We start from the raw sequence: 56659 nt of genomic DNA, 5'->3' as shown, positions 1-56659 counted from the left end.
AGCGTATCCGCGACCGGCTGTTGATGCTTGACATCAAACCAGGCGATCTCCTTAACGACGACCACCTCGCCAAGGACCTCGGCATGGGGCGGACTCCGGTGCGGGAAGCTTTGAAGCGGCTTGAGCTTGACCGCCTGGTGGTTTCGTATCCGCGCAGGGGCACCTTTGCCACCCGTGTGGAGGTGACCGACCTTGCTTTTATCTCAGAAATCCGCACCCAACTCGAACCCCTTGCTGCCTCCCGGGCTGCGCGCGTGGCCACGGAATCGATGAGGGAGCAATTGCGGGCTGTTATGCGCGCTGTCGAGTCTTTCGATACCAGTGAGGCGTCCGTCGTCGAAACCCTTCGGCTGGATGCCCGTGTCCACCAAGGCATTTACGCGGCCGCCGCCAATCCCCACCTCGAAGATGTCCTGATTCGCTACGACAATCTCGCGACACGAATCTGGTGCATGGTCCTGGATCGCCTTCCCGACCTGTCCCGTCACGTGCATGAGCATGTGGACCTGCTCCGTGCGGTTATCGACGGAGATGAGGCCAGGGCCGCGGAGCTCGCACGGATCCACGTCAGTGGCTTTGAGCACGCTGTGCGCGAAGCTCTTTTCGCCGCCTAGCCCAGATCTTCACGCCTGAAGCGCAGCCCGAAAGGGCTGCGCTTCAGGCGTTCAAGGCCTTTCGTCTGCTGCGCGGCCACTCTTGGCTCTGCTGGCGAAACCCTCAGAAATCTGTTGACACCCTCCGGGGCGGATACCATACTTGAATCACGAAACTAATATATCAACAGGATATTAGATAGCAGAGGAGAAAAGATGGTCGACGTTCTGACCCGTACGCTCGCAGAGACCGATCCTGCGATCCACGCAGCCGTTCAGCAGGAGCTCCTGCGCCAGCAGGACACGCTGGAGATGATCGCCTCCGAAAACTTTGCGCCGAGTGCCGTCATGGAGGCGCAGGGATCGGTCCTGACCAACAAGTACGCCGAAGGCTACCCGGGCAAGCGTTATTACGGCGGCTGCGAACACGTTGATGTGGTCGAGCAGCTGGCCATCGACCGTCTCAAGTCATTGTTCGGCTCCGAATTCGCCAATGTGCAGCCCCACTCAGGCGCCCAGGCCAACGCAGCGGCGATGTTCGCCCTGATCCAGCCCGGCGACACCATCCTGGGGTTGAACCTCGCACACGGTGGCCACTTGACGCACGGGATGCGAATCAACTTCTCCGGCAAGCTCTACAAAGTGGTCCCGTACGGAGTCGGCGAAGACACCATGCTGATTGACATGGCTGAAGTCGAGCGCCTGGCGGTTGAGAACAAGCCGAAGCTGATCGTCGCCGGCTGGTCCGCCTACTCCCGGCAGCTGGACTTCGCCGAATTCCGCCGTATCGCGGACCTGGTGGGCGCCTACCTGATGGTGGACATGGCCCATTTCGCCGGCCTGGTGGCCGCAGGGCTTCACCCCAACCCCGTGCCTCACGCCCACATCGTCACGAGCACCACGCACAAGACCCTTGGCGGCCCGCGCGGTGGTGTGATCCTGACCAACGACGCCGACATCGCCAAGAAGGTCAACTCCGCGGTGTTCCCCGGACAGCAGGGTGGCCCTCTGGAGCACGTCATTGCCGCGAAGGCTGTGGCATTCAAGCTCGCTGCTGAGCCGGCTTTCCGCGACCGCCAGGAACGCACCCTGGAAGGCGCCCGCATCATCGCAGAACGCATGCTGTCTGCCGACGTTGCAGAGTCCGGCGTGACCGTCGTCAGCGGTGGCACCGACGTGCACCTGGTCCTGGTGGACCTGCGCAATTCGGAACTGGACGGCCAGCAGGGCGAAGACCGCCTGCACCGGATCGGCATCACGGTCAACCGGAACGCCGTGCCGTTCGACCCGCGTCCACCGATGGTCTCTTCCGGTCTTCGCATCGGCACGCCGGCACTGGCCACGCGTGGGTTCGGGAAGGCAGAGTTCACCGAGGTTGCTGACATTATCGCCGCAGCACTCAAGCGCGAGTTCAGCGACGAGACCGTGGCGGAACTGCGGCAGCGGGTTGAAATCCTGGCCGGAAAGTTCCCGCTCTACCCCAACCTCTCCATTGACGCGAACGAGGTGGCGTGATGGCCGATCTGCTTCCGGAGCACCCGGATTTTCTCTGGCGCAATCCGGAGCCTAAGTCCTCCTATGACGCGGTGATTGTGGGCGGGGGCGGGCATGGCCTGGCCACGGCGTATTTCCTGGCGAAGAACCATGGGATGACTAACATCGCCGTCCTGGAAAAGGGCTGGCTGGCCGGCGGCAACATGGCCCGGAACACCACTATCATCCGGTCCAACTATCTTTGGGACGAGAGCGCGGCTATCTATGAGCATGCCCTGAAGCTCTGGGAAGTCCTGCCGGAGGAGCTGGAGTACGACTTCCTGTTCAGCCAGCGCGGTGTGATGAACCTGGCCCACACGCTCGGTGATGTCCGTGAAAGCATCCGGCGTGTGGGAGCGAACAAGCTCAATGGCGTGGACGCTGAGTGGTTGGAGCCGGACCAGGTCAAGGAACTGTGCCCGATCCTGAACATCAGCGACAATATCCGCTACCCCGTTATGGGCGCCACGTATCAGCCGCGGGCGGGTATCGCCAAGCATGACCATGTGGCGTGGGCCTTCGCCCGCAAGTGCGATGAGCTGGGTGTGGACATCATCCAGAACTGCGAGGTCACCGGCTTCGTCAAGGACGGCAACCGTGTGGTGGGTGTCAAGACCAACCGGGGCACGATCAATACCGAGAAGGTGGGCCTGTGCGCTGCCGGGCACAGCTCGGTCCTGGCCGAAATGGCCGGCTTCCGGCTCCCCATCCAGTCCCACCCGCTGCAGGCGCTGGTTTCTGAACTGCACGAACCGGTCCACCCCACGGTGGTGATGTCCAACCACGTGCACGTCTACGTTTCCCAGGCGCACAAGGGCGAGCTGGTCATGGGTGCCGGCGTGGACTCCTATAACGGTTACGGCCAGCGCGGTTCGTTCCACGTGATCGAGCATCAGATGGCCGCGGCCGTCGAACTGTTCCCGATTTTTGCCCGTGCGCATGTGCTCCGGACCTGGGGCGGGATCGTGGACACGACCCTGGATGCCTCCCCGATCGTGGGCACCACGCCGGTGGAGAACATGTTCGTGAACTGCGGCTGGGGGACCGGCGGCTTCAAGGGCACGCCGGCTGCCGGGCTGACGTTCGCGCACACCATCGCCACCGGAGCACCGCACGAGCTGAACAGGCCGTTTGCGCTGGAACGCTTCGAAACCGGGGCCCTGATCGATGAACACGGCGCAGCCGCCGTCGCCCACTAGCCAGCGGTCCATTAGAAAGAAGACGCACATGCTGCTTATCTCATGCCCGAACTGCGGCTCCCGCGACGAGACCGAGTTCCACTACGGCGGCCAGGCCCACGTACCCTACCCGGAGAACCCGAGCGGGCTGAACGACCGCGAATGGGCCGAGTTCCTGTTCTACCGGGACAACACCAAGGGCATCTTCGCCGAGCGCTGGCTGCACAGCACCGGCTGCCGCCAGTGGTTCAACATGCTCCGTGACACGGTCAGCTATGACATCCAGTCGATCTACCCGATGGGCGCGCCCCGGCCGGACAAGGCCGCCGCGGCACCTGAGTCCGGCACTGCCAGCACCGCCGCTGACAGCACCACTACCGGGTCCGCGGCGCCCAGCATCGCGGCAACCAGCATCACCTCCACCAGCACCGCCCCAAGCACGGCCCCGAGCACCACCCAGTCCGGCACCACTGCCCCGGAAGGAGCAACCAAGTGACTTCCCAGAACGCCCGCCTCGCCGCCGGCGGACGCATCGACCGCAGCATTTCCTGGCGTTTTACCGTGGACGGCGAGGAATTCACCGGACACCCGGGCGACACGATCGCTTCGGCGCTGCTCGCCAACGGGCGGGTCGCTGCCGGCAACTCGCTGTACGAGGACCGGCCCCGCGGGATTATGGCCGCCGGTGTGGAGGAACCCAACGCGCTGGTGAAGATCTTCCCGCGCTTCCCGGGCCACGTGGCGGAGTCCATGCTCCCTGCCACCACCGTCACCCTGGTGGACGGCCTGAAGGCGGAACTGCTGAACGGCCTGGGCCGGCTGGATCCGGAGGAAGACCGGGCCGAGTACGACAAGAAGTACGTCCACACGGACGTCCTGGTGATCGGCGGCGGACCCGCCGGCCTGGCCGCGGCCCGCGAAGCCGTCCGCACCGGCGCCCGGGTGATGCTGCTGGACGACCAGCCCGAACTCGGCGGCACGCTGCTGTCCGGTTCCACGGCCCCCGGCCTGGCCGAGAGCATCGAGGGCAAGCCGGCCCTGGAATGGGTGGCGGACGTCGAAGCCGAGCTCGTCTCGGCGGCCGAATGCACCGTCCTGAACCGCACCACGGCTTTCGGCGCCTATGACGCCAACTACGTCATCGCGGTCCAGAACCGCACCGACCATCTGTCCAGCCCGGCCGCTCCCGGGGTGTCCCGGCAGCGGATTTGGCATATCCGTGCCCATCAGGTGGTGCTGGCTCCGGGCGCCCACGAACGCCCGCTGGTCTTCGAGAACAACGACCGCCCCGGCATCATGCTCGCCTCGGCCGTCCGCAGCTACCTCAACCGCTACGCCGTCGCCGCGGGGCAGCGGGTGGTCATCAGCACCACCAACGACAGCGCCTACGCCCTGGCCGCGGACCTGCGGGCCGCCGGGGTCAAGGTCGCCGCCGTCGTCGACGCCCGCCCCAAGCTGACCGAGGTGGCTGCTGCCGCCGTTGAAGCCGGCACCCGGGTGCTGATCGGCAGCGCCGTGGCCAACACCGCCGCAGCACCGGAGTCCGGCGCGGCCGGAACAAACACAGGCCGGCTGAATTCCGTGACCGTCCGCAGCATCAACGACGACGGCGAACTGACCTCCGGCATCGAAGAGATCGCCTGCGACCTGCTGGCAGTCTCCGGCGGCTGGAGCCCGCTGGTGCACCTGCACTCGCAGCGGCAGGGCAAGCTGCGCTGGGACGATGACCTGGCGGCGTTCGTGCCGAGCACCGTGGTCCCGAACCAGCAGATTGTCGGCTCCGGCCGCGGCAGCTTCGACCTCGTTGACTGCCTCGCCGAGGGCATCTCGGCCGGGGCCACGGCCGCGATCGCGGCGGGCTTCAGCCCGGAAAATTCAGATGGGGTTATCGTTCCTCTGGTCCTTGACGGGCCGAAAGCGTCCGGCCCCACCCGGCAGCTGTGGCTGGTCCCGGGACAGACCGGCACACCGGATGACTGGCACCACCACTTCGTCGACTTCCAGCGGGACCAGTCCGTGGCCGATGTCCTGCGCTCCACCGGGGCCGGCATGCGGTCTGTGGAGCACATCAAGCGCTACACCTCCATCAGCACCGCGAACGACCAGGGCAAGACTTCCGGCGTCAACGCGATCGGCGTCATCGCCGCGGCCCTGCGTCAGGCCGGCGAAGCGTCCCGGGGCATCGGCGACATCGGCACCACGACCTACCGGGCGCCGTTCACCCCCGTGGCGTTCGCGGCCCTGGCCGGACGCCAGCGCGGCGAGCTGTTCGACCCCGCCCGGGTCACCTCGATCCACCCCTGGCACGTGGCACAGGGTGCCCTGTTCGAGGACGTGGGGCAGTGGAAGCGGCCCTGGTACTACCCGCAGGACGGGGAGGACATGGACACCGCCGTGCTGCGCGAGTGCGGAGCCGTCCGGGAGTCCGTGGGTTTCATGGACGCCACCACGCTTGGCAAGATCGAAATCCGGGGCAAGGACGCCGGTGAGTTCCTCAACCGGATCTACACCAACGCGTTCAAGAAGCTCGCCCCGGGTTCGGCCCGTTACGGCGTGATGTGCATGGCGGACGGCATGATCTTCGATGACGGCGTGACCCTGCGCCTGGACGAGGACCGGTTCTTCATGACCACCACCACCGGCGGCGCCGCGAAGGTCCTGGACTGGCTGGAGGAATGGCTGCAGACCGAATGGCCGGAACTGGACGTGCACTGCACCTCGGTGACCGAACAGTGGTCCACCATCGCCGTCGTCGGGCCCAAATCCCGTGCGGTGATCGCCAAGGTGGCACCCGAACTCGCCGCCGGCGGCGGGCTGGAAGCGGAAGCCTTCCCGTTCATGACTTTCCGCGAAACCACCCTCGCCTCCGGCGTCCGCGCCCGGGTCTGCCGGATCTCCTTCTCCGGCGAACTGGCCTACGAGATCAACGTGCCGTCCTGGTACGGGCTGAACACCTGGGAAGCCGTGGCCGCGGCCGGGGCCGAATTCAACATCACCCCGTACGGCACCGAAACCATGCACGTGCTCCGGGCCGAAAAGGGCTACCCGATCGTCGGGCAGGACACCGACGGCACCGTCACCCCGCAGGACGCCGGGATGGAATGGGTGGTCTCCAAGGCCAAGGACTTCATCGGCAAGCGCTCCTACGCACGGGCCGACGCCCGGCGCGAGGACCGCAAGCACCTGGTCAGCGTCCTTCCCGTGGACGGAACGCTGCGGCTGCCCGAAGGCACCCAGCTCGTGGAAAAGGGCATCACCACCAACCCCGCCTACGGGCCCGTCCCGATGCAGGGCTTCGTGACCTCCAGCTACCACAGCGCCGCGCTCGGCAGGTCGTTCGCCCTGGCGCTGATCAAGAACGGCCGCAACCGCATCGGCGAGACCCTCGTGGCCGCCGCCGGCGACCAGCTGGTCGACGTCATCGTCGCCGAAACCGTACTTTTTGACCCCGAAGGGACCCGCAAAGATGGCTAACACCACAGCACTCACAGGCATCAATGGACTCCGGGACATCCGCCGCAGCCCGGCCTCGCACCTGGCCGAAGCGCTGGAGACCGGCTCCGTCCCGGGAAAGGTCGTCCTGAAGGAAGGCCCCTTCCAGACCATGGCCGGCGTCCGCGTCGACCCCAGCTCCGAGGAAGGGGCCCGGATCGCCTCCGTCACCAGCGGACTGCCGGTCCGCTGCGGGGAGGTGGCCGGCAGGGAGGGTGTCAGCGTCCTCTGGCTGGGACCGTCCGAGTTCCTCGTCGTGGCACCGGAGGAAGCCCATGACTCCCTGGGCGGAGACCTGATCGGCTCCCTCACTTCCGCCCTGGGCGACGCTCCGGGCCAGGTGGTGGACCTCTCCGCCAACCGCACCACGTACGAACTCTCCGGCCCGCGGGCCCGGGCGGTGCTGGAGAAGGGCTGCGCCCTGGACCTCCATCCCCGTAAGTTCAAGCCCGGGACTGCCCTGACCACCGAGGTCGGCAACATCCCGGTCACTCTGTGGAAGACCGGGGAGGAAAGCTTCCGGCTGTTCCCCCGGGCCTCGTTCGCGGACTTCCTGGGCCGCTGGCTCCTGGATGCCATGAGGGAATACGCCTCCCCTGAGGTCCCTTAATGGCACTTAGCGCCCTGGACCTGTTTTCCGTTGGCATCGGGCCGTCCTCGTCACACACGGTCGGCCCGATGCGGGCAGCAAAACTGTTCGCCGACGGGCTCAAAAGCGAAGGACACCTGAGCACCACCGTCCGGGTCCAGGCCGAACTGTTCGGATCACTCGGTGCCACCGGCCGGGGCCACGGCTCCGACAAGGCCGTGGTGCTGGGCCTGCAGGGCCTGGACCCGGAAACCGTGGACACCTCCACCGCTGATGACCAGGTGGCCGCGGCCGCCCTCGACGCCGAACTCCGGATCGGCGGGCACCACCGGGTGGACTTCAACTGGGACGAGGACGTGGTGCTGCACCGCCGCAAATCGCTGCCCGCGCACCCGAACGGCATGACCTTCCGGGCGTTGGACCACACCGGCGCGGTCCTCAGCGAACGGAGCTTCTATTCAATTGGGGGCGGCTTCGTTGTTGACGGCGACGCCGACGCCGGCGACCAGGTGGTGGCCGACGCCACCGTCCTGCCCTACCCCTTCACCACCGCCGACGAACTCCTGGCCATCTGCAGCCGCGAAGGCATGTCCATCTCCGATGTGATGCTCGCCAACGAACTGACCTGGCGCAGCGAAGCTGAACTCCGCCAAAAGCTGCTGGCACTCTGGGCCGTGATGCGCGAATGCGTGGACAACGGCTGCGCCGCGGAAGGAATCCTCCCCGGCGGGCTGAACGTCAGGCGACGGGCGCCGTCGCTCTTCCAGACCCTGACGGCGGACACCGGCGTGACCGACCCGCTCCGGGCCATGGAATGGGTCAACCTGTTCGCCCTCGCCGTCAACGAGGAAAACGCCGCCGGCGGCCGCATCGTCACCGCCCCCACCAACGGCGCGGCCGGCATCGTGCCGGCGGTGCTGCACTACTACATCAAGTTCGTCCCTGGAGCCAACGACGACGGCGTGGTCCGCTTCCTGCTGGCCGCTGCCGCCGTCGGAATCCTGTTCAAGATCAACGCCTCCATCTCCGGCGCCGAAGTGGGCTGCCAGGGCGAGGTGGGGTCCGCCTGCTCCATGGCCGCCGCCGGCCTCTGCGAGGTCATGGGCGGGACGCCCGAACAGGTGGAGAACGCCGCCGAAGTGGGGATCGAACACAACCTTGGGCTGACCTGCGACCCCGTGGGCGGCCTGGTGCAGATCCCCTGCATCGAACGGAACGCGATCGCCAGCGTCAAAGCCATCAACGCCGCGCGGCTGGCGCTGCACGGCGACGGCAGCCACAAAGTGTCGCTGGATAAAGCCATCAAAACCATGCGTGAGACAGGAGCGGACATGAAAACCAAATACAAGGAGACCTCCCGCGGGGGCCTCGCCGTGAATGTGATCGAGTGCTGAGCCGGTGAAGTACCTGCGGCCCCGGGTGTCCATGGATGCCCGGGGCTTTTTACCGCAAACATAACTGCCTGGCTTCACAGGCGTCCGGCCCCCTTTGGAGCGTGAAATGACCAGAAAACCACTCCCCTTTGAACACATCGCCGTCATGGGCAGCAGCCGCGTCAAGCGCGGCATGGCAGAGATGCTCAAAGGCGGCGTCATCATGGACGTCGTCAACGTCGAACAGGCCCGCATCGCCGAAGACGCCGGTGCCGTGGCCGTCATGGCGCTGGAACGCGTTCCGGCCGATATCCGGGCCCAGGGCGGCGTGTCGCGCATGTCCGATCCGGACATGATCGAGGCGATCATCGAAGCCGTGTCCGTGCCGGTCATGGCCAAGGCCCGGATCGGCCACTTCGTCGAGGCGCAGGTCCTGCAGTCCCTCGGCGTGGACTACATCGACGAGTCCGAGGTCCTGACCCCGGCCGACTACACCAACCACATCGACAAGTGGAACTTCACCGTTCCGTTCGTGTGCGGTGCCACCAACCTCGGTGAGGCGCTGCGCCGCATCAACGAGGGCGCAGCCATGATCCGGTCCAAGGGCGAGGCCGGCACCGGCGACGTCTCCAACGCCACCACCCACATGCGCCAGATCCGCGCCGAGATCCTCAAGCTCGCAGCCCTGCCCGAGGACGAGCTGTACGTCGCGGCCAAGGAACTGCAGGCCCCGTACGACCTGGTCAAGGAAGTTGCCTCCACCGGCAAGCTCCCCGTCGTGCTGTTCACCGCCGGCGGCATCGCCACTCCGGCAGATGCTGCGATGATGATGCAGCTTGGCGCTGACGGCGTGTTCGTCGGCTCGGGCATCTTCAAGTCCGGCAACCCGGCCCAGCGCGCCGCCGCCGTCGTGAAGGCCACCACCTTCTTCGATGACCCCGACGTGATCGCCAAGGCCTCCCGCGGCCTGGGCGAAGCCATGGTCGGCATCAACGTCGACGAAATCCCGCAGCCACACCGCCTCGCCGAACGCGGCTGGTAGGAGGCACGACTAGGTTGGGCAATCAGTTAAGAAAGGCTGGCAGCGGACGTGGATTGCGCACGGACTGGGCAAAGCTCACAGGCCACACAGTTGAGGTCTGGCTTTGGGACGAATACATTCTGACGGGCGTTGTGGACCAGGCCTCAGCAGACGACGCGGTGCTCTGGATTGCTGCAGCCGGAAACGACAGGCGACGGCTCTTCGATAAGCCGACGGGATACCGGATCCTGGCCTAGCACCTAAGGGTAGGTCCCTTCCTCGCATCGACAGACGATGACCTGAAAACCGACGTGCCTCTAAGGGCCGGACAGCTCACCCACTACACCTGCAGATCCACCGAGGAGCTCCCGCACAAGAGGCGTCAATTATGTTATTCATTTGCCATGAAGTCCTACGAAAAGATGAAGAAGCAAGAGGCTGCCGCGGCGCTGCAGGAGTTTCTCGATGAGCGGCCGCACGCGCTGGAGCATCTGACCCGATATCTAGCTGAAAGCTCTGAGGGTACTGTCAACCTCGACGGGACAGTAGAAAGCCTTACCCCCCTCTGGCGCTGGGTGAAATCCGTGCTCACGGAACGGACGGCGGAAACTCCTGGACCGGAGACCTCCACCAACCCCACATGGCTTCGGTATGGTATCGGCACAGAACCGATCCTGTCGCCTGACTCAATTGCGGTCATCGATGGGGTCATTTCCTACCTGTGCCGGGTCGTGGAGCAAGGAGCCCCCAAAGCCCGGTGGAGGGTCGGATACAACCGAATCAAGTCCTACATGTGGCAGAACCACCCCGTGCTGGCGAATGATAACGAGGAGGTACCTCTTCCTGACCTCGTCCCAGGACTTGCCAGAGGACAGGCCAGCGGGGGGCTCACATCGGAGGACGACAAGCTCACTCGCACGGCCGCGGCGGTCATCCGGCGGTTGAATGGTACAGACGAGGACACAGTCGCTGAAGATGAACCGCTTATCGAGGTCGAGGACCTGGGCGAAGACGAGCTTCGCGGACGGGAGCTTGAGGTCTCTTTGCGTGAGGACATCGCGCACGAGTACTCCCGGGAGGTGGACGGGCTGCTCAAAACCCTAGTAAAGGAAGAAGGAATTACGGGCGCCTTCCGTGAAGACCGCGAAGTTCTCCTCGTCAACACACCCAGCTGGAATACTGACCAACTCCAACAATGGATCACGCGTTATATCGAAGATAATTTCCGCAGGTCAAAGCGGCGGTGATGCCACAAGAATTGTCCTGATGACATTTGAAGCCAACAGTTACAGAGGAGCAAGCCGGCAGGAGGCAAGTGAGCGGGCGCGGGTAGATGCTGAGGTTCCCAAGGCTGGGCACCTACCCATGTGACGGGGGAGGCCGTCGACTCGGTCGAAAAGTACTACACGGATGCCACCGGCAGCGTCGTGAGGGTCGACACGTACGCTGGCATCCGTGTTGCCTGGTCACCTGAGTTAAACAAACCGGTGCCGAACGTCACGTACAACGTGGTGGCGAAGGTGGACGGTGGAGCGGGCCGACAGCACAGCTTCGGTGCTGAGTACCTCATCAGTTGTCTTAGGCCAGGTCCTGGTCGTCGAAGGTCTCGCGTGCCTGTTCGATGTTAGGCATGTGCTTTGCAGCCCATTCCAGGAGCACGTCGATGGGGTGGCGAAGTGTCTTGCCCAATGGTGTGATGCGGTACTCGATCGCCACGGGGCGCGAGCTTAGCAGCTTGCGTTCGATGATGCCGTTGCGTTCGAGGCGTCGCAGCGTCGCCGTCAGGGACTTCTGCGACACCGCGGGGATTGTGCGCCGCAGTTGGCTGAACCGGCACGGCTGCTCGCAGAGTTCGTTGAGCACGCTCAGTGACCACTTGTCGAGAACTTGATCGAGCAGTTCCCGGTGTGGGGCGCTGATCTCCAGCGGGTCAGTATGGCTAGTGGTATCCGGCATGAAACCTGGTCTCATTGAAGTGTCCGACATCTACCTGGTATCAAAGATATACCAAGTTCGTCTCTCTTTCCTAAGGAGTTTCATGTCTGTTCAGCGTTTCAGCCCTGAAGGCCTGATGCAGCCCACCCCGTACCACCATGTGGCCGTCGGCACCGGTACGCGTCATGTTCACGTTGCCGGGCAGATCTCGCGCCTTGCCGATGCTACGCCCGTCGCGCCCGGCGATCTGGCCGGTCAGGTTGCCCAGGCTCTCCGTAATACGGCGACCGGTCTAGCCGGCGCTGGCGCGACCTTCGACGACGTGGTGCGTTTGACCTTCTACGTCACCGCCTGGGCTCCGGAGAAGATCACCGCTTTCATGGAAGGTATCGAAATTGTCGCCGCAGAGATCGGACTGCCCACGCCGATGCCGCCGACATCGCTGATCGGCGTCGAGTATCTTTTCGAGCCCGACGTGCTTGTCGAGATCGAAGCAACCGCTGTTCTGGATTAGCAACAGGAGGTGCCCCGATAGGCCAAAGCCTTGCAGGGCACCTCACAGGCAGGCTGACGAGCCTGACACTCGTGCGGGCCTCTCACAGCAATCAGAGTTTCCGTGCAGGCCTCTGCGTACTTCGCACCGTTAATCACGTCACAGTCGGCTCAGGACGAGCGGCGGGACGAGACCCATCGGGGTTCTCATCCCGCCGCTCGTGCCTTGTCGGCATCGCCTCACATGATTCGGTTGCTGCTTTGATGTACGGACCAATACCGCAGGAATGTTTCCGCAGGTTGAAGCCTGTTGCGGCGAACGCTCGCGCGGATGGCCCCGGCACGTGGTTGTCCTCCGCCGGGACTGGCAAGTACGGTACCTAATGATGGCGAGTGCTGTTCACCACCGCGTGTGTCGTCCCATCCACCAGGTAGGCGACGGCAGCGCCACCGGCGTAGGCCAACAAATCCACGGTTCCGAACGTTGTTCCAAGGACCAGCCGAAGGGGTGGCCAAAATTCTCCGAGTTCGGCAGGAAGACCAGTGAGCTGGAACAGCTCGATCAGCACACAGACCGTAAAGGCTGCGGCTGCAATCAGTACCTTGGACCTCGACGGAATCAGGATCGCCACGAGAACATAGACTAGGACCGCGTACAGGCCATCACCGGCAGGGCCGGTCCACGCCGCATTGCTGAGCGTGCGAATGCTCAGCCCGAGCACAACGCTCATGAGACCGGCGATGCACAGCAAGGCCCGCCTGATTCCTGAACGTCCTGGTTCGACGGAACAGCTCACAGCCCAACCACCGCCGTTGTTCTAAGACAGATCATTGCCCCGAGCCCCCACCGTCGAAGCTGCCCATCACCCTCCCCAACGCGGACCCGCGAGAATCTTCGCACTCAGCCTAGCTCAGTGCTTTGTTGCGATACACGAGTCGGCCGATGTTGGGGGAGCCCGCCCGATCGGCGGGGCAGTTCGGCTTCTTCGGTTCTGGCTTTCGCCGGCCCTAGACCTGGCTGACATTGTGACGGTTCTGGGCCAGCGGGAGATAAGGTTTCCGTTCCCTGGTAGAGCCGTGGCTTGATACCACCAGCGCGCGCTGAAACCAGTGACTCCGAACGCTGAAGTCCCTCACAAACGTCTCTCAGGGGACTCGAGGCTGAATTAAGCTCGTGCACCGCCTGTCCGGGCTGCTTCTCTCCTTCGACCCAGCAGCCGGCTGTCTACTGAGCGCCGCCCTAGGGATCTATGGTCGCTTCTTCGTAAAGGGCTCGTTCGTTGGCCTGCAGGCTCGACCGCCACCTGCATCGAAGCGGCTGTGCGGCGCCGGCGCGCTGTACTGCCGACAACGCTGCTTAGCTACAGCACCGGTTCTCTGTCTGCCGCTCGAGAAACGTCCTTACGCGTCAAAGTGCGTCCGGACTCTCGGGTCCTCCGATAGCGAAGCGACTAATGACGCGGCGATGTCCCGGAGTTTGACGTTTCGCGTACTGGAAGCGATTGTGAGGATCTTTATGGCGGTCTCCTGACTGCAGCGGTTCTGCGCCATGATGGCGCCGGTCGCCACGTCGATGGCAGTCCGGGATTCCATGGCAGCAATGAGGTGGGCTTTCGCCTCGGCCAGCTGGCTGATCCGCACGGCCAGGCGAAGTGCCTTAGAGGCATGATACGAATACGTTTCGACCATGCTGATGTCCTCACCGGTGAAGCCATGGGACCGGGTGGAGTATAGGTTCAGGCCGGCTTCAGCTTCGCCCGCAAGGAGCAGCGGCACGGACAGGCTGGATCCTATCCCCGCCTCCAAGGCGGCCGCAGTGTAGGCGGGCCAGCGGTCGTCGGAAGCCAGATCAGGTATATGCACGACGACCTGCCGGCGGATCGCTGACAGGCAGGGCCCATCGCCACTACTGTATTGGGTTTCATCCAGCCGGCTGGCCCTTACTTCGCTGCTGGCCACCGTCACTGGCTTCTTTCGCTGAATCAGCGTGATGCTGCAGAGGGCAGTGGCCGGGTCGGCCAAGGTGACGGCGGAGAACTCGGCTAGTTCGTCCAGCATCTCCTTCACACCCTGGGTTTGCAGCACTAGATCCTGCAAGTGGTCGACGACCAGATCTGGGGAGAGCGGATGTGTGTCGTCGGCCATGACTGGGCTCATTCCTCATTTGGCCCCGACAACGACCCTTGACGGGGGCACCGGAGGACTGCCAAGCAGCGCGTGTGGCTGTCCCCCGAGTATGCTCCGCTTCTGCTGCGAGAACCAGCAGGTCCCGCTGGCTGACAACCGCCCAGGCTATTGTCGAAGGCCCTCCCATTCCATATGGGGCAGCGCGGTTTGTCCGCCACCGTCCTGCCAGGGCAGATCTTCAGGTCAGAACTACGTCGCCCCGCGGCTCCGGGACGAGAAGCCGTCCACCGTGTGCGACCTCGAAGCGGTCACCGCGGCGATGCATGTTCGCTCCGAGACCTGCCCAGGGACGTGGCGGCGCCGAGGCAATCGCGGTTCATCCTCCTGCCGGGCCAACCCAACCGCTGAAGTCGCCTCCTCCTCTGCCGCGTTGATCGTCATCCTTCCCGCACCGCAGACAGCGCTTGTATAAACTCCCGTCTTCGGCGTGTTCAATATGCCATTCGTGCCGAATGTTCAGCTTGCACATTAGGGCCTGTAGCATGGCCTTTCTCCGATCCACCGAGCCGCTGCTCTGACAATTCAATAATGGCCTTTAGTACTGCCCCAGGAAACTGATGAATTCCGAAGCGGGGCAGACGACTCCTCCCGATGGCCGTTGCGCGGTCCCTTTCGCGCGGCGCCACTACCCACGGAATCAGGAGTTCGCGCCGGCCTTCCATGGTCCCGGGGTACGTTTGCAGTGATAAACCAATCAGAGCGGAGACTCCGCTGGAAAAGATCGCCGCCAAACGACGCTACTTGAGGCTGATTCTTCTGATTTAGATGCGCGTTTCGTTCGCCCAATGAAGCCGGGCAGCAAAGACCGATAACCTATCCTTCGTCAAGCTGAGGGTGAGGAGGGTAGAGGTCGACTTGCCTGCGGGGGATGGAGCACCTGTTCTCTGGACAATCAGAGAGGCATGGCTATTTCCGGCAAGCTGATCCTGACATAGGCTGAAAGCACCACAGCTGGAGATGCGGAGTAGGGCCCGATGAGTACAAGGATGATCCTTACCGGCAGCGGCCCTGGCCGACCGTCTGGCAGTCGTGTCATTCCTGCCCGCAGCATAAGCAGAGCGGCCGGGACGCAAAAATGAGCATTTCCGTCCGCCAATCGAAGGAGAATCTCGTGTTGCTTTGGATAGCCATCATTATCGCAGTTCTCTGGCTTCTCGGCCTGCTCGGCAACATCGGCGGCGGGCTAATTCACCTGCTTTTGGTTATTGCCGTGGTCGTTCTCATCTTCCACTTCATCCGCGGCAGGTCCCGCGCCTAAATTCGAAACCCTGTTCTGCTGCGGCGGACGCCGATAACGGAGATTCCATCAAGCACGCGACGATCAGGAGCTAGGAAGACGTTCTTGCGGGGCCGATTGATTCGCGGAGGATGAGCTCCATTGGAGTGAGCGTCAGCCCGGTAACGTTGGGTTGCTCGCCGCGGATCCTGGAAACCAGTTCATTCATGCTTCTGGCGCCCAGTGCTTCGAGGTCCATGTGCACCGTGGAAATGGACGGGATGAAGTACTTCGATTCGGCCATGTCGTCCCAGCCGAACACGCTGACGTGGCCGGGCACGGTGATGCCGTGCTCATGCAGGGCACGGATCACGCCCATGGCCATGGTGTCGTTGGCCGCCACCACCGCCGTGACAGCCGGGATGGCAGCTATTTCCTTCCCGGCAGCGTAGCCGGAGGCCGAGGACCAGTCCCCGGCTGCGACGCCCAAGGAGGTCAGGCCGAGCTGGGCAATGGTTTCCTCGTAGACGGCCAGACGGTTGCGGGCGGATGGCCAGGCGGCCGGTCCGGCCACATGGAAGAAATTCCGGTGGCCGAGTGACGCCAGGTGTTCCACGATTTTGGCCTCAGCGGTGCCGTCTGCCAAGCTGCCCCGGGCGCGCATCCGGTTGTCGTACTCACCGGCCACCACCATGGGAACGTTTGGCGCTTCGTCCGGGGATGAACCGAGCTTGGAGGGCCGGGGAACGAAGGACAGGATGCCTGCAATGTCGTCGCCCGAGAGCAGCCCCTGCAGCCGGCGGGCACGGGTCTCCGCAGTTCCTTCCATGGCCACGACGTCAATACGGAAGCCGCCGGCGTGCGCGGTCTCGGCTGCACCGTTAAGCATCCGGAGGGGGAAGTACAGGGAGGCCTCCGGCACCACGACAACGATGCGGTACAGCTCGCGGGAACGCAGGGACCTGGCGGCGAGGTTGGGCGTGTAATTGAGCTCCGACAACGCTTTTTCAACACGTTCCACCGTGGCCGGCTTGAGCTTGGCCTTGTCCTTGAGGTAGCGGGACACGGTCTGGTGCGACACTCCGGCCAGGTCCGCCACGTCATAGATCGTGGGTGCCTTTGACCGGCCCGGTCCTACTACTGATTGCACCATGGTGGCGTCCCCTTCAGATTTTCTTCCTGCGGTTGTCGCGGGAGGGATCCGGCTCCAGCTTAATCCCTCCCGCTTTGCCGCGGCCCGTACGCGCACGTCGCTAAGCGTCTTGGGGGTCAGGCCTGCGTGCCGGAGTCCCATTTCTGCAGCATCCCGCACATGCCGAAGATCTGTTGCGGGCTCGCCGGTGCCGTCCGGGAAACGGCTGCCTCCTTGAAGTGGCTGAAGCGGCCCTCTGCCAGGTCGGCCAGCCATTGTTCTGTCCGGGCGGCCTCGGGGGCGATTCGTTTGTTCCAGAGATCCTGCCATTCCGGGACCCGGGACCGGACGAGCCGGACGGCGTCGCGCTGGAACTGATCGACGGCGTCGAAGTCACCGGCCAGCGCGGCGTCCTTCAGCCGCTGGTAGCCGGCCAGCGCCGCGTCCCGGCGGGTGCGTGCAGCATGAGCCAGAGCTTCCGACGCCGGGCCCGGACCGCCGTCGAGCGCTGCGGTCCGGGCGTACCGCTCCGGGTCGGCGATAATGTCCGCCTCGAACGTGAGCACGGCGTCGCCCGCCTCGGGCAGCCCGCCGTTCTGCATGATCGCGAGGACGTCGAGGTCCCCGGTATTCACGATCCGGTGGATCGTTCCGGGGCTGAACCAGAGGAGGTCGTTGGGGGCCAGGTCGTGGGACTCGTAGCGTGATGAGGTGACCGTTTCCACGCGTCCGGTTCCCGCCAGCACCAGGTAGGCCTCGGTGGAGGCTGTGTGCATGTGCGGGGAGCCCCCGCACACGCCGTCGGATGCCTCCCAGTCGTAGACGCCGAGCTTGGTGAGTGCCACCGCGCCGGGGAACGGTGCCTTCTGCCGGCTCGCCGTCATGCGTGCGACGCCACTTTTTGGTGCTGCAGGGAAGCGGCGGCGGCGGCACCTGCCAGGGCGTCGAGCCGCTCGGCGTCGGAGTCGCCGTCGGCGATCACCACGGCGTACCGGTTCTTCATCGTCGCGCCGTCGGCGAAGGTGACTTCCGCGCTGAAGAACGGGGCGGGGCCGAAGCAGGCGAAGGGCTCGGACCGGGCAAACCACTCCGGCGGGTGCTGGGCGTTGGCGGTGTCGTCGGCGATCAGCACGGTGGAGAAGCGGCAGCTGTCATCGTGCTGGCCCACGAACGCGAGCCACGGTCCGCGTGTGCCGCGCAGCTCTTCGCCGGTGGCCCCGCCCGGCCCGGCGATCCGGCCGCCGGCGAATTCCCGGGGTCCGCGCCAGAAGAGTCCGCCGTAGCCGGCGTTCTCGCGGCCCTCGGTGGTGGGGGAGCCGATCTGGATGTCGTGGCCGGAGACGTTGGTCATTTCAGTTTCGAAGACAAGCGTCCAGGAGCTGCCGGGGGCGCCGGGGCTGATCTGGATGCTGCGCGTCTCATCCACCACGTGTTTGCCGTTCTGCGTCCACCAGCTCAACGCGTGCGTGAAACGGAAGGCGCCGTCGTCGACTCCGGCGTCGAGGATGCGTTCGTGGCGCATGCTTCCGTTGTTGGGGAGCCATTTGTAGTCTTCGCCGCGGCGGTAGCTGGGGCCGCCCCAAAAGTTATCCTCACCGAAGTGGGGGAGGGACCAGGCGATGCCCTTGTGCCATACATGGTCCCAGGGCCGGTAGACGCTGACGGTTTCCCCTGCGGTGGTCCGCAGCGGATGAAAAAACGGCCGCGGCGATTCGCGCTGTTCGTCGGTGGCGTCGTAGGTGTAGGTGGCGATGTCCACGTCCCCGAGCGCGACGGTCAGGGACTGGCTGTCATCGCGCCAGGTGAGTGCTGCTGATGTCTTCATGCGTTGAGTGCTTCCTCTTGTTTCCAGGGTTCCAGGTGGCCATCCATGCGGGTGAAGAACGGGCTGGCTTCGTCGATCTGGCCTCGGGCCACAGTGGTTCCGCTGACACTGGACGCGTAGATTGCGGCGGCCAGTTCCATGGTGGCGTAGGCGTCGGTGATGGAGACCGGAGCCGCCTCGCCGCCCTGCAGGCTACGGATGATCGCGGCGTACTGGGCCGCGTGTCCGCTGGGCTTGTCCTCACCCTGGGCCCAGAGACCGACGACGGCGTCCTGGCCGGGTGCCGCTACGCTCCTGAGTGGTGCGATGCTTGGGGTCGAGGCAGTAAGCGCAGCGCCTTCACCAAAACCCACGCCGCCAAGCACCGCAAGTTCACCAACCCCCCACGCCGACAGCTACATACCGGCACCGCCACTTCCCATCGAGGAAACTTCCCCAAAGGTCAAGGCCGACTTCGACGCCCATCTAGCGAGGGTGAAAGAGGAAATCCGAATCAACGGCGGCCAGATAGTCGGCGAAAAAAAGGCGACGTACGAACCCGCGCCAGAAAAGGACACCGGAAAGAAGGGTGGGGAGCTATCCACCATGAGCTTTCCAAGCGGATGCGGCCTATACCTCATCGTCTATTTCAACTATCACTCTGGCACCTATAGCGACGTCGTCGGATCCTCAATGACATCCTGCACTTACAGTGTCTACTACATAGGAATGGACTCCGTCCTCAACAAATATGACACCTTCTGGCTTTGGTGGGATGACGTGGACTGGGACTCCAATGGCGCGTATTGGGTCAGTAGCCTCACAACGACCACCAACTTCCTGTGTACCACAGGCAACTACAGCGGCTTTTCCGGATCGACGTCCGGCCAGCTGTACAGTGGCGGCACGCGGTATACGGCAGCCGTCTACGATGGCGACTACTATTGGAACTGCGGAAACTAGCATCTGTGGTGGCGAAATCGCTTTGGGATCTCGCCACCACAGTCGAAGATGGGCTACCCCAGCAGGCCAAACTGGCCAAAGAGCCAGGTCGACCGAGGCGTAGGCTGTCGATATGAACGACTCAGATGATTCAGTCGAGCCCCTGCAGTCTCTGCCGCCAGGGATGGCCTGGAGATACGCTGAATATATGCCTGCGGATCCGGATGCTGTTTTCTCTCCAGTGACCAATGTTGGCGGATACGACGACCTGCTCGAATATTTCCAGGCAAGGGGGCTTAATTTGCCTAGATCTGAAGATGGACTCGCTGCCATCGATGAACTCATAAACGCCACCAGCGACAAAGAATCGCTAGCCGACCTTGCCCGACCCATAGGCATGTTCTATGGAGATGTCATCACTCACACCATTCCCGGCGCGCATTGGGAGGTGATTCGGGAAGAATACCCTCGGGTTCGAATCACGACGAAATCTGCCGTTGACGTCGTCCGAGTTGCATTGGGCCGCCTTTCGGCTGCGGAACCCACTCTCCTCCAAAACTATTTCCACGTTCGGGAAGCAGTGGAGAAAAGTGGGTAGCCCTTCACGCTAACCGTACGAAGCCAAGCTTGCCGAAACGGTCGTAAGTCTTACAGGGCAGCTGGGTGGCACCTATCGAGCATGGGTTCACCGCCATCTTGAAAACTTTCAAACAGTAGGCGGGGGTGACGAGAGCCTAGTTTGAGACGGAGGACACCACCTGGTGGGCCCAGCGCGGTACGCACGATTACTGAAGTAAGCTGCTGCCAGCAGCGTGTTGCGTGTGGGCAGGACAGCTGCTTGCCGCGGCCCAGACGATAGTCTCTTCTGGCATCCGATTGTCCTCAATTTCGTGGGGGCGCCAGCCGGAGGACGTGACCTATCCGCAAGTGGTCTCCGATTAGACTGCAATCCCAACGCCAAACGGGCTCAGATTAGATTGACATTCTCAGCCGAGGCGTAGCCCATGTCGAATTGTCCGAAGCCCTTCTGGTACAGGTACAGCGTGAAGAACATCGTTGAATCAGAGGGGCCGCCGGTGCCTCCGGAGACAATGAATGCCTGCGTGAAGGACTGAAAGGCGCCTACGATCTGCAGCACGAGGTTGAAGAAGATGATGGGGCTGAGTAGGGGCAGCGTGATCCGGAAGAACTGCGCTGCCTTGGAGGCGCCGTCGACCTGTGCCGCCTCGTAGTACATGTGCGGGATCTGCCGGAGGCCGGCCAGGAAGATGATCATGGGGCTGCCGAACGTCCAGACGTGCAGCAGGATGATGCTGCTCAGTGCCGTACTTGGGTCTGAGATCCAGCCTGGGCCCTCGATCCCGACGAGGGCGAGGAACTGGTTCACCAGGCCCGTGGTGCCGAAGATCTGCTTCCACAGGATAGCGACGGCAACGGATCCGCCCAGCAGGGACGGCAAGTAGAAAACGGACCGGTAGAACGGAAGGCCGCGGATGCCGCGGTCCAGCACGATTGCGATGAGCAGCGCTACGGCAAGCTGCAAGGGGACGCCGACAAGAACGTATATGAAGGTGACCTGCAGTGAGTTCTGCAGGCGAGAGTCCTCCAGCATCCGGGTGAAGTTTTCGAAGCCTACGAGATTCGGTGCCTGAAGAAGGTTGTAGTCGGTGAAGGACAGGTACAGCGATATCAGCATCGGGCCGAGGGTGATGGCCACGAGGCCCACGAGCCACGGTGAAAGGAAGACCATGGCCGCTTTGGTGTCCCGCGCTTCACTGCTGAGGCCTTTGCCTTTGAGTTTCCCGAGCTCAGACAGGGCGCTCACAAGCCGGCCCGTTTCTCGTGGCACTGATTCCGGGCCCCAGCCCGGTGGGCGCATGCCAGTAGAAGTAGATTCATGGGTTCCTAACTCGGAAAGGCCCAGCCACGCCAGCGTGGGCAGGATCCATTCCGGAACGCAGGGAGAGAGCGGGAAGTGTGAATGGCAGGCCCCGTTGTTGCTGCGATGGAGCTCGGGTTCCGTATGCCAAATAGTGATCGGTAACACAAGTATGGTTATCGATCACTTTTCTGTCAAGAACCGCGCCAGCATTGGGGGAAAGCGGATTCCTAAATCGGAATTTTTGTTGACAGGTTCCCGCGGCTGTGTTTTGTTGGACAGCCCTTGCCGCTGTTACGTCGCCCACTAGGCTGCCTGACGCGAACCACCCCTCGGCAGCCGCCTGGGCCCCTACCTCACGTCAATGCCGGGCTCTGCGTCGAGGGCTAGAGACTACGAGGGTTGCTGATCTGGAGGACTAGCCTGGGACTGCATGCGGTCGTGTTTCCCGCTGCAGCGGATGTAGGGCCAGCGGACATGGACGCCAGCGAAGCCTCGGCTGATCGTGGCTGGCGCAACGGAGTCTGCGTCTCCACGGCAATCTGGTCCCGCGTTACCTTGGGATTCCCACCGTTACGGTGCCCAGGGGAACGATGCGTGATAAGGGGATGCCCGTCGGGTTGACCTTCGCAGGACGAGCCTATGACGACTCACTCCTCCTCTGTCTAGTGATGAGTCCGTGGCCAAGTCGTGTTGAGTTTTGCCGGGAATGGAACCGGGGACGCCGATGTGAGCGTTGTGGGGTAGAGGTGGCAAGCCCACAACCCGGCACCGCGAGGCCCGCGTGCTCCGAGGCAGAGCAGGCCCGCGGTTCTGCTCTGGGCAAGCCAGTTCCCGTGATTGGGTTATTGCATGACAGAAACGCATGCGCCGATGTTGGAGATGCTGTGGGAAGCCAGCGACCCCAGCGATGCACTCGAAACCCGGTTCGGCTTCCGCGACGGCGCTGAGGCCTATCGCTGGGTTGTAACCATGTTGGACAAGCACTGGGGCGTTCGGGTTGATTCGTGCGACCGGATCGTTATCAGTGACTCCAACGCGTTGGCCTGGGTCGGTACGTCGTCCGGGCGGATGCTCATGAAGTGGTCGGTTGTGCCAGCACGTTTCCCGCGTCTGGCGGCCTTAGCGCGGCTCACGGCCTGGCTTGAGGGGGAGGGTTTGCCGGTCTCGGCGCCAGTTGCCACTTTGGACGGCCGCGTTCAGGTCGAGGCCGATGGTGCTTCGCTCGGCCTACAGCGTGAGATTGACGGCGACATCCTGGACACCAACCAGTCCCGCCAGGTTCGAGCGGCTGGCGCAGTCCTAGCTCAGTTGCACGACGCACTGGCCATGTACCCCGCGGCTGATCAGGTCCCCGGGCTGGCCGCCCCGTCTACTAATTTGGCGGACCAGATCAACGGCTGGCTCGACTCTTGCCCCAAACATGCACCCGCCGCGGCCTGTGACACCCTGCGGCGTCTGGTCGCCGATGCGCATCCCAATTCATTGCCAACGCAGCTCGTCCACGGCGACTACAGATCCGCGAATGTCTTGTGTGCCGTGCCCGGCATCGCTGCTGTCATCGATTTCGAAGAAGCCCGATTCGATCATCGGATCGTAGAGCTGGCGCGATCAGCTGTCATGCTCGGCACGCGGTTTCGGGACTGGGGTCCGGTGTCGCCTGAGGTTCGCGCGACATTCCTGGACGGGTACCAATCCAAACGACGACTGACTTCCCAAACGACGACTGACTTCGGCGGAGGCTAGCTGGTGGGACGCCCTCGTGCTTTGGTGCTCTTTGCTGCTGATCCCCTCCGGCCAGGACCCGACCGCGTGGGGCCAAGCAGCGCTGAGCCAGCTGAGGGAACTCGGGGCGGGCGCGAGGGCTTGAGGCCGAGATATGGCCCTTCCGAGCCGTCCTGAAGGTCCTTGCTGACGGCGGACCCTGCGCTGGCGCGGCTCCGCAAACTGTACACGGCCAGCTTCCCGACACGACCCGAGGAACACGCACCCGACACAGACGCACCCGGCGCCCTAAGGACCCAGCGGACCCGGCCCCGGACACTCACGCGGCAGCGGCCCGCTGGCCTGTCCTCGTGCAATACCTGGAACGAGGCCAGCCAGTGTCTCCGCCACAGGCACCCTGCGTCCAGGTGTTCGGGAGTCCGTGCGTATCGTCTCCTGCGGCATTTCGAAAAAGTGCTGGCGGACTAATGCTGCCTGGTCTCTTTACGGCTGCTGTCGAATCCTCCGCCGGAGGGATGTGCCCAGTATTGATGCACATGCAAGTGCAAGCAGTGAACCGATTGAAAAGAACAGCCATGTGCCGACATGTTGACGTTTCTGGATTCTTCGACGATGGCACCGTATTCAGGGTGGCGGGGGTCGTAGGTTACCTGCACGCTGTCACCGATCTTCCATTCGCATGGGTAGACGTACAGCTCAGACCTTGCCTCATGCCGGGTGCCATCGACGGTGAACTCTGCGGTCGATTTGCAATGGTCAAGCCATCCGCTGCCAGTCCGTCGAATCTTATTCAGGTCGATGTCAACGACCTGTCCCGTTGTCACCACCTTGTTGAAGCCGGGCGCGAGGTGTTCCGCTACCGATGGAGTTGTCAGCGACAACAGAACAAGACCTAGGAACAGGAAGAATCCGGCCACGACCCTCAGTCCGGTCTTGGCCTTGGCCTTGGCAAGATGTTCTCGAGGTTGAATTTGAGCCGTCCACCCGGTCCCACTCCAGTACTGCATTGAGTCTGGATAGTACGGCGACGGATACCAGCCGGGAGGATGCATTTGTGTTTCCTTAGTGCTGTGAATTGGAAGATCGCCTTCGCTGCGTTCGTGTGCCCGTGATCCCGCGTTGTCACGGCTGAAAATACCCGGCCGCTGCTTCGTGCGGGGGCCGGGAGCGTTCAGGCGTGGACCATGGAAGACTGTGTCGCTGGGTGACCGACTACGTGTCCAGTCATTCCCTTCCAGATGGGCGCATTAGGAAGTACTGCCTGAACGGCGGCCTCCGCCTTGGTCACACGCTCCGCATCAGTCAGCGTGATGACCGGAGCTGCCGATGTCGACAGCGTCGAAGCGGACGGCGTCGAAGTCTCCCCGGCTTTCGGGGGACACGGTCACCGCGCAGCCACCGGGAAGCAGCCCAACAAAGGCGAACAGGCGGGCGCTGTGTACCGCGAAGTAATCATGATCTCACTCTACTGACGCGGTCGCCGTCGGCCGGCCTCGGTCCAATCGTGGCAGCAAAGTGGCCAGCTCTTGACCTCCACCTGTAGTCAAGCAGGTCCTCGGCCGTCTGTGGCGCAAAAGGGGTGTGCATCATTGTCCACGCCGTGTCCACGTGTTGCATGGATCTTTGTTGCCCCTGCCCGTACGCCACGTGTTCTGTGTGACATAACTTCCCCTGGTTTTTGCGTTCCTTTTGCTGCGTGGCATGGTCGGGCCGCGCATCCGAAGCCTCGGGCCATACTCCCGCCATGGAATGCGTGGACTGCGCCAGGGCATCAACTGCAGGCGGTGTTCAGGTCCGGTCTCCAGCCGTCGCCGTTCTTGCTGTGGCCACTCAGGCGTGTCCATGACCGCGGTCGTGGATATGGACATGACTACGTGAGGACGCTGGTCGATCGTGGCAGTCCGGCGCGGTGGCTTCCTTGATGTCATAGCCTCGCGAGCCGCCACCGGTCCTGCCCTCCACGTCAGCCTGGGATCAGTGCCGGGAAATCGACCGCGGACGCGTCGATTTGTTCTCCGAAATCTCCGGGGCATCGGCTACGCGCTGATTCCAGACCGACAGTCGCTTGCGGGGCGCGAGTTAATCGCGCCTATGGACCCAAGCGCCAGCCCGCGCCCTGAGCCCTCCTGCCGCCGAGAACTGCCGCGAAGATGCGTTACAGGGGCTGTTTCACATTGGAACAGTGTGTGCTGGGCCGCGCCCCTACTGTGGATGCAGATGCCGTGGCGGCCATCACATTGGTCGCGCCACGGCATTGTATGCAAGGTACCTTGCCCCGCTGACCTCCCAGTCTGTTTCAAAGGAGAAACCCATGACTAGAAGCACATCGTCGCCGCCCGTGATGACCCCTCGTCGAGCCGCGACCGCAGGACTCCTCGGCAGCGCGCTCGAGTACTACGACTTTTTCGTGTACGGAGCCGCGTCGGCCCTCGTCTTCAACGTGCTCTTCTTGGCCTTGTCGGCCAAAGCCACCCGCTCCAGATACTGAAGGGACCAGCTCTTGGCGGCGTTTCGGTCAAAGCCTTTGAGCCGGCCGAAGTGGGTCATGAGCTCGATGACGTTTTCCTTCTTGTACAGGCCGCGCTCCTCCGGCAGGTACCCGAGCCGGCCTCCGTCCTCGGGGCTGAAGGATTTGCCGTTGATGTGCAGGACACCGGCCGTCGGCTTATAGATGCCCAGCAGGGCACGGATCGTGGTCGTCTTTCCGGATCCGTTGCTGCCCAGGAAACCGAACGTCTCGCCGGCCTGCACATCGAAGGACAAATTGCGGATGACTGTGCTGCCTCCGAAATCCATTCTGAAGCCCTCTACATGAACCAATGCCGCGCCCATGATCGTTCCCTTGCTTGCCGGATAATCTTCCGAAATCGAGCCTATTCCTGCATCTTCGGACACCGCTTCCGTGCTCGCACTCACCGAAGCGTTGTGGACGTTATTAGTTGTGGACGTTATTAACGGAGAAATGCCGTCCCTCCAGTCCAGCTCAGGATGCACCGGGCTGAAGCCGGTAGCCCGCTAGAAGTCGTGACGGCAACCGGCTACATCCTGAGCAAGGACGATAACCCTCGACCTTAACCAGCGCCGCGGAGGACCTTCGAGCTCCGCCTGCCCGCGGCCGGCCAACTCACGGGGCCCCGCGGACTACACCCAGGCCCCCAGGCTCACCACAACTTTTGACCCCACAGACTGACGACCGTTCCGTGATTTTCGGGCTGAGGAACAGCCGAAGGCGGCCGATCTCCTGTGTCTGCGGTGATCCTGTGTACCTCACTGCGGCCGGCAGGGGCCACCAAGAAATGACTCGCTGGGTTCACGCCATTCTTAGTCGGACTCGGGTCCACGGCCGTGCCGCGTGTGCACGCGTCCGGTTAGTCATACGCCAACCTGACGTCAGGAGGCATGTCAGATTGGGGTGGTGATCGCACTTAATTGACACCTGACGCGAGAGGTCTTCGTCCGTGACGGCGATACTCTCGTGGTGCACAGCATGGACCGGCTCGCCCGGAATCTTCACGACCTCCCGGCCTTGGTCCAGAGGCTCACCAAGAAAGGTGCCCGGATCGAGTTCCTCAAGGAGAACCTGACCTTCACAGCGAGGACTCACCCTTGGCAAACCTGATGCTCTCCGTCATGGGCGCCTTCGCCGAATTTGAACGGGCCCTAATCGGTGAACGCCAGCGCGAAGGAATCACCCTGGCCAAGGCACGCGGCGCATGCCGGCGACGCAGGAAAGCACTATCGCCCGACAGGGCCAGGGAGCTTCTGGAGCGACCCGCCGTCGGCGAACAGAAGACAGGCCTGGCCCGTGAATTCGGCATCAGCCGGGAAACTCTCGACCAGTACCTGAAGGCAGACGGCTGAGGGGCGGCAGGGCCGGTGAAGACGACTTCGGAAGACGAGGCGCAGGAGGCCGCCTCTAGGCCAGGGTTCGGCCGAGGCAGCGTGAAGATCCTCCCGCAAGCTCCGTGCGTCCTCGCGCCAGAAGGCGGTCGACCGGGGTCGGTCGTTAGGACTCATCCGAGCGGGCCGGCCCCGCCCGGCTCATCACTGGTCCCGGCGGTGTCGTCTTGGTCGGAAGGCTGCACCGACGAGGACCAGGACCCCTGCGGCACTGGCCCAGGCGAAGTTGTCACCGCCCACCGAGTACCAGGTGCTGGTGCCCTCCGTCGGCACCGATGCCACCAGGGTTTGCGCCTCGGCTACGAAGTAGTCGGGTTTGTGGCCCAGAAGACGACCCTGCGAGTCCGTGGCCAGGGAGATGCCCTGGCGGGTGGGGCGGACCACGGCCGCGCCGTTCTCGACGGCACGGAACGGCGCCTGTTGCGCGTGCCAGGCGGCGACGCTGTCCCAGTCGCTGGAGGGCAGCAGGAGGATGTCGACCCGTGCGGCTCCCGCCTGACGGACCAGATCGGGGAAGAAGTCGTCCTGACAGATGATCGTGGCCAGGCGCCCGTAGGGCGTGTCGACGGTCGGGATGATGCCCGGGCCGGGGTCGTGTCCGTCGCCGGGTGTCGGCTTGGACTTCTGGTAGTCCCACACGACTGCACCGCTCGGGTCGAGCAGGACGGCGTGGTTCTCGTTCACCGGGCTGCCGTCGGCGGAGCCACCCGCGGCCAACTGCACGATCATCGAGACCTGCAGGTAGACACCGTGCTCGCGGGCCAGGTCCGCAGCCCGGGCGACGACGTTCGTCTGGTCCTCCTCCAGCGTCCGTGCTGCAGCCTCCGACCACGTGACGATCCTCGCGCCGCCGATGGCCTCAAGCTCCGACCGGTCGAACAGCTCATCGAGCACCGGTGTGAAGTGCTCGTCCCGCACCGTGGCCCGTTCGGCCGGACTTGCCGCGCTGAGGTCTGGCGCGCTGTAGGCCAGCTCGGACAGGTGCCGGTCGGGCGCCAGGGCGGCGACGCGTACGGTTTCCGCGCCCGGCGCGCTGAAGGCCAGCCGGGCCCCACCGAAGAGCAGCGCGGCAACGGTGACGGCCGCGAACAGCCCGATCGGCAAAATCACGCCAGAGCCTGACCGTCCTCTCTCCCACACCTCGTTGGCCACCGGCGCGAACCAGCTGACCAGGAAGGTCAGTCCCCAGATGCCGGTGACGGACACCAGCTGCAGGAGCGGCAGCCCGGCATACTGCGAGTATGCCGTGCTGCCGGCGGTCCCGAAAGGGCTGCTGATCGTGCCTAGGAACTCAACGGTTGTCACCGCCGCAGGGAACACCAACGTGCGGGGGACGCCAGCCAGGCGGGGCGCCAGGATGCGGTCGACGGCGAACGGCAGCGCGCCGCCCAGCCCGAGGGTGGCGACGAAGAGGTAGTATCCGAGTCCGTCGACGACCGGGAAGAAGCCACCCCGCAGCGCGACGAACAGGGCACCCGACATCGCCAGCACCAGGACCGGACACCCCACCAGCAGCCGTTGGCTGCGGGTGAAGCGCAGCAGGAAGACGGGCGCCAGCCAGGCCGTCAACGGGATGAGCGTCTGGAGGGTGGCGAAGGGCAGCAGTGCGGTGCCGACGACAAGCCAGATCCACGACCATCGTCCGCGGTGGAGGGATCCGGGTGAGCTCTGCTTGCGGTGGTTCCCGCCAACGCGTGGCGGGACGCTCCCAGCAACGAGCCTCTTCATGGTGACTCCTCGCGATGGTGTTCTCGGGAACGCGTGCGCCGAGTTCTTTGGCACAGACAAGTCCGTCAAGGTCGGCGGCACGTCGACGGCTTCGACTACGACGCGACCATGCTGCCCGTAGGTGGCGGCACACACATGATGCCACTGCGGGCGGTATTGCGGTAGGTCCTGAGGAAGGGACTTGGCGACGAGGTGACTGTGCATCTAACGCGCCGGGTCGCGTGAACATGTCGGGCTGCGGCAGCCCCACGACCGCCAGTTTCTCAGGCAGGAGTGCACCTATGTTCGGCCGGGCGAAGCGCCGTGTAGCGTCCCGTAAGAGGGGGATACCCCGGCCAATGGAAGCGCTGGCTCGGCGCTTCCCAAATAAGCCTCCTTCGCGAGATCCTGATGCCACGCTCGACGGCGGCCGTTCGGCCGTCTGGTTTACCTCTGGCTGCCTTTGCCTCGCCGCTCCCACGGTCCTCATCTGTCGGAAGGCCGGCTTTCGCCCGATCAGGGTTGCATTCCCATGGACCGCTCATTCTGGGCCACTTTGTGCGAGCGACTCTTGACAGTCCGGTCGCTACCCTCATTGAAGGTGAGTCGGACGACTCACCTTCAATCTAATGAACGCAGCACCTGCCCTAGGAGGAAGCAATGTCGAAAGTATTCATTCATGCGACCGTGACCCTGGATGGATTCATGGCCGACACGGACGGAGGGGTCGACTGGATGAACGGATTCCCGTCGGCCCCCGGCGATGAAGACGTCGTCGGACGTGTTATCCAAGAACTCGGCGCCGTAGTTGGAGGCGCCAACAAGACGCAGACCATAGAAGACGGAGAGGTTCCCTACGGGGCCGAGGTCAAGGTGCCGGTGTACCTGATGACCCACAGCGCTCATGAGCCGATCGAGAAGGACGACGTCACGTACACCTTTGTTGTCGATGACATCACAGAGGCCGTTGAAGCCGCCAAAAAGGCGGCAGGGGACAAGTGGGTCAGCCTCCTCGGAGGCAGCATCTCGAGACAGTGCCTCGAACTCGGACTCGTCGATGAAATCCAGCTGCACGTCGTGCCGGTCCTTCTCGGGGAAGGGATCTCGCTCTTCGCCGGGCTGAGAGAGCGCGTCAAGCTGGAACGTGTCGAAACATTGGCATTTGCCAGCGAGACCCACCTCCGGTACCGCGTTCTTGCATAGATGACGCCTGACGGCACCGCGTCAATAGGAGTTCACTTTCCGTCGTCGCGCCAAGTTGCAGCGGGGGCCAATCGTCGACGTCGCGGAGGAGCTGCCGATCGTGAGTCGAGAGCACAACCGCCGCTTGCGTTGCCTCGAGCGCGTCGGTGAGTTCGTCGACGAGCGCGAGTGAGCTTCTGGACCCGTTTCTACGCCGCCGAATTGCCTCGCGAGACTGGAACAATGCCACCCTGATGTACGTTGCAACTCCATAGGGCAACAACACCGGAAAAGAGAACCAGGCCCATGGCAACCGATTACGACGAAGTACGTTCCGAGGTCAAGGAATCGCAGAACAAGTCGCTCGAGGAGCTGCAATCCGCGAACGCCCCGGATGCCAGCAGCGTCGTCCGTGAGCTCGATGGAGCGGATGCGATGGATGATGCCGTCGTCCCCGGCGGAGAGTTTGTCGCCGAGGAACTGGTCGTCCAGATCATCCCCCAGGCAGCAGACGAATTCACCTGCTACTCCTGTTTCCTGGTTCGACACCGCTCGCAAATCGCCCGCGAACAGAACGGCCACGCTTACTGCGTCGAATGCGAGGGCTAGCGGATTCTTCGTAGCGGGCCATCCGCTTGCAGAATTCCAGAGTCCGGCAACGGCAGCCGCGATTGATGACATGCGGAACGGGCCCGGGCCACGCCGGGGTCGCGTTGCTTGCGCCTACATGGTCCACCGGGAACCGGCCGGGGGTGTTGAAACGCCGATATCCTGCCCAAAGGCTCAGGGCGTCAGGTAGGAGTTAGCTGGCAGCCATTTCGTGGGCGAAATCCAGGGACTCCACAGCAGCCGGGCGAAGCCGCGACAGCATCTTGGCGCTGGCCGCCTCCACGAATCCATGGAACAGTGCTTTCTCTTCCGCGAGCTGTTCCGGGTGCCACTGCACCCCCACGCAGAAGCGTGCGCCGGGATGCTCAATTGCTTCGACTACCTTGTCTTGACTCCACGCGGTGGCGATGAGCCCTTCGCCAAGGCGGTCCACGGCCTGGTGGTGTGAAACTGGAACGGCATCCAGTGCGGCAGCCCCCAGGAGCCGGCCAAGCAGGGAATCGGGCCGAATGTCGACACGGATGCCATTGAACTGGTAGCCGCCCAGCTGGTAATGCCCGGTTCCCAGGACGTCGGGCAGGTGCTGGTGCAGGGTGCCGCCGAGCGTGACGTTGAGCAGCTGTTCACCCCTGCAGATGCCGAGAAGAGGAACATCCTGGCGGATCGCTTCGAGGATCAGGGCGGCTTCCCACTCGTCGCGTTCCGGGCGGGGAGAGTCCGTTTCCGGATGCGGCTCCTGGCCGTATCGGGTCGGATCCACGTCCCATCCACCGGGAATGACCAGCCCGTCCAGCCTGCTGACCAGGTGCTCGATCATGTCCCCGGCCGTGGGCTGCGGCGGTAGAAGGATCGGAACTGCGCCGGCGTCAAGGATAGGCGTGAGATATTTTTCGGGGAGGAATGCGGCGCGCACGTTGCCGCAGCCGTCGGTGCCGGCCTGCTCAAGATATGTGGTCAGGCCAATGATCGGCTTGATTGCGGTGTCTGCGGCGTTCATGCACATGTCCTTCCGGGAAAACTCCTACTGCAAGGCTACGAACGGCATGTGTACTCCGTGTTACAGGGCCGTCACTATTGCGTATCCATGCCAGGCCGCCACCAGTTCATTGCCGCGGCAGGGACTGACGGCATCCTGTTCCCACGCAAACCGACGCTGGCTGTGTCAAATCAGATCGGTCTACAGGGACCCGCAGCACCCTTTGAAATCGCAGGCGGGTCATGCGATTTTCCGATTTCAGTCGATGAAAAGGGTCTGAAGGGAGGGTGAACGGCCAGTGACAGAATTTGAGTCCCGTGCTTGTGCTGCAACATCAGGATCCACGGCACCGGGGCGACACCGCCTTTCCGGGTCATCAGTCCTCCCCATCGTTCGGCCTATCGGCGTGGCGCTATTGTCGTCATCTGTCGTTGTGCTCCCTCAAAAGCCGGGGGACAAGGACGCCCGGTTCGAGCCGACGCGGCACACCCGAACGGTAGGAGATTGCTTGCTGCGAGATGGATGGCGGAGGGCGGACAGGCGGGTTTCGCGCCACGCGGCCGCGGCGTACGCTGGGAATCCGGCAGCCGGGCGCAGAGACCACGGCGACCCTCGATACGGCCGCTCTACCCCTCCCGGAGCAGCTCCTCAGGGTCCGTTCGTCCCTGAACGCAAGGATCCACAACGAAAGGGCAGGGCAGATGAAGACGCTGGTAGTGGTGATCATCGCCGTCGCCGTAGTTCTCCTCATAGTTGGCTTGGCCGCCAAGACTCTCGGCTTCCTAATAGGGGTTGCCCCGCTCCTGCTGATGGTGATCGTCGTGCTACTGCTGGTCAATCGCTCCGGTGGAAGCCGCATCCCGCGCTAGCAGTGGGCGGTCCGGAGCACACAACACGGATCCCCTTTTGCCCGGGGTGGCCGGAGGGGCAGAACGTCCCTGACAGCGGGGAAGCGAGGCTCAGGATCGCCTTCGGCACCAATCCCCGAAGACAGTCGGACAGGTTCGGGGCCTCGGTCGCTCTGTTCTTCCGTAGACCTGCGACGTAGCCTGAAGTCACTACACGGAGAAGGCCGAAACTGAAGGGGAACACCATGACGATTCCGCCGCAACGTGAACCAGCGCCATTCCCGCCAGATACTGATCCTGTTCCGGGATCGCCGGATCCGACGTCGCCTCCGGCGCCGGCACCGCCACCGGTTCCAGAGCCAGCCCCTGATTCTCCGGACCCGACGTCCCCCGTGCAGCCGGACCCGACGTCCCCCGTACCTGAGCCAGGACCACCAACAGAGGATCCCACCCACAGATCCTGAGGGACGCGGCCGGGAGCCCGGAGTCTCTACCTGACGCGCCAGTCGTCCTGCTGGCGCTGTGTGTCCCCGCCCACTTCCAATTTATCGCGCATAAGGGGGCTTGCAGCAAGGCCCCCGTCATGCCTCAAACTGGCTCGGACGTGCCTGGACGAGGTGCACCGCAAATAGTTGGAGAGGCGGGGCTGAGATGGTTGATGTGATCGTTGCCGGAGGCGGTCCGACCGGCATGATGCTGGCCGCTGAGCTGAAGCTGGCAAGGGTGGAACCGGCGATTGTGGAGCGCCGCTCGACGCCGGAGCTGGTGGGCTCGCGTGCGGGCGGGTTCCACTCGCGGACGATCGAAATCCTCGATCAGCGCGGGATTGCCGACCGGTTCCTCGCCGAGGGCCAGCGCGTCCAGGCGGCGTTCTTCGGGAAAACGACGTTGGACGTGAGCGATTTTCCCACGCGGCACCCCTACACGCTCGGCCTGTGGCAGAACCATATTGAGCGGATCCTGGCCAGCTGGATCGAGGAGCTGGGTGTGCCGGTCCATCGGGGGCTCGAGGTGGCCGGCTTCGGCCAGGACGGCAGCGGGGTCGACGTGCATCTCGCTGACGGCGGCTCGATGCGCGCGCTGTACCTGGTCGGCGCCGACGGTGGGCGAAGTGCTGTCCGCAAGGCAGCAGGCATCGAGTTCCCCGGCTGGGATGCGACCAGGAGCAGCCTGATCGCCGAAGTGGAGGTGACCGAGGAGACGCCGGCAGGCATGCGCATCGACGAGGTGGGGGTTCACGGCCTACACCTGATGGAGGATGGGCGGACCATGCGGGTGGTGGTCACCGAGAAGCAACTTGGACCGGCAACGGAGCCCACTTTGGCTGACCTCGGCAAAGCGCTGACCGAGATCTACGACACGGACTTCGGGGTCCATACTCCGACATGGATCTCGCGGTTCACCGACGCCACGCGGCAGGCCGCGGCCTACCGCAGCGGCCGCGTGCTGCTGGCCGGGGACGCCGCGCACATCCATGCTCCTTCGGGCGGGCAGGGGATCGGGCTCGGCATCCAGGACGCCGTGAACCTCGGCTGGAAGCTCGCCCAGGTGGTCAAGGGCACAGCCCCGGACAGCCTGCTGGACACCTTTCACGCCGAGCGGCACCCGGCCGGGGCCCGCGCGTTGCAGCACACGATGGCACAGTCGATTATGCAGCGGGCTGACCCCCGCATCGGCGCGTTGGCAGACACCGTGATGGGCCTGCTGACCACCGATGAGGCCCGGAGGCGGCTGGGAGGACTCATTTCCGGCCTGGACATCCGCTACAACCTCGGTGAGGGGCACCCGCTGCTGGGGCGCCGCATGCCGGACCTCGACGTCATCACCGCCAACGGGCCGTCGCGCGTCTTCGCCCTCCTGCACACCGCCCGTGCGGTGCTGCTCAACCTCGGCGCGCCGGGAAGCATCGACCCGGGGCCGTGGGCGGATCGGGTGCAGTTGGTGGACGCCACGTACGACGGCGGGTGGGAGCTTCCGGTAATCGGTGCAGTCAGCGCTCCTGCCGCCGTGTTGATCCGGCCCGACGGGCATGTGGCGTGGACGGGAGACGGGATTCAGGCGGGGCTGAAGGACGCGCTGGCCAGCTGGTTCGGGCCTGCGCGGCATTAGGTAGCCTGTCGTCACTTCAGCGTCGAGGCGATGGCTGAGTTCTACGAAGCCTGGGCAACGGAGGACCGCACCGGCTGCCACCACGAAGTCGCGAAAAGGCGTAAGCATCCCGAGGCAGGAGACTGGTCACATTCAGACGCTCACTCACGTCGGGGCAACTGGCGTTAAGACAGACGTCGGAATTCCCCCGACCGGAGCTGGACATGGATCGGCAGCACCATCTGTATGGGAGTATTGCCGACCGGCGCCTCGAGCAGCTCGTTGATCGAGGTCTGCCCTTCCAGTTCGCCGGTCTGTTTCCTATCCATGGATCGACAATATGTGCGCCCAGTTGCGGTGAGTACTAAGACACGCATATCAGGACGCAGCCGGTTCAACCCGTCTCGAGGGCGAGAGCGTGAATCTCCGGAGTTCTCGCAACCGACCGTTTCCCAGAGCGGTCGGGCAGGTCTCAGCCCGCCGTCCGGGACTCGTCGCCCGCGATCCCTTCCACGCACTGGCCGGCACACTGTGTGAAGTGTCAGGATTGAAGACACGGCACACGCGTATGCCAGAGGAGGCTCATGGATGACTGACGGGACGACAACCGCACCCGAAACCGGATATGCGTCGGTGAACGGGCTCCAGATGTACTACGAGTTGCACGGCGACGGCGACGGCGGCACTCCGTTGCTGCTCCTGCACGGCGGGCTATTCGACATCGAACTGCAGTTCGGCGCGCTGATCCCGAGCCTGTCGGCCGGGCGCCGGGTGATCGCTACGGACTTCCAAGGGCACGGCCGCACCAACGACACCGATCGGCCGCTGGCCACTGCCGACCTTGCATCCGATGTCATCGGGCTTCTTGAACACCTCGGTATCGAGAACGTCGACGTGTTCGGTTTCAGTGTCGGCGGTGCGGTCGCGCTGGAGCTCGCAATCCAACACCCGGAACTCGTGCGCAAGCTCATCGTGTCGTCAGTGTCTTTCCGGCCGGAGGGTGATCGTGGCGGCAACGCCGAAGCGGTCGCGGAGATGACGGTGGACATGATCGCGGGAACCCCGATGGAGGAACGCTACCTCGCCGTGTCGCCGCATCCCGATCGCGGGCATCTGCAGGGCCTGCTCGACAAGCTCTCCCGCTACGGCGCGGGCGAAACCGGATGGAGCGACGACGAGATCCGCGGAATCGCCGCCCCAACGCTCTTCACGGTCGGCGACTGCGACATGGTCAAGCTCGACCACGCGGTGAAGTTCCTCCAACTGCGCGGGGGAGACGTGAACGGGGACTTCGAGGGCGTGCCCGCGTCGCAGCTCGCGGTGTTCCCTGGCACGACGCATTTCTTCGGGCTCGCGCGGACCGACCTCGTTCGGGACGTCGTGATCACGTTTCTCGATGCACCCGCGCCCATCGGTTGGGCCGATCGGTGAGGCGTACGCATAGTAACGATGGAAGTGTCACCCCAGCACGCCCGATCGTCTGACGCCAGGCGCCATGGTCCAGGTCCTCGGCGTCGCGCTCGCTGCTAGCTGCTAGCTTGAATGACATGGGTCGGTAAAGTTCTAGGCAACTTCACTCTTGACGTCGTCGTGTGTACTTGCCTGACGGCTGACACCAGCACACCAGCGGCCATCGAGATGTATTGCCACACTGGCCCGCCGTGGGGACCTTCAGCGGAATCCGCGCAGAGACGCGTCCAAGGCGCTCATGAGGTGAGCGACGCGACTCTTGCCTGGTGGCGAGAGCGGGTACCGAGTAAGAACATCAATCAAGACTGGCGTGGCGCGACGCCGAGCCTGCTCGATGAACTTGTCTCCGACGTCGGGATCGTCGGCTGCGTTCAACTCAGCTATACGCGCTGCACTTGCGGGCCCGCGCAGGATGTGACCCACTTGGGTAGCCTTCGCGATCGGGTGCAGGTACGCGGCAGCTGCGGCGTCTCCCGCGGTGCGCGCAGCGAGACACGCCGATTCGGTGCCAGCTTCTTTCGCGGCTCGGTGCGCGTCCAAGGCGGTGACGCGCTGCAGCTTGGATCGAGGTGCGCCGTTGACAAACTCCCAAGCAGCATCGATGGCTGCGCGGGGCCGAGGATCACCGGGAAGAGCCTCCTCGAACACCGGAAGTACTTCCTGTGCGCTCTCCGTCACGTAGCGTGCCACGACTCGCAGCTCTTCCATCGTCAACTCGAAATCGCCGGCTCCGATCGTCATGATCCGATTCTTTCATCAACGCCGAGTGCCCATGAGTCGTGAGTCGAAGGCACTCTGGACTTATGAGGCGTTCCAGCACGCGTGGAATTCTGGGTGATGAGCAAGACTTTCGCGCCCCTGGTTCTGCTGTCACGACTCTGACCCGGTTGAACCTGGGCCAGCCAGGGTTTCGAGAATCAGGGCGAGCTGCGCGCGCTGCTGACTCGTCAGCCGTGCAGTACTAGTCTGTGCCGGGCGATGGCGTCAGACTTCTCCTCACGCAATGCACCACACCAGACTCCGTCACACCGTCTCTCAAGCGCGAACGTGAATACACTGCCGAGGACGCCGCCACGTCGGCGGCAGTTATGGACCAAGCCTTGTTGCCTAACCGCGCGAGGCGGACGACGGTGGGCCCGCCTCCCGCATTGCTACAGTGAGCCCATGAGCATGGCTAGTGGGGAACAGAACCCGCCGGAGGCCGAGGCCGGGCCCCCGCCGGACGGCTCAGTCGGCGTCGGTCCGGCTGCTGTTGCGCCCGCTAATGGGACGGTCCGGAATCCTGTTTCCCGGGGCTCTATAGCGCCGACTGTCCCGCTGCCTCAGCGCCTGCCTGCCTGGCTCGTCCGGAATCCGCTGCATGCAGGCTGGGCGTGGACGGGTTTCTGGGCGTTGCTGATCATTGTTGACGAGTTCGTGGACCTGGCCGGCTGGACCTGGTACGTGTTCGTGGGGATGGCTGCCCTGCCCACACTGGCCTGCACTGTGGCTGTGCTCCATGCGACCCCGCGCCGGTTCCTCAAGCCTCAGAAGGAATCGGTGCTCGCGCACTTCTTTGTCCGGTTCCTCGCGTTGACGGCTGCGTTTATGGTGTGGGGCCTCTCCGTGGTGGCCAGCGCCTCGATTTCCACAACGGTACAGGCACTGGCCGGGAACTCGGAGCGTGCCGTGACGTCGTTGGGGTTCAACCTGCTCCTGGCGGCGGTCCCTCTGGTTGTCTCGGTGTTGTGGATGGCCCTTATTGTGCGCTGTGCGTGGTTCCTGCGCCGTCTCCGCGGCTGGCGCCAGAATCCGCAAGATTCGCGGCTGCCCAAGAGATTCCTGCGGCATTCGCCCCAACTCCGGCGCGTTGTGGTGGGTCTCGCCCACCCTGGCCTGCTTCTGGTGGCCGGGCTTGGCACGTCGGTTCTGGCACTCTTCCTCGGCGCCATGGAAGTCACGCTCAACCTGATTGCCTGAGGACCGGCAGCTTCCGGCAGGAAAGAGGCCTCAACCCTGGGTGCGGGGCTGCGCGGCGGCGTGGATTTGCCGGAGCGTACCGGCCGTCACCTGTGGCCTGGTGACGGAGGCATTGCCCGGCTGTTCTTGGACTACCTGGACGTCGGCGTCGCCTTCAAGGAGGTGGGCGGCGAACGAGTGCCGCACGACCCGGACTGTGTAGGGTCGGCAGTGAACATTGGGGCGCTGTTGCTGAAGCCGCGGTCGCTGGAAGCTGTGGACGGTCCGACGTTGAACCCAAAGCCAACGGTCGGGCGCCAAGTGCCAAGGACAGCGACCCTGACGGCCTACCAACATTCGGCGAACGAAGGGTGTCCACAGTGTGCACACCCTAGGTGCGGGACTGGTTCATACATCGGCCGGACCGAGCCGGGTTGGGGATGTTTCCGCGGTAGTCCAGTGTTGCAGGGGAGGAATGCCGGTCAGGTCCCACGTCGGGCACGTGTATTCCCTGTTCAGGGGCTTGTGGGCCTCTGAGCGTGCAGATCTGGCTGGACTGGGTGGCCTTGAACGGGAGTGTGAGACCGTCCTGGGGATCGCCGTCGTACGGGGAAACGGAACCGGGAGCGGTCCAAAGTTTCGAGAGGAAATAAGCGACGGGGGAGCGCCGAACGAAACTTTGGATCGTGAGCGGCGCAGAGCGCCGTGCCTGCGTGGAGGACCTGCCCAGCGATGATGGGGATCAGAATGGCAAACAGCGAAGTAGGAGTGGTGCGTCTCATTAGTGAGGTGACTGGCTTCGTGGTCGTCCTTTCTCTTGGCGCTTCGACACCTATCTTCATCGACGAGCGAATTTGACGGTCGGTGTTCGGGAAGCAAGTGCAGCGTGGCCTCCGGCTTGGTGGACACTTCTTGTCGGGACCGGCAAACTGAAAGGCCAGGTACTCACAGGATTTTCGCCGGGAGAGGACCCCGATGGAGCACCTCAGCCGATTCAGAGATGAATTCCTTAAGGCGCTCAGGAACTTGCTGCCCATCGTGATCGTCGTTGTCGTGTTCCAGGTGCTGGTGTTCCGGTCCATGCCCGATGACCCCTTGGAGCTGGTGGCGGGGCTCCTGATCGTGGCGGTGGGCATTGCGCTGTTCCTGTACGGCTTGGACCTGAGTATCTTTCCGGTCGGCAAGAACCTGGCTAATCAGTTCGTCCGGCGCGGCGCCCTGGGACTGTTACTGCCCTTTGGATTTGCCATTGGCTTCGCCGCCTCGATCGCGGAGCCGGCCGTGATCGCGGTGGCGGAGCAGGCGCAACTGGTCAGCGAAGGCCGGATCAACGGGCTGGTGCTGCGCTTTATCATCGCTGTGTCCGTAGGACTGGTCCTGATCCTGGGCATCCTGCGTGTCCTGCGTGGCTGGGCCGTCTACAAGCTGCTGATCGGCGGCTACGTCGTGGTGCTGGGACTCAGTTACGTGGCCCCGCCGGAGATCATAGGCCTTGCTTATGACTCGGGCGGGGTCACCACGAACATTGTGAGCGTTCCCTTGATCGCGGCGATAGGCCTGGGTTTGGCCAATTCGATTCGGGGGCGCAGCCTGCTGGCTGACGGTTTTGGCCTGGTGGCGCTCTGCGTGATGGTGCCCATGATCGGGGTCCAGCTCTATGGAGTCTGGGTTTACACTTTCGGCGGCGCCGGCGAGGCGGCGCCGTCACCCGCAGACACGGGAGAGGACCCGGCCGATTGGGTGCTCGGCATGATCCTTGGCCTTACAGAGATGGTCCGGGAGGTCCTGCCGATTGCGGCCGTCGTCCTCTTCTTCCAGTGGGTCGCACTCCGGCGCAAGCTGCCCCACCCGTTGCGGGTTGTTGTCGGTTTCGTCATGGTCTTGGTGGGGCTCTATGCCTTCGTTGTGGGCCTGAGGCTCGGGCTGTTCCCGCTCGGTACCCTCATGGCGGAGCAGTTGATCGAGCAGGGTGCACCGGCCCTGATCCTGCTCTTCGCGTTGCTCATCGGTTTTGCCGTGACCATGGCTGAACCTGCCCTGGTGGCGATTGGTGAGCAGGCCCAGGAGGCATCTCCGGGCAAAATCAGCGCGTTCGCAGTCCGGGTCATTGTCGCCGTTGGCGTCGCCCTCGGGATTGGCTTTGGCGTCTTCCGCATTATCGTGGGAGGCCCGTTTCATTACTTCATCATGGCCGCATACGCTGTGGCGATCGTGTTGGTGTACTTCGCGCCGAAGTACATCATTGCGCTGGCTTTCGACCTCGGGGGCGTGACGACGTCGGAGGTCACCGTTCCGCTGGTGACCGCCCTCGGCATCGGCCTGGCCGCCGCGGTAGAGGGAAGGAATGTGCTGATCGACGGGTTTGGCCTGATCGCTTATGCTTCGATCTTCCCTGTCATATCCGTCATGGTGTATGCCATGGTGATGGAGAGATTTCCACGGCTGAGGAAGGAACAGGAATGAAGTTCACCGCCGTCATCGTGATCGCGCCTGATGACCTTGAAGACAGGGTCATTGAACATGCACAGCGCGTCGGGGCCACGGGCGTCACGATTCTGCCGGGCAAGGGCATCGGTGGTGAGGCCAGGAAGACGTTCTTCGGCCTGACGTTCGAGGGGACCCAGTCCGTGTTGTTGATGGTTGTGGGTAGCCACCTGACGGCGCCGATCCTGAAGGAACTGCACCAGGTCCTGGTCATGGGCACGGAGAGCCGGGGTCTGGCCTTCGCGATCCCGATCGAGCACCTGACTGGGATCGACATGCGGCAGGTAGTGCGATTCGAGGAACACATGCGCCGTGAGGGCGCCTAAAGCCGGACCGAAGCACTCTAGGAGGAGGAAACAGGGATGCTCACTGTCAAAGATGTCATGGTCCCCCAGGTCGTCACGATCTCGCCCTACAGCACCTTGCGTGAGGCGCTATCCATGATGAAGGAGCGCCAGGTGAAGAGCCTCGTGGTGGACCGGCAGCACGCTCATGACGCATACGGGCTGCTGAGTTACCGGGAACTCCTGGACACGGTCGTCGCGCAGGAGGGCGACGTGGATCTCCTGAATGTCTATGACGCCGCCACGATTCCTGCGATCACCGTGAACGAGGATCTATCGGTGCGCCAGGCTGCAGCCTTGATGAGCCGCTATCACCTCAGCCGACTTGTGGTGGTGGAAGGCAACGAGCTCGTGGGCCTGTTGGCAATGAATGACATCCTGGCCCGGCGCATGGAGGAGCTGACGTGATTGGGGATCCGGTGATATGAGGCGCTGTCCTAATGTTGGGTGCCGGCAGTACCCGCCCGGCAGTACCCGACCGGGAGGACTTCATCCGTCCGGCTGGTGCCCCTCCGTTGAGGGCTCTGCCTGGTCGGCTCCGCTGATCAGGATGTCCGCCCGGGACATGGTGAGTACCTGCTTTGTCACGCTTCCCAGGAAAAGACGTTCCAGCAGGTCAGCCTCTCCGTGGCGTCCGATGACGATCAGATCGCAGTGACGGGTCTATTCCTGCTCCAGAATCTGGTGCAGCGCAGTGCCGTGACAGGGGAGCAGCCGCGCGGTGTGTGGGGCCAGACCAGCCGCGCGGTGTGTGGGGCCAGACCAGCCGCGTCAGAGAGTTCGTGCAGGTGCTCAAAGACCTTCTTCCGTGCTGCTGCAAGGAACGGGGCGAGGGTTTCTTCGATGTCCCTGGCCGCCCTGATTTTCCCTTCGAAGGGCACGCCGTAGGCGTGCATCAGGATGATATTGGCCCCGGGGGCTACGGCGCACGCCGTCGTCAGGGCAGGCAGGGAATGGGCTGAGAAGTCCACCGGTACCAATACGTTGCGGTACTTTGCGTGCGGGGTGCGCTTTACCACTAGGACCGGGAGGGCGCTTCTTTCGGCCAGCCGTGTGGCGGTTGACCCCAAAACGGGGTGCGTCATGGTGCTGGATCCGTGTGCGCCCACTACGATCAGGTCGGCGGACAGGGCAAGGGCGCTCTTCTCAATCTGCGGAAAGGCCGGGCCGACGCCCACCCGGACATCGGCGGGGAGCCTGTAGAGGTCCTCCAGGCTCTGGCCCAGCAGCGCGATCTCTGCGCGCCTTTCATCCATAGCTCGCTGCTCCAATCCGTTCGGGATCCCCGGAACGAGCCGGCGCAGCCGGTCCAGACCGGAGAGGTTTCCGGCGTGGAACAGCACCAGCGCCGCGTTTGTTTCTTTGCCGATCATCGCCGCGCGGTCCGCGGCGTGCCGTGCAGCGGCAGAAAAATCGGTCCCCACCAATACCTTCTGTATCCGGTTCATGGCTGGCCTCCGATTGGTTTCGGATTCGAGGTGTCGTCTGGGTCCTCTATCCTCGCGGGCGGTTCGTCGGGATGAGGGCCGGCCCTTGTGGGCAGGCGGTGGGTTTTGGCCTGCCTGTAATGCCGGTTCCTGGGCAGGAGGATTCCAGCCCCGAGCAGGGAGGCGATGAGGGACGCGGCCAAAACGCCCGCCGTCGCCTGATCGCCGTAGATGCTGCCGTGGCCGAAGCTGAGCTCTGTCACCAGAAGGGAGACCGTGAAACCAATCCCGCCCAGCAGCGAAACACCGAAAATGTCGAACCACTTGATGGAGCAGTCCAGCCCTGCCCGGGTCGCTTTCGTGAGGAACCAAACCGTCCCGAGAATTCCCACCGGCTTACCCGCGACCAACGCTATGATGATCCCGACGGTCACCGGGCTTGAGAACAAGGATCCGGGCCCGTCCCGGTCTCCGACCTGAACGCCGGCGGAAAAGAAGGCAAACACCGGCACGGCGATACCGGCGGAAACCGGGCGCAGACGGTGCTCAAGGATCTCCGCCAATCCCCACCCCGGCGGCGGTCCGCCGTTGATTCCGGAGCTGACGACCGGAACAGCGAATCCCAGCAAAACCCCCGCGATTGTCGCGTGAATTCCTGAATCGTGTATCAACAACCAGGTGGCGACCCCCAAAGGAAGCAGAATGAGCCAGGCCGCCGTTCTCGTGCTGAACAACCGCCGGTACCGGTGTGCGAGAAAGCTGTAGGTACCCAAAGCGAGCAGCACCAGCAAAAGCGGCTCTGCGCGGATGTTCTGCGAGTAGAAGGAGGCGATGATGGCAATAGCGATGAGGTCATCAACGACGGCCAGGGTCAGGAGGAAAATTCGCAGGGCCCCCGGCAGATGTGAGCCGATGAGGGCGAGAACGGCGACAGCGAAGGCAATGTCGGTTGCCGTCGGGATTGCCCATCCCCTCAACGTTTCCGGACTCGACAAATTGACCAGGGCATAGATCGCGGCGGGCACCGCGACGCCACCGGCGGCTGCGGCAACGGGCACGATCGACTTGCTGGGCTCGCGCAGATCCCCGGCAAGGAACTCCCGCTTGAGTTCCAGACCGACGAGGAAAAAGAAGATGGCCAGCAGACCGTCCGATGCCCACTGGCCCAGAGTCAGGTCCAGATGCCAGGGCGCATGACCGACCCGGATATCCCTGAGCTGAAAGTAGCTGTCTGACAGCGGCGAATTCGCCCACAGCAGGGCAACGATAGCGGCCGACACGAGCAGGGCGCCGCCGACCGTCTCCTTGCGCAGGATGGAACCGATGCGCAGAGACTCCGAATAGCTGCCCCGTCCGAACAGAAAGGAACGGGGGCGAGGGGCCTGTGAGTTCCGGTCCATTCGGTGGAATCCCTTGACTAGTCCCGACAACAACACTGCCGACCAGACTTCCCGGCTCACCTGCTTCCAGTGTACGGGCGAGCTATCCCACCCGCCGCTGTGGAGGACTATTCAAAACCTGCCGATTGGCGTGCAGCTGTCTTAGCTGATCTTCCGGTTGCAACCTGAACGCAGCTGACAGAGATCGGGGGCCGCTGCCCAAAGACCTTGAGCTTCCATTCTCCCGTTCAGTTGTGCGTCGTCCCGCTGTCGAGATCCGCCAAGAACGGGCGAACCTCGGCAAGGAACTCGTCGTGGCGTTCTAACTGAGCCCAGTGGCCGCAGTCAGGCACCAGCACGAGGCGGGCACGCGGCATGAGCTCAGCGGCACGCCGTGAGCCCTCGGGGTTGACGATCGGATCGTCCGCCCCGTGAAAGAAGAGTGCGGGGACGCTGATCCTCTGGACGCGGCCGGTCAGATCGTTGAGCATCCGGTCGCGGCCCAGCGTGGCCTGGTTGTACCGCGAGTATCCAAGGACGCTGCGGGGGTCCCGGGCCAGCCTCGCGAACTCGTCTACCACCTCGGCGGGCAGTCGCGCGGGATCCTTCACGATATTGCGCAATGCAGCTCGGGCGAACCGGTTCGCGAGGCGTCCCGCCGGCAGCAGGACCGGTCCGGGAGTTGCGCGGCAAGCCAGGCCGCACGGTGCCTGCCGGCAGACCCGAGCGCGGGGGCGAGCCCTCCGGGTGCGATCAGGACGAGGCCCGCAACCCGCTCGGGGTGGGTCAGCGCGAGATTGAGTGCCACGTCCCCGCCCATGGACACACCACACACCGCAGCCGGGCCAATACCGAGTGTGGTCATCGCCTCGGCCAGCACGTCCGCCATCGGCCCGGGGCCGCCCACCGGTACGACGTCCATGCTGGCACCGAAGCCCGGCAAGTCCACCGCCCACACCTCGCGATCGGATGCCAACGGGCCGACCAGGCGATACCAGGAGATGGACGAACCATCGGTCCCGCCGCCATGAACGAGTACGACAGGATGGCTGCCCGGGTCGGGAACACCGGCGCGGAGAACGCCGAGGCTCCCGGCAGCAGTGGGGACCCGGCACCGCTCGGCGCCCGGCGGCGTCAGCGGCCGCTGAGTGGCTCGGTGCTTCATCACCCCGTCTTACCATGGGAGACTGTGCCGTTGATGACCAACTGCATGAACAGGCTGTGCATAATCGCCAGGACCGGTTGGATGGTTTCGGTGCCAGAGCTACACGGGGAGCGATGGACTGGTACGGCGATCCGGGGCAGGGACAACGTGCACATCTGTCCGGATCCTCAGCGGGTTCAGTCCAGCCTGTCAGGAGGGAGGCCGGCAAGTTGCTGGTTCAGATCCCGCAGGCAGTACTTCCGTGCCGCGCGGAAAAAATCCCCGTGTTTCCGGGGTCAGTGGTGTATTCCGACACGTCGCCCGGGCCCATGCCGACGGGAAAACTGCCGGAAATCCTAGACTGCACGTTTGTGCATAACGCTTGAACGCATTCCCACCATGTTCGAAGAATGAAAGGGAAGGCGCCCCGGGGCGCGAAGGACAAGCTGCAAGGGAGCAACTTTGAGCAAGCATGAATCCACCGGTGACCACGGGCCGGCCTCTTCCTCTTCCCGCGCTACGGTTGGAAGTCTGCGTGAACGACCTCGGGCAAAGGTGCTGATCATCGGCGGGGGCATCAACGGGGTCGGCACTTTCCGGGACCTGGCGCTGCAGGGCGTGGATGTTGCCCTGGTGGAACGCGGGGACTACTGCCAGGGTGCCAGCGGTGCCTCGTCCCATATGATCCACGGCGGGATCCGCTACCTTGAAAACGGCGAATTCCGCCTCGTCAAGGAATCGGTCACCGAACGCAACCGGCTCCTGAGACTCGCCCCGCACTATGTGAAGCCGCTGAAAACCACGATTCCGATCTTCAGCACCTTCTCCGGCGTCCTGGCCGCCCCACTAAGGTTCCTGATGCACAAACAGCACGGCACGCCCAGGGAGCGTGGGGCCTTCCTGATCAAGATCGGATTGAGCCTCTATGACTCGTTCTCCCGGGACGGCGGTACCGTGCCGCGGCATGAGTTCAAGGGGCGCGCCAAGGCTCTGGCGGAGCTTCCCCATCTCAATCCGGGCCTGAAATACACGGCCACGTACTTCGATGCGTCCGTGCACAACCCTGAGCGGCTCACCCTGGATGTCCTCCAGGATGGCCAGAAGGCGGCCGGCTCCGGCAATGGCACAGCTCGCGCCGCCAATTACGTCAGCGTCACCGGCATCGGCGACGAAGGGGTCCAGCTCCGTGACGAACTAACGGGGGAGACATTCTCCTTTACGGCCGATGTGATCGTGAACACGACCGGGGCCTGGGTCGACCTCACCAATGAGGCGCTGGGCTCGCCCTCCCTGTTTATGGGCGGGACCAAGGGCTCCCATATCGTGCTGGATCACCCCGCACTGTTCGACGCCTGCCAGGGCAGCGAAATCTTCTTTGAACATACGGACGGCAGGATCGTCCTGATTTACCCCATGGGAGACCGAGTCCTGGTCGGCACCACGGACATCCGCGCCTCCATGGACGAGGACGCCGTCTGCACCGACGAGGAGATCACATACTTCTTCGACCTGATCAAACACGTCTTTCCTGACATCACGATCACCCGGGAGAGCATCGTGTACAGCTTCGCCGGCGTCCGCCCGCTCCCGCGTGATGATGCCGAGCACCCCGGTTTCGTCTCCCGCGATTACCGCATTGAACGCGGGGACCGCCAAATCGCGGGCGCCGGCGTTCCGGTCCTGAGTCTTGTCGGCGGCAAGTGGACGACCTTCCGGGCCCTGTCCGAGCACATGACCAACGATGTCCTGGCGATCCTTGGTCACAGGCGCAAGGTTTCCACTGCCAAGCTTCCCATCGGAGGCGGAGCTGAGTTCCCGGCCACCGAGCCCGATGTGCAGGCCTGGATCGCACGGTACGTGTCCGATGATCTGGACGCCGCCCGCGTCGAAGGACTGCTGACCCGCTATGGCACCCGTGCAACCGAGGTCATCACGTACCTCACCGCCGGCGAGGACCGCAGGCTCAGCTCGACCCCCGAGCTGAGCCTGCGCGAGATCGAGTTCATGGCAGGGCACGAGCAGATCGGACATCTGATCGACGTCCTCATCCGGCGCACATCCCTGGCCTTCCGCGGCCTGGTCACCGCCGAGCTCCTCATCGAGCTGGCCCAGGCCCTGGCGGGACCCCTGGGCTGGGATGGGGTCCGGATGGCCCAGGAAATCAAGCATGCACAAGAAGTACTGCAGCGTTTCCACCGGGTCCCGGTACCAAGCCAGGTCTCCTGACCCGCGGCAAGGCTGGAGGTCGCCCTGCGGGTGGTCAGTATCGGTGTTTCGCCCCGGAGGGCCCACCGGCTACCCCATCAACCCGGCCCGTTACGTCGGGCCACGCCTCGCACACGCACTGCTTCCGATCAGGAGCAAAGGCAAAAGCGTTTGGTCCTACGCGTGGATTCCCGTCGTCGGTCCCCTGGCCGGCGGAGGGCTGGCCGGCATCGTTGCCGCCGCTGCCCCCGTAGTATTCACCGCCGCAACGTAACCGCGGTGCACCCAGAACACCGTCATTCCTAAGACAAGGACGTCATGATGAAGCAGTATGTGATCGCAATCGATCAAGGCACGACCAGCAGCCGTGCCATCATTTTTGACCACACCGGCAATATTGTCTCCAGTGGCCAGAAAGAACACGAGCAAATTTTTCCCCAGCCCGGGTGGGTCGAACACGACCCCGTCGAAATCTGGGACAACATCCGCGAGGTCATCGGTTCAGCGCTGTCCAAGGCAAACCTGACTAGCCACGACATCGCCAGCGTGGGCATCACCAACCAGCGTGAAACTGCCGTCGTGTGGGATAAGAAACGGGACGTCCCGTGTATAACGCCATCGTGTGGCAGGATACACGCACCCAGGACATCGTCGACGAGCTGGCAAGGTACGGCGGCGTGGACCGCTTCAAGAAGCAGGTCGGCCTGCCGTTGGCCACTTACTTCTCCGGCACCAAGATCAAATGGATACTGGACAACGTTCAGGGTGCGCGGGCAAAGGCCGAGGCCGGGGACCTGCTCTTCGGCACCACGGACTCCTGGGCGATCTGGAACCTGACTGGCGGCAGCACCGACGGCGGCATTCACATCACCGACGTCACCAACGCGTCCCGGACCCTGCTCATGGACCTCGAAACACTGCAATGGGACAATGGCATCCTGGAAGAGTTTGAAATACCCAGATCCATGATGCCCGAAATCAGGTCCTCTTCGGAGGTCTACGGCACCGTTCACCACTCCCAGCTGCTGCGCGGAGTTCCCATTGCCGGCATCCTCGGGGACCAGCAGGCAGCCACGTTTGGCCAGGCCGCGTTCGGCGAGGGTGAGGCTAAGAACACCTACGGCACCGGCTGCTTCCTGATCTTCAACACCGGCGAGGACATCGTTCATTCCAGCAACGGCCTGTTGACCACGCTCGGCTACAAGCTCGGCGATGCGAAGCCGCACTACGCGCTGGAGGGATCCATTGCCGTGACCGGATCGCTGATCCAGTGGCTGCGGGACAACCTGGGACTGATCAATTCCGCCCCGGAGGTTGAGGCCCTGGCGGCGTCGGTGCCGGACAACGGCGGCGTCTACTTCGTACCGGCATTCTCCGGCCTCTTCGCACCCTATTGGCATCCGGAGGCCCGGGGGGCCCTGCTCGGATTGACCCGTTTTGTGACCAAAGCCCACATTGCCCGGGCGGCGCTGGAAGCCACCGCGTTCCAGACCCGCGAGGTGCTGGAGGCCGTCAATGCCGACAGCGGGGTATCCCTGACCGAGCTGAAGGTCGACGGCGGCATGGTCGCCAACGAGGCCCTTATGCAGTTCCAGGCCGACATCCTCGGCGTGACCGTGGTACGGCCCAGGATCGTTGAGACCACGGCGCTCGGTGCCGCCTATGCGGCTGGCTTGGCCATCGGCTTCTGGAAAGACCTCGGAGAGCTCACCGCCAACTGGGGCGAGGGCAAGCGCTGGACACCGAAAATGGACGACGCCGAGCGCTTCCGCCAGCTCCGGCTCTGGAAGAAGGCCGTCACGAAATCCATGGACTGGGTAGACGAGGATGTGAAATAGGATCCATCGCAGGCTCCCCAAACGGATCCGTCGCACACTGACGGCCGCGCATCCCCTACCGTTCAAGAATGAGGTCACGTTGTCTGACGCTTCCAGATCAACCCGCTATTCAACCCTATCCCCGGCGCTGGCCGTCGGCGACGACGAACCCGACCGGAACCTGGCGCTGGAACTCGTCCGCGTCACCGAAGCCGCCGCAATCGCCGGCGGCCACTGGGTCGGGTTCGGCGACAAGAACAAGGCCGACGGCGCCGCCGTCGACGCCATGCGTTCCCTACTGTCCACCGTCCATTTCAACGGCGTCGTCGTCATCGGTGAAGGCGAAAAAGACGAAGCCCCCATGCTGTACAACGGAGAGCACGTCGGTGACGGCACCGGCCCCGAGTGCGACGTCGCCGTGGACCCCATCGACGGAACCCGCCTGGCCGCCCTCGGCATCAACAACGCCCTCGCCGTCCTCGCCGTGGCCGAACGCGGCACCATGTTCGACCCCTCCGCCGTCTTCTACATGCAGAAGCTGGTCACCGGACCGGAAGCAGCGGACGTCGTGGACCTGCGCCTGCCCGTCAAGCAGAACCTGCACCTCATCGCCAAGGCCAAGGGCGTCAAAATCAACCAGCTCAACGTCATGATCCTGGACCGGGACCGGCACCGCGGGCTGGTGGAGGAAATCCGCGAAACCGGGGCCCGCACCAAATTCATCATGGACGGCGACGTCGCCGGCGCCATCGCTGCAGCCCGCTCCGGCACAGGGGTCGACGCCCTCATGGGAATCGGCGGAACACCGGAAGGCATCGTGACAGCCTGCGCCATCAAGACGCTCGGCGGCGTGATCCAGGGCCGGCTGTGGCCCACGAGTGACGACGAGAAGCAGAAGGCCCTCGACGCCGGCCATGACCTGGACCGGGTCCTCTCCACCAACGACCTCGTCACTGGCGACAACTGCTACTTCGCGGCCACCGGCATCACCGACGGCGACCTCCTGCGCGGTGTCCGCTACGCCAAGGACAAGGTGCTGACCCAGTCGATCGTGATGCGGTCCAAGTCCGGCACCGTCCGCTTCGTCGACGGCGAACACCAGGCCCACAAGTGGGAATCCTATTCCCGCCAGAGCTAAAGGCAGGCAACGTCGCTGCCGCCGAATGACAGTTTGAAAGTGGGTGACCTCCACCCATCCACGATCAGGCTGCCCAACCTCTCATCGGACAGCACCGGCGGCTCCATGACTATATCCAGGCGGGTGATGAGGCCGGCTATCTCGCCGAAATCGAATGGCACCTCAAGAACTCCGTGGTGGCACTGGAAGCCGCGCGTAAACAGCCCGACTCCTGGTCCGGCGCCCGATAGCGGACCCCTAAACTCCAAATCCGGAGTGCGGCCGGCAGGTCTATCGTTCAGAGGGCCTTGAGCGTCTCCGCGAGCCGAGAAATGCCGAGCTCTGTCCGCTCAGGGGTTTGCGAGGCAAAGCACAGCCGCATCGCGTTGCCGAACTGTCCAGTCACAGAAAACGCGTGACCAGGGATAAACGCCACACCATTCCGGACGCCCAAGTCAAAGAGCTTTGAGGTGTCGACGTGTTCGCCGAATGTGAGCCACAGGAAGAATCCGCCCTTGGGATTCGTCCATGTCGCCTGTCCGCTGAAGTGGCGCTCCAGCGACGTCTGCATCGCCCGCATCCTTGTGTGATATTCGCTGCGGAGCCGCTCCAGGTGTGGCACGAGGTCACCGCGGCGAAGGAACTCGGCCGACAGGAGCTGATTGGGAACATTTGTGCAGGTATCCATCGTCTGTTTCGCATCAATGAGTTTCGCCACGACGATAGGATCGGCGTCCACCCAGCCGACACGCAGCCCGGGGGCGAGGATCTTGGAAAAGGTGCGGACGGAGAAGACGAGCGGATCCCCGCCGCCCAGCTCGCGGAATCCCGGGATGTGATCGCCGTCGAAACGTAACATGCCATAGGGGTCGTCGTCGATGATGATACTCCGCCATTCTCTGGCCAGGGCAAGCAGAAGTAGCCGGCGTTTCAGTGACATCGCCGTCCCGGTAGGGTTCTGAAAGTTCGGAATGACGTAGATGGCTTTGGGCAGGCGCCCGGCTTTTTGAACCAGTTCCGGCAATGCCTCCACGATCAGACCGTCGTTGTCGATGGGCGCCTCCAGGATGTCCGCACCGTAAGCCAGGAGCGTGGCGCTTCCGTTGGTGTAGGTCGGTGCCTCGACGATCACAAGGTCTCCCGGGTCAATAAAGAGCTTGCCCGCAAGGTCCAACCCCTGCATTCCTCCAGTCGTGATGAGCAGCCGTTCGGCCGATGTACGCTCGGGAGTCGATTCCAGGTATGCAAGGAGTTCATCGCGGAGCGCGGTTTCGCCCTCGGTGGCTCCATAGCCAAAAGCTGCAGCCCCGGCATCGGCGAGAAGGGAACTGTAGATCTCGCGGAAAGCCTCGGAGGGAACTGCTTCAGCAGCGGGACTCCCCATGGCGAAGCTGACGATATCGTGCGTCTGCCGCTGCAGCAGGGACGTGCTCGAATCGATGATCGAACCGACCAGTCCCTTGGTGCGGGTTGCCCACGGGAGACCGGCGGGGTTCACGGCTTTCCTCGGCGCTGAGCCAAGAGCTGTAGTTCCCGGGCAACCGCTTGGATCGCATCGGCCCGCGCGGCCAGCCTGCTCTTCCCTAGGCGTTTTGGTCCGAAGCCATTGGATGTGGACGATCGATGAGAAGACTCGAGGGGGCGGTAGGACCGCACTGCCTGCCCCTCGGGCAGCGAACGCGAGAGAGGGTCGTGGAAGACCACCGCCGCCGCTGTCGGTGAGGGGGCGCCGGCCAGCGACGGGTGGCGGCTGCCCCCGGTCGGAGCAACGGGATTACCGGGTGTTGGTTCGGTCATTGGATCGCGCCCAGTTGAATATTGACGGCCAGGAGGACGGCGCCCAAGGCAAGGATTCCCGCGGAGATCTGCAATGGGAAGTTGCCTTTGAACTTCCTCCGGCGGCATTCACGTGTTGTTGACGGCAGTTGCAAGACGGCGCTCGAGCTGGTTAGGAGCCCTGCTGTGATGAGCAGGATCAGACTTAGCATTGCGCCGCTCCCGGGCCCAATGTTCCACAGGGGGTTTCGGACAGACGTATTCCCATAGTCTTCCTAGTAGGCGTAGACATTGCCGGAAATCAGCAGGTCGTAGTCATCCTCGACATGGAACAGGCGACGGTCTCCAATCTGGTCTATCACCCAAATCGTCCGACCATCCTCAGTCCGCTCATCGATGGAACCCTTGTAGCATTCGACGCCCTGCCGACAAAGAATTATGACGTCGCCGCGCTGAAGGGACGTCCACATGGATACACGACGGCTCTGTCGCATTTTGTGCCTTTCTGTGGATTGCCTCGGTGGCCCGGGGCCTCTGCCCTCGCCATCATTGGCTCCGGAAGGACGATACGTCGTCCGGGGCAGCCACCGCTGGAAACACTTCCACGCCAAGTCTATCGTCGATTGTTGACAATTGCTAGCGATGTGATCCGGGTCTTCCAAGTCATCCGTCACTGCTCATGGTTGAGACCGGCGCCCATAGGTTCTCGGTGAAGACATAGCCGGCGAGGCCAAATTCTGTCGCGTTGGCCCGGTTGATTGCCTCGGCTTCTGAGCTGAACCGCTGAAGCTGAACCGCTGAAGCTGAATCGCCGCGATGGGGCCGAAAATCTCGGACTGGGCAACGTCGGAATCTTCGGTGACGCGGTCAAGGACGGTCGGGGCGAAGAAGTTGCCTGCCGAGTCGTATCCGTGGCCGCAGTCTGCTTTCCGAGGCCGTTTCCGACGGCAACCTGGGCAAGGCGTTCGGTGAGCGCCGACACGAAATCATCGGCTATAACGGCGGTGATGAACAGGGTCCGTTCCTGGTCGCTGATGATGAACGGCGGGCTGACCTGGATAGTGTTGCCGCGGAGGGAACGGGCGATGTATCCCAGCTCGATCAGATCGTCGCAGAGCTGTTAGGCCTTCAGATGGTCGGCGCCCCTGCCGCCCGGAACGCTATTTGCCGCCCAAACTCATGGGTTACCCGTTGAGGCGCGACCCTCGCGATATAGACATTCCACGGTCCCCGGCCCGCTAGGGACACTGAGATGAGTAGCCGTAACGCCCGTCACCATATCCATCTCGCTCATGGGAGAGCATGCCCGATCCGCAGGGCAAGGCGAGGGCATGAAACCGGACAGGCCGGCGACGAGCAATGGCAGGTAGAGCCACACCCGTTCAGTCCCTAATGCTCACCCGGCGCACACTTACGTTTGGTCTAGACTTTCGGCGCTGAGCGCATTTTGGAACTGACCGGCCATCTCCTGACGGAAGCCATCGATGTCACCTTCCAAAGCAAGTTCAGCCAGTCTCTCGTGCTCAACGGCGATTTCATGGAGGTCGCTGTACGTAGGATGGTCGACCGCGAAGTAGAGCCGCAACTTGTTCTCCCAACCGTTCCAAAGAGCTTGCAAAGCGGCGTTTCCCGAGAATTCATAGAAGAGCCTGTGGAAGCGAAGGTGGGCGTCGATGCTGGCAGGAATATCGTTGGTGTCCGTGGCCCGGTAAAGTTCCTCGATGGTTTGCTTCAACCGAAGCCGCTCAGGACCGCGCAACGTTGCGGCCGAGAGCTCAGCAGCGTAAGGCTCGACGAGCATTCGGATTGATGCGATCTCGGCGACGTCGCGAGCACTCACCTCCACGACAAACGATCCCTTGAAGGGGATCTTCACGACCAGCCCCTCCTCCTCAAGCTTGGTCAGCGCCTCACGTAGCGGGGACCGACTAATCCCGAGATCCGCAGCAATGTGCGTCTCGCGCAGCTGTTCCCCCGGAGGCACAGTTCCGTCCAGGATGGCCGTACGCAGCACGCGGTACACGCCGTCCGGCGTCGTGGTCCGCTGTTCTTGCCACTTGAACTTGCTATCCATCGTGCCCCCTCTTGTCGATTGTCGATTATACCGCGGCGGCAGGCGTCCGTGCTGACGGACTCCGACAAAGCGCTCGACGCCTCGTCTGATGAACGTGTGGGGTTTTACTGATGGCCTTCACCCAACCTGCCCGCCCTCCCGGGATGCTGGAGCTGCAGGCAGGAGAAGTTTTGAGGCGCGGATTTGTTTGTCCTGCTGCGTTGCGGTGAGGTCTTCGACGGCTTTTTGCATGTGCCGCCTGATGGCCTCGAGGAGACCTTTCCTGTCGCCCGCCTCCAACAGAGCCAGGATGTTTTGGTGTTCCTGAACCAGAACGTCAATCCTTGGGTATGAGACTTCCAGGTCGAGGATACACATCCTTGATTCAGCCGCGAGTGTCTTGTAGATCCTGGTGAAACGGGAATTACCCATGCCGGCAACGAGGGCTGAGTGGAACTGCAAGTCCAGCCTTGCGATGGTCTGCCAGTCTGAACTTGCCACTTGCTTCGCCATTTCGCCCACAATTTTCGTGAGCACTTCGCAGGTGTCTTTGATCTGCTGCGGGCTGCCGTCCAACAGCCTGCTGGCGGCGGTGGATTCGACGGACTCACGAACCTCGTAGATCTCCCTGAGGTCATGCGTTTTTACTTCCAAGACGAACACCCCGTAGTTGCGCCGACTGATGAGGATTCCTTCCTGGCACAACCGCTGCAGTGCTTCCCGCAGAGGCCCCCTGGACATGTTGAGCTGTCGCGCCAGGAGGGATTCGTTAATCTGTTGCCCTGGCCGGATGGCCCCTTGGATGATTTCTTCCCGCAACTGATCGGCGATCATCTGCGCCGTGGATCTTCCCTCCAGTGCAAAGAGTCCTTCTGGTGCCGCCATTGACATCCCACTCTTCTCCCGCTTCGCCATGCTACATATTTTCTAGATAGCTAGCGCGGTGTATTTGTACTCGAGGAATTCTTCGATGCCGATCTTGCCGCCTTCGCGTCCCAGCCCGGACTGCTTGACGCCGCCGAACGGTGCCGCAGGATTGGAAACAAGGCCGGTATTCAGTCCGACCATGCCGACTTCCAGCTCGGCGGAAAAGCGGAGGGCTTTCTCCATGCTTTCGGTGAAGACGTATCCGACCAGGCCCCACTCGGTGTCATTGGCGAGGCGCAGGACTTCGTCTTCGCTGTCGAAGGGCGTGATGGCTGCTACCGGTCCGAAGATCTCGGTGCTCATCAGGTCGGCATTCAGGGGCACGTCCGTCAGGACGGTGGGGGTGTAGAAGTAGCCCGGTCCCTCGGGGCGGCTTCCGCCGGTCAGGAGCCGTGCACCTTTGGACACCGCGTCGGCCACGAGGCTTTCGACCTTGTCCAGGCCCTTCTGTTCGATCAGGGGGCCGACTTCGGTTCCTTCCAGGGCGCCGTTGCCTACCCGCAGTTCGGAGATCTTCTTGGCGAACTTCTCGCTGAATTCCCCGACGACGGAGCGGTGCACGAAGAAGCGGTTGGCCGCGGTGCAGGCTTCGCCCATGTTGCGCATTTTGGCCTTCATGGCCCCGTCGACTGCCTTTTCGATGTCGGCGTCGGCCAGGACGATGAAGGGGGCGTTTCCGCCCAGTTCCATCGAGGAGCGCATGACGTTGTCGGCCGCCTGGCGCAGCAGGGTCTTGCCCACCCCGGTGGAGCCGGTGAAGCTGATCTTCCGGGCAATGCCGCTGCTCATCCAAGGATCGACCACGCTGGAAGCTCGGGAGGTAGTGACGACGTTCAGGACGCCGTCAGGAAGGCCTGCCTCCCGGAAGATCTGCACCAGGGCGAGGGACGTCAGCGGCGTTAAAGCCGCCGGCTTGAAGACCATGGTGCAGCCTGCGGCAACAGCGGGGGCGATCTTGCGGGCGCCCATGGCCAGCGGGAAGTTCCACGGGGTGACCAGCACACACGGACCGATCGGTTCCTTGCTGATCATAATCCGGGTATTGCCATCACCGGAGCTGGTGTTGTCTCCACCAATGCGGACGGCTTCTTCGGAGAACCAGCGGAGCATTTCGGCGCCGTAGGCCACCTCACCCTTCGCTTCGGCCAGGGGCTTGCCCATTTCGGCGGTCATGATCGCGGCGAGCCGGTCGGTGTTGGCAATGACCAGGTCAAAGGCACGCCGCAGGATATCGGCCCGTTCGCGGGGTGTGGACTTGCCCCACGCTGCTTGGGCACGGCCTGCTGCCTGAATCGCCAGGGTCGCGTCCTCCGATCCGCCGTCGGCGACGTGGGCGATGATTTCCTTCGTGGCCGGATTTTCGACCGGGAACGTGGCGCCGCTGGCGGCCTGCTGCCAGGCACCGTCGATGAACAAGTCAGAATGAAGAGTAGTGGGATCAAATGAGAGGCTCATGTCACGCTTTCAGTGTCGTAAGGAAGGGATTCTCCGGGGGTGGGATTGGTTTAGCTCGTCTTAAACCGTTCAGGGCGTACGAAGTCCAGGCCCTCGATGGTCTGTTTGCCCAGGGCTTCGTGTGCGGCGATCTGGCCGTAGCCGGTCGCGTTTTTGAAGCCGCCGCCGGAGAAACCGGTGGCAACATAGATTCCGCTGCCTTCGTTGAACCGTCCAAGGAGGGGGTTACCGTCCTTGGTATAAAGGTCCGGGAAAGTGTCCGAGCGGACGACGTTGGGAATGAGGCCGGGGAGGAACTCGGTGAGGGTTTCGGTGGTCTCGGTAATTTCCGCGGGAGTCAGTTCCCTGGGCACGGCGTCGGGGTTGGGTGTTGGTCTGCCGCGGCCGTCAAGCGTTGCCTTAACCGTCACGCCGTCGACGGCGGGCGCCCCATACATGGAGCGGTCCCCGTGCACCCGGCTGAAGACGGGGAACTTCTCGGGTGAGAACTCCGATGCATCCCGGGCGACGAACCAGGTCAGGATGAGCCGCTTGGTTTGGGTTGCTGCCTTCAGGTAGTCGGGCATCAGCCGCTGGGACCAGCCGCCGGAGGCGACGATGACGTTCTCGAAGGTCCAGGACTTCTCACCGGAGGTGATGAGGACGCCGTCTGCGGTTTCGGTGATGCTGTCGATCGGGGTGTTGCTGTGGACTGTTGCGCCGTTGGCCTGGGCGGCGGCAAC

General features: G+C 63.4%; 51 protein-coding genes and 8 pseudogenes (1 of these 59 cut by a window edge). 31 read left to right on the top strand and 28 right to left on the bottom strand.

Translation table 11 applies throughout. The features are described from left to right. The 10 genes from J2S97_RS21300 to J2S97_RS21255 form a co-directional block, all read left to right on the top strand. Positions 1–614 carry the 3' portion of a GntR family transcriptional regulator gene (locus tag J2S97_RS21300; protein ID WP_307051930.1) on the top strand. The gene continues 67 nt to the left of window position 1, outside the view, so the window shows 614 of its 681 coding nt (coding positions 68–681); its start codon lies off the left edge, out of view; its stop codon occupies positions 612–614. 195 nt (positions 615–809) lie between these two features. Continuing rightward, a complete protein-coding gene (gene glyA / locus J2S97_RS21295) occupies positions 810–2108 on the top strand; it encodes a serine hydroxymethyltransferase (protein WP_307051929.1) in 1299 nt (432 codons plus the stop codon). Continuing rightward, positions 2108–3325 (top strand): sarcosine oxidase subunit beta family protein, encoded by a 1218-nt coding sequence (locus tag J2S97_RS21290; RefSeq protein ID WP_307051928.1) that lies wholly within the window; start codon positions 2108–2110, stop codon positions 3323–3325. Before glyA ends, J2S97_RS21290 begins: the two co-directional genes overlap by 1 nt. Before the next feature lie 28 nt (positions 3326–3353). After that, positions 3354–3800, top strand: a complete 447-nt coding sequence (locus J2S97_RS21285; RefSeq protein ID WP_307051927.1) for a sarcosine oxidase subunit delta — start codon at positions 3354–3356, stop codon at positions 3798–3800. Beyond that, entirely contained in the window at positions 3797–6778 is a 2982-nt protein-coding gene (locus J2S97_RS21280) for a 2Fe-2S iron-sulfur cluster-binding protein (RefSeq protein WP_307051926.1), read from the top strand. Before J2S97_RS21285 ends, J2S97_RS21280 begins: the two co-directional genes overlap by 4 nt. Further along, positions 6771–7406 carry a sarcosine oxidase subunit gamma gene (locus J2S97_RS21275; RefSeq protein ID WP_307051925.1) on the top strand — a complete coding sequence of 212 codons (636 nt, stop codon included), beginning with the start codon at positions 6771–6773 and terminating at the stop codon, positions 7404–7406. Before J2S97_RS21280 ends, J2S97_RS21275 begins: the two co-directional genes overlap by 8 nt. After that, the gene (locus J2S97_RS21270) at positions 7406–8779 is read left to right on the top strand and encodes an L-serine ammonia-lyase (RefSeq protein ID WP_307051924.1); all 1374 of its coding nucleotides are present in this window, start codon (positions 7406–7408) and stop codon (positions 8777–8779) included. The genes J2S97_RS21275 and J2S97_RS21270 overlap by 1 nt, the downstream gene beginning before the upstream one ends. A gap of 106 nt (positions 8780–8885) precedes the next feature. Next, the gene (gene pdxS / locus J2S97_RS21265; RefSeq protein WP_307051923.1) at positions 8886–9800 is read left to right on the top strand and encodes a pyridoxal 5'-phosphate synthase lyase subunit PdxS; all 915 of its coding nucleotides are present in this window, start codon (positions 8886–8888) and stop codon (positions 9798–9800) included. Positions 9801–9853: 53 nt separating this feature from the next. Next, positions 9854–10036 carry a hypothetical protein gene (locus J2S97_RS21260; RefSeq protein ID WP_307051922.1) on the top strand — a complete coding sequence of 61 codons (183 nt, stop codon included), beginning with the start codon at positions 9854–9856 and terminating at the stop codon, positions 10034–10036. A 147-nt stretch (positions 10037–10183) separates the two neighbouring features. Beyond that, a complete protein-coding gene (locus tag J2S97_RS21255) occupies positions 10184–11026 on the top strand; it encodes a hypothetical protein (RefSeq protein ID WP_307051921.1) in 843 nt (280 codons plus the stop codon). A gap of 331 nt (positions 11027–11357) precedes the next feature. Here the strand turns inward: J2S97_RS21255 and J2S97_RS21250 are convergent, their stop codons facing one another. Continuing rightward, on the bottom strand, positions 11358–11735 hold the full coding sequence (locus tag J2S97_RS21250; protein WP_307051920.1) for a winged helix-turn-helix transcriptional regulator: 378 nt from the start codon (positions 11733–11735) through the stop codon (positions 11358–11360). 82 nt (positions 11736–11817) lie between these two features. On the opposite strand from J2S97_RS21250, the gene J2S97_RS21245 reads away from it, so the two are divergent. Further along, positions 11818–12228, top strand: coding sequence for a RidA family protein (locus J2S97_RS21245; RefSeq protein WP_307051919.1), 411 nt, complete (start codon positions 11818–11820; stop codon positions 12226–12228). A gap of 358 nt (positions 12229–12586) precedes the next feature. On the opposite strand, the gene J2S97_RS21240 is transcribed toward J2S97_RS21245, so the two are convergent. Both J2S97_RS21240 and J2S97_RS21235 read right to left on the bottom strand, forming a co-directional pair. Continuing rightward, positions 12587–12958, bottom strand: coding sequence for a ribosomal maturation YjgA family protein (locus J2S97_RS21240; RefSeq protein WP_307051918.1), 372 nt, complete (start codon positions 12956–12958; stop codon positions 12587–12589). A 649-nt stretch (positions 12959–13607) separates the two neighbouring features. Beyond that, the gene (locus J2S97_RS21235; RefSeq protein WP_307051917.1) at positions 13608–14351 is read right to left on the bottom strand and encodes a GAF and ANTAR domain-containing protein; all 744 of its coding nucleotides are present in this window, start codon (positions 14349–14351) and stop codon (positions 13608–13610) included. A 1153-nt stretch (positions 14352–15504) separates the two neighbouring features. Here J2S97_RS21235 and J2S97_RS21230 point away from each other — a divergent pair. Then, complete coding sequence (locus tag J2S97_RS21230) at positions 15505–15651, top strand: lmo0937 family membrane protein (RefSeq protein ID WP_139362912.1); 147 nt, start codon at positions 15505–15507, stop codon at positions 15649–15651. A gap of 70 nt (positions 15652–15721) precedes the next feature. On the opposite strand, the gene J2S97_RS21225 is transcribed toward J2S97_RS21230, so the two are convergent. From J2S97_RS21225 to J2S97_RS21210, 4 genes are all read right to left on the bottom strand, one after another. Then, positions 15722–16762: a LacI family DNA-binding transcriptional regulator gene (locus J2S97_RS21225; protein ID WP_307051916.1), complete on the bottom strand. Its 1041-nt coding sequence runs from the start codon at positions 16760–16762 to the stop codon at positions 15722–15724. 116 nt (positions 16763–16878) lie between these two features. Further along, entirely contained in the window at positions 16879–17625 is a 747-nt protein-coding gene (locus tag J2S97_RS21220) for a cupin domain-containing protein (protein ID WP_307051915.1), read from the bottom strand. Beyond that, complete coding sequence (locus J2S97_RS21215) at positions 17622–18566, bottom strand: DUF6807 domain-containing protein (protein WP_307051914.1); 945 nt, start codon at positions 18564–18566, stop codon at positions 17622–17624. Before J2S97_RS21215 ends, J2S97_RS21220 begins: the two co-directional genes overlap by 4 nt. Continuing rightward, a complete protein-coding gene (locus tag J2S97_RS21210) occupies positions 18563–18919 on the bottom strand; it encodes a hypothetical protein (RefSeq protein ID WP_307051913.1) in 357 nt (118 codons plus the stop codon). The genes J2S97_RS21215 and J2S97_RS21210 overlap by 4 nt, the downstream gene beginning before the upstream one ends. 121 nt (positions 18920–19040) lie before the next feature. On the opposite strand from J2S97_RS21210, the gene J2S97_RS21205 reads away from it, so the two are divergent. Both J2S97_RS21205 and J2S97_RS21200 read left to right on the top strand, forming a co-directional pair. Continuing rightward, positions 19041–19508, top strand: a complete 468-nt coding sequence (locus J2S97_RS21205) for a hypothetical protein (protein WP_307051912.1) — start codon at positions 19041–19043, stop codon at positions 19506–19508. Between the two features lie 112 nt (positions 19509–19620). After that, entirely contained in the window at positions 19621–20085 is a 465-nt protein-coding gene (locus J2S97_RS21200) for a DUF6278 family protein (RefSeq protein ID WP_307051911.1), read from the top strand. Positions 20086–20475: 390 nt separating this feature from the next. Here the strand turns inward: J2S97_RS21200 and J2S97_RS21195 are convergent. Then, positions 20476–21312, bottom strand: a pseudogene (locus tag J2S97_RS21195) (carbohydrate ABC transporter permease); the annotation flags it as partial. A 465-nt stretch (positions 21313–21777) separates the two neighbouring features. Between J2S97_RS21195 and J2S97_RS21190 the strand changes: the two are divergent. Continuing rightward, positions 21778–22034: pseudogene (locus tag J2S97_RS21190) on the top strand (amidase); the annotation flags it as partial. 184 nt (positions 22035–22218) lie between these two features. Continuing rightward, positions 22219–23112: a phosphotransferase gene (locus J2S97_RS21185; RefSeq protein WP_307051910.1), complete on the top strand. Its 894-nt coding sequence runs from the start codon at positions 22219–22221 to the stop codon at positions 23110–23112. Positions 23113–23555: 443 nt separating this feature from the next. Here J2S97_RS21185 and J2S97_RS21180 read toward each other — a convergent pair whose 3' ends face one another. Further along, entirely contained in the window at positions 23556–24143 is a 588-nt protein-coding gene (locus tag J2S97_RS21180; protein WP_307051909.1) for a DUF3592 domain-containing protein, read from the bottom strand. Positions 24144–24401: 258 nt separating this feature from the next. On the opposite strand from J2S97_RS21180, the gene J2S97_RS21175 reads away from it, so the two are divergent. Further along, a complete protein-coding gene (locus tag J2S97_RS21175; protein WP_307051908.1) occupies positions 24402–24563 on the top strand; it encodes a hypothetical protein in 162 nt (53 codons plus the stop codon). A 976-nt stretch (positions 24564–25539) separates the two neighbouring features. Here J2S97_RS21175 and J2S97_RS21170 read toward each other — a convergent pair. After that, positions 25540–25923 (bottom strand): annotated as a pseudogene (locus tag J2S97_RS21170) (ATP-binding cassette domain-containing protein); the annotation flags it as partial. Between the two features lie 619 nt (positions 25924–26542). Between J2S97_RS21170 and J2S97_RS21165 the strand changes: the two are divergent. After that, positions 26543–26952: pseudogene (locus J2S97_RS21165) on the top strand (recombinase family protein); the annotation flags it as partial. A 183-nt stretch (positions 26953–27135) separates the two neighbouring features. Here J2S97_RS21165 and J2S97_RS21160 read toward each other — a convergent pair. Further along, positions 27136–28719: a nitrilase-related carbon-nitrogen hydrolase gene (locus tag J2S97_RS21160; protein ID WP_307051907.1), complete on the bottom strand. Its 1584-nt coding sequence runs from the start codon at positions 28717–28719 to the stop codon at positions 27136–27138. 639 nt (positions 28720–29358) lie between these two features. Between J2S97_RS21160 and J2S97_RS21155 the strand changes: the two genes are divergently transcribed. Beyond that, a complete protein-coding gene (locus J2S97_RS21155; RefSeq protein ID WP_307051906.1) occupies positions 29359–29901 on the top strand; it encodes a dihydrofolate reductase family protein in 543 nt (180 codons plus the stop codon). Positions 29902–30186: 285 nt separating this feature from the next. Next, positions 30187–30489 carry a DUF4193 domain-containing protein gene (locus tag J2S97_RS21150; RefSeq protein ID WP_307051905.1) on the top strand — a complete coding sequence of 101 codons (303 nt, stop codon included), beginning with the start codon at positions 30187–30189 and terminating at the stop codon, positions 30487–30489. 193 nt (positions 30490–30682) lie between these two features. Here J2S97_RS21150 and J2S97_RS21145 read toward each other — a convergent pair whose 3' ends face one another. Continuing rightward, on the bottom strand, positions 30683–31486 hold the full coding sequence (locus J2S97_RS21145; protein WP_307051904.1) for a gamma-glutamyl-gamma-aminobutyrate hydrolase family protein: 804 nt from the start codon (positions 31484–31486) through the stop codon (positions 30683–30685). Positions 31487–32166: 680 nt separating this feature from the next. Here J2S97_RS21145 and J2S97_RS21140 point away from each other — a divergent pair. Beyond that, entirely contained in the window at positions 32167–32334 is a 168-nt protein-coding gene (locus tag J2S97_RS21140; protein ID WP_307051903.1) for a hypothetical protein, read from the top strand. Between the two features lie 630 nt (positions 32335–32964). Further along, on the top strand, positions 32965–34422 hold the full coding sequence (locus J2S97_RS21135) for an FAD-dependent monooxygenase (RefSeq protein ID WP_307051902.1): 1458 nt from the start codon (positions 32965–32967) through the stop codon (positions 34420–34422). A 164-nt stretch (positions 34423–34586) separates the two neighbouring features. Here J2S97_RS21135 and J2S97_RS21130 read toward each other — a convergent pair whose 3' ends face one another. Then, positions 34587–34730: a hypothetical protein gene (locus tag J2S97_RS21130; protein ID WP_307051901.1), complete on the bottom strand. Its 144-nt coding sequence runs from the start codon at positions 34728–34730 to the stop codon at positions 34587–34589. 259 nt (positions 34731–34989) lie between these two features. On the opposite strand from J2S97_RS21130, the gene J2S97_RS21125 reads away from it, so the two are divergent. Continuing rightward, positions 34990–35832: an alpha/beta fold hydrolase gene (locus J2S97_RS21125; RefSeq protein ID WP_307051900.1), complete on the top strand. Its 843-nt coding sequence runs from the start codon at positions 34990–34992 to the stop codon at positions 35830–35832. Positions 35833–36072: 240 nt separating this feature from the next. Here J2S97_RS21125 and J2S97_RS21120 read toward each other — a convergent pair whose 3' ends face one another. Continuing rightward, the gene (locus tag J2S97_RS21120; RefSeq protein WP_307051899.1) at positions 36073–36612 is read right to left on the bottom strand and encodes a putative immunity protein; all 540 of its coding nucleotides are present in this window, start codon (positions 36610–36612) and stop codon (positions 36073–36075) included. 423 nt (positions 36613–37035) lie between these two features. Between J2S97_RS21120 and J2S97_RS21115 the strand changes: the two genes are divergently transcribed. Next, complete coding sequence (locus J2S97_RS21115) at positions 37036–37830, top strand: hypothetical protein (protein ID WP_307051898.1); 795 nt, start codon at positions 37036–37038, stop codon at positions 37828–37830. 30 nt (positions 37831–37860) lie between these two features. On the opposite strand, the gene J2S97_RS21110 is transcribed toward J2S97_RS21115, so the two are convergent. Then, entirely contained in the window at positions 37861–38016 is a 156-nt protein-coding gene (locus J2S97_RS21110) for a hypothetical protein (protein WP_307051944.1), read from the bottom strand. An 819-nt stretch (positions 38017–38835) separates the two neighbouring features. On the opposite strand from J2S97_RS21110, the gene J2S97_RS21105 reads away from it, so the two are divergent. The 3 genes from J2S97_RS21105 to J2S97_RS21095 are packed head-to-tail and all read left to right on the top strand — an operon-like array spanning position 38836 to position 41045. Beyond that, the gene (locus tag J2S97_RS21105; RefSeq protein WP_307051897.1) at positions 38836–40272 is read left to right on the top strand and encodes a DUF1538 domain-containing protein; all 1437 of its coding nucleotides are present in this window, start codon (positions 38836–38838) and stop codon (positions 40270–40272) included. Continuing rightward, complete coding sequence (locus J2S97_RS21100) at positions 40269–40619, top strand: P-II family nitrogen regulator (RefSeq protein ID WP_307051896.1); 351 nt, start codon at positions 40269–40271, stop codon at positions 40617–40619. The genes J2S97_RS21105 and J2S97_RS21100 overlap by 4 nt, the downstream gene beginning before the upstream one ends. 36 nt (positions 40620–40655) lie before the next feature. Next, positions 40656–41045, top strand: coding sequence for a CBS domain-containing protein (locus tag J2S97_RS21095; RefSeq protein ID WP_307051895.1), 390 nt, complete (start codon positions 40656–40658; stop codon positions 41043–41045). A gap of 236 nt (positions 41046–41281) precedes the next feature. On the opposite strand, the gene J2S97_RS21090 is transcribed toward J2S97_RS21095, so the two are convergent. From J2S97_RS21090 to J2S97_RS21075, 4 genes are all read right to left on the bottom strand, one after another. Further along, complete coding sequence (locus J2S97_RS21090; RefSeq protein WP_307051894.1) at positions 41282–42085, bottom strand: universal stress protein; 804 nt, start codon at positions 42083–42085, stop codon at positions 41282–41284. Continuing rightward, positions 42082–43464 carry a Na+/H+ antiporter NhaA gene (nhaA, locus tag J2S97_RS21085; RefSeq protein WP_307051893.1) on the bottom strand — a complete coding sequence of 461 codons (1383 nt, stop codon included), beginning with the start codon at positions 43462–43464 and terminating at the stop codon, positions 42082–42084. Before nhaA ends, J2S97_RS21090 begins: the two co-directional genes overlap by 4 nt. Positions 43465–43691: 227 nt before the next feature. Continuing rightward, positions 43692–44054, bottom strand: a complete 363-nt coding sequence (locus tag J2S97_RS21080) for an alpha/beta fold hydrolase (RefSeq protein ID WP_307051892.1) — start codon at positions 44052–44054, stop codon at positions 43692–43694. After that, positions 44051–44608, bottom strand: a complete 558-nt coding sequence (locus J2S97_RS21075) for an alpha/beta fold hydrolase (RefSeq protein WP_307051891.1) — start codon at positions 44606–44608, stop codon at positions 44051–44053. Before J2S97_RS21075 ends, J2S97_RS21080 begins: the two co-directional genes overlap by 4 nt. Before the next feature lie 441 nt (positions 44609–45049). On the opposite strand from J2S97_RS21075, the gene J2S97_RS21070 reads away from it, so the two are divergent. From J2S97_RS21070 to glpX, 4 genes and pseudogenes are all read left to right on the top strand, one after another. Further along, entirely contained in the window at positions 45050–46813 is a 1764-nt protein-coding gene (locus tag J2S97_RS21070; RefSeq protein WP_307051890.1) for a glycerol-3-phosphate dehydrogenase/oxidase, read from the top strand. 12 nt (positions 46814–46825) lie between these two features. Next, positions 46826–47066 (top strand): annotated as a pseudogene (locus tag J2S97_RS21065) (aquaporin); the annotation flags it as partial. Between the two features lie 47 nt (positions 47067–47113). Continuing rightward, positions 47114–48630: pseudogene (gene glpK / locus J2S97_RS21060) on the top strand (glycerol kinase GlpK). Between the two features lie 79 nt (positions 48631–48709). Next, a complete protein-coding gene (gene glpX, locus J2S97_RS21055) occupies positions 48710–49747 on the top strand; it encodes a class II fructose-bisphosphatase (protein WP_307051889.1) in 1038 nt (345 codons plus the stop codon). On the opposite strand, the gene J2S97_RS21050 is transcribed toward glpX, so the two are convergent. From J2S97_RS21050 to J2S97_RS21020, 9 genes and pseudogenes are all read right to left on the bottom strand, one after another. Next, positions 49744–49908, bottom strand: coding sequence for a hypothetical protein (locus tag J2S97_RS21050; protein WP_307051888.1), 165 nt, complete (start codon positions 49906–49908; stop codon positions 49744–49746). The genes glpX and J2S97_RS21050 overlap by 4 nt on opposite strands. Before the next feature lie 116 nt (positions 49909–50024). Continuing rightward, positions 50025–51224, bottom strand: coding sequence for an aminotransferase-like domain-containing protein (locus tag J2S97_RS21045; protein ID WP_307051887.1), 1200 nt, complete (start codon positions 51222–51224; stop codon positions 50025–50027). A gap of 553 nt (positions 51225–51777) precedes the next feature. Next, the gene (locus J2S97_RS21040; protein ID WP_307051886.1) at positions 51778–51996 is read right to left on the bottom strand and encodes a hypothetical protein; all 219 of its coding nucleotides are present in this window, start codon (positions 51994–51996) and stop codon (positions 51778–51780) included. A 169-nt stretch (positions 51997–52165) separates the two neighbouring features. Next, positions 52166–52279 (bottom strand): annotated as a pseudogene (locus J2S97_RS24105) (aldehyde dehydrogenase family protein); the annotation flags it as partial. A 44-nt stretch (positions 52280–52323) separates the two neighbouring features. Beyond that, positions 52324–52398: pseudogene (locus J2S97_RS24100) on the bottom strand (aldehyde dehydrogenase family protein); the annotation flags it as partial. 515 nt (positions 52399–52913) lie between these two features. Continuing rightward, positions 52914–53576 (bottom strand): GntR family transcriptional regulator, encoded by a 663-nt coding sequence (locus J2S97_RS21035; RefSeq protein ID WP_307051885.1) that lies wholly within the window; start codon positions 53574–53576, stop codon positions 52914–52916. Between the two features lie 117 nt (positions 53577–53693). After that, positions 53694–54470, bottom strand: coding sequence for a GntR family transcriptional regulator (locus tag J2S97_RS21030; RefSeq protein ID WP_307051884.1), 777 nt, complete (start codon positions 54468–54470; stop codon positions 53694–53696). A 12-nt stretch (positions 54471–54482) separates the two neighbouring features. Further along, a complete protein-coding gene (locus J2S97_RS21025) occupies positions 54483–55937 on the bottom strand; it encodes an NAD-dependent succinate-semialdehyde dehydrogenase (protein ID WP_307051883.1) in 1455 nt (484 codons plus the stop codon). 50 nt (positions 55938–55987) lie between these two features. Beyond that, the coding region (locus J2S97_RS21020; protein WP_307051882.1) for an FAD-dependent oxidoreductase at positions 55988–56659 on the bottom strand (672 nt) is incomplete at its 5' end.

It is taken from the genome of Arthrobacter oryzae (assembly GCF_030812315.1).
Classification (GTDB): Bacteria; Actinomycetota; Actinomycetes; order Actinomycetales; family Micrococcaceae; genus Arthrobacter; species Arthrobacter oryzae_B.
The sequence above is the reverse complement of the archived record's forward strand: the minus strand, read 5'-3'. Positions and strand labels throughout refer to the sequence as shown.

Excerpts from the sequence above, each read along its gene's own strand:
- glyA (WP_307051929.1), top strand. The coding sequence starts at position 810 with ATGGTCGACGTTCTGACCCGTACGCTCGCAGAGACCGATCCTGCGATC.
- J2S97_RS21290 (WP_307051928.1), top strand. The coding sequence starts at position 2,108 with ATGGCCGATCTGCTTCCGGAGCACCCGGATTTTCTCTGGCGCAATCCG.
- J2S97_RS21285 (WP_307051927.1), top strand. The coding sequence starts at position 3,354 with ATGCTGCTTATCTCATGCCCGAACTGCGGCTCCCGCGACGAGACCGAG.
- J2S97_RS21275 (WP_307051925.1), top strand. The coding sequence starts at position 6,771 with ATGGCTAACACCACAGCACTCACAGGCATCAATGGACTCCGGGACATC.
- J2S97_RS21270 (WP_307051924.1), top strand. The coding sequence starts at position 7,406 with ATGGCACTTAGCGCCCTGGACCTGTTTTCCGTTGGCATCGGGCCGTCC.
- pdxS (WP_307051923.1), top strand. The coding sequence starts at position 8,886 with ATGACCAGAAAACCACTCCCCTTTGAACACATCGCCGTCATGGGCAGC.
- J2S97_RS21255 (WP_307051921.1), top strand. The coding sequence starts at position 10,184 with ATGAAGTCCTACGAAAAGATGAAGAAGCAAGAGGCTGCCGCGGCGCTG.
- J2S97_RS21250 (WP_307051920.1), bottom strand. The coding sequence starts at position 11,735 with ATGCCGGATACCACTAGCCATACTGACCCGCTGGAGATCAGCGCCCCA.
- J2S97_RS21245 (WP_307051919.1), top strand. The coding sequence starts at position 11,818 with ATGTCTGTTCAGCGTTTCAGCCCTGAAGGCCTGATGCAGCCCACCCCG.
- J2S97_RS21235 (WP_307051917.1), bottom strand. The coding sequence starts at position 14,351 with ATGGCCGACGACACACATCCGCTCTCCCCAGATCTGGTCGTCGACCAC.
- J2S97_RS21225 (WP_307051916.1), bottom strand. The coding sequence starts at position 16,762 with ATGGTGCAATCAGTAGTAGGACCGGGCCGGTCAAAGGCACCCACGATC.
- J2S97_RS21220 (WP_307051915.1), bottom strand. The coding sequence starts at position 17,625 with ATGACGGCGAGCCGGCAGAAGGCACCGTTCCCCGGCGCGGTGGCACTC.
- J2S97_RS21215 (WP_307051914.1), bottom strand. The coding sequence starts at position 18,566 with ATGAAGACATCAGCAGCACTCACCTGGCGCGATGACAGCCAGTCCCTG.
- J2S97_RS21200 (WP_307051911.1), top strand. The coding sequence starts at position 19,621 with ATGAACGACTCAGATGATTCAGTCGAGCCCCTGCAGTCTCTGCCGCCA.
- J2S97_RS21185 (WP_307051910.1), top strand. The coding sequence starts at position 22,219 with ATGACAGAAACGCATGCGCCGATGTTGGAGATGCTGTGGGAAGCCAGC.
- J2S97_RS21180 (WP_307051909.1), bottom strand. The coding sequence starts at position 24,143 with ATGCATCCTCCCGGCTGGTATCCGTCGCCGTACTATCCAGACTCAATG.
- J2S97_RS21175 (WP_307051908.1), top strand. The coding sequence starts at position 24,402 with ATGACCGGAGCTGCCGATGTCGACAGCGTCGAAGCGGACGGCGTCGAA.
- J2S97_RS21160 (WP_307051907.1), bottom strand. The coding sequence starts at position 28,719 with ATGAAGAGGCTCGTTGCTGGGAGCGTCCCGCCACGCGTTGGCGGGAAC.
- J2S97_RS21155 (WP_307051906.1), top strand. The coding sequence starts at position 29,359 with ATGTCGAAAGTATTCATTCATGCGACCGTGACCCTGGATGGATTCATG.
- J2S97_RS21150 (WP_307051905.1), top strand. The coding sequence starts at position 30,187 with ATGGCAACCGATTACGACGAAGTACGTTCCGAGGTCAAGGAATCGCAG.
- J2S97_RS21145 (WP_307051904.1), bottom strand. The coding sequence starts at position 31,486 with ATGAACGCCGCAGACACCGCAATCAAGCCGATCATTGGCCTGACCACA.
- J2S97_RS21140 (WP_307051903.1), top strand. The coding sequence starts at position 32,167 with ATGAAGACGCTGGTAGTGGTGATCATCGCCGTCGCCGTAGTTCTCCTC.
- J2S97_RS21135 (WP_307051902.1), top strand. The coding sequence starts at position 32,965 with ATGGTTGATGTGATCGTTGCCGGAGGCGGTCCGACCGGCATGATGCTG.
- J2S97_RS21130 (WP_307051901.1), bottom strand. The coding sequence starts at position 34,730 with ATGGATAGGAAACAGACCGGCGAACTGGAAGGGCAGACCTCGATCAAC.
- J2S97_RS21125 (WP_307051900.1), top strand. The coding sequence starts at position 34,990 with ATGACTGACGGGACGACAACCGCACCCGAAACCGGATATGCGTCGGTG.
- J2S97_RS21120 (WP_307051899.1), bottom strand. The coding sequence starts at position 36,612 with ATGACGATCGGAGCCGGCGATTTCGAGTTGACGATGGAAGAGCTGCGA.
- J2S97_RS21115 (WP_307051898.1), top strand. The coding sequence starts at position 37,036 with ATGAGCATGGCTAGTGGGGAACAGAACCCGCCGGAGGCCGAGGCCGGG.
- J2S97_RS21100 (WP_307051896.1), top strand. The coding sequence starts at position 40,269 with ATGAAGTTCACCGCCGTCATCGTGATCGCGCCTGATGACCTTGAAGAC.
- J2S97_RS21095 (WP_307051895.1), top strand. The coding sequence starts at position 40,656 with ATGCTCACTGTCAAAGATGTCATGGTCCCCCAGGTCGTCACGATCTCG.
- J2S97_RS21090 (WP_307051894.1), bottom strand. The coding sequence starts at position 42,085 with ATGAACCGGATACAGAAGGTATTGGTGGGGACCGATTTTTCTGCCGCT.
- nhaA (WP_307051893.1), bottom strand. The coding sequence starts at position 43,464 with ATGGACCGGAACTCACAGGCCCCTCGCCCCCGTTCCTTTCTGTTCGGA.
- J2S97_RS21075 (WP_307051891.1), bottom strand. The coding sequence starts at position 44,608 with ATGAAGCACCGAGCCACTCAGCGGCCGCTGACGCCGCCGGGCGCCGAG.
- J2S97_RS21040 (WP_307051886.1), bottom strand. The coding sequence starts at position 51,996 with ATGCGACAGAGCCGTCGTGTATCCATGTGGACGTCCCTTCAGCGCGGC.
- J2S97_RS21035 (WP_307051885.1), bottom strand. The coding sequence starts at position 53,576 with ATGGATAGCAAGTTCAAGTGGCAAGAACAGCGGACCACGACGCCGGAC.
- J2S97_RS21030 (WP_307051884.1), bottom strand. The coding sequence starts at position 54,470 with ATGGCGAAGCGGGAGAAGAGTGGGATGTCAATGGCGGCACCAGAAGGA.
- J2S97_RS21025 (WP_307051883.1), bottom strand. The coding sequence starts at position 55,937 with ATGAGCCTCTCATTTGATCCCACTACTCTTCATTCTGACTTGTTCATC.